Origin of the sequence: Pseudomonas sp. B7(2017), assembly GCF_002112745.1 — a bacterium.
GTDB lineage: Bacteria > Pseudomonadota > Gammaproteobacteria > Pseudomonadales > Pseudomonadaceae > Aquipseudomonas > Aquipseudomonas ekonensis.
In genome coordinates this window covers 228,336-286,006 of record NZ_NEIP01000002.1, presented here as the reverse complement: position 1 = coordinate 286,006, position 57,671 = coordinate 228,336, and the positions used below count along the sequence as shown (strand labels likewise).

The 57,671-nt window shown below is 65.8% G+C and carries 34 protein-coding genes and 1 pseudogene (1 of these 35 only partly in view); 18 read left to right on the top strand and 17 right to left on the bottom strand.

Going from position 1 to position 57,671, the window contains the following annotated elements; all coding sequences use genetic code 11:
* Together CAG29_RS04715 and CAG29_RS04710 are read left to right on the top strand one after the other, a co-directional pair.
* Positions 1–1,839: the 3' portion of a HAMP domain-containing sensor histidine kinase gene (locus CAG29_RS04715; RefSeq protein WP_085629527.1), read on the top strand. 198 nt of this gene lie to the left of the window's left edge; 1,839 of the gene's 2,037 nt are visible here — the last part of the coding sequence; its start codon lies off the left edge, out of view; it ends in the stop codon at positions 1,837–1,839.
* 3 nt (positions 1,840–1,842) lie between these two features.
* Positions 1,843–2,427: a cob(I)yrinic acid a,c-diamide adenosyltransferase gene (locus CAG29_RS04710; RefSeq protein ID WP_085580430.1), complete on the top strand. Its 585-nt coding sequence runs from the start codon at positions 1,843–1,845 to the stop codon at positions 2,425–2,427.
* Between the two features lie 120 nt (positions 2,428–2,547).
* On the opposite strand, the gene CAG29_RS04705 is transcribed toward CAG29_RS04710, so the two are convergent.
* From CAG29_RS04705 to secA, 4 genes are all read right to left on the bottom strand, one after another.
* Entirely contained in the window at positions 2,548–3,492 is a 945-nt protein-coding gene (locus CAG29_RS04705) for a Nudix family hydrolase (protein ID WP_085693919.1), read from the bottom strand.
* A complete protein-coding gene (locus CAG29_RS04700; protein ID WP_085580426.1) occupies positions 3,489–4,121 on the bottom strand; it encodes a glutathione S-transferase in 633 nt (210 codons plus the stop codon). The genes CAG29_RS04705 and CAG29_RS04700 overlap by 4 nt, the downstream gene beginning before the upstream one ends.
* A gap of 151 nt (positions 4,122–4,272) precedes the next feature.
* Positions 4,273–5,490 carry a bifunctional glutamate N-acetyltransferase/amino-acid acetyltransferase ArgJ gene (argJ, locus tag CAG29_RS04695; RefSeq protein ID WP_085580424.1) on the bottom strand — a complete coding sequence of 406 codons (1,218 nt, stop codon included), beginning with the start codon at positions 5,488–5,490 and terminating at the stop codon, positions 4,273–4,275.
* A gap of 122 nt (positions 5,491–5,612) precedes the next feature.
* Entirely contained in the window at positions 5,613–8,351 is a 2,739-nt protein-coding gene (gene secA / locus CAG29_RS04690) for a preprotein translocase subunit SecA (protein WP_085580422.1), read from the bottom strand.
* Positions 8,352–8,659: 308 nt separating this feature from the next.
* Here secA and CAG29_RS04685 point away from each other — a divergent pair, with 308 nt between their 5' ends.
* On the top strand, positions 8,660–9,115 hold the full coding sequence (locus CAG29_RS04685; RefSeq protein ID WP_085693918.1) for a DUF721 domain-containing protein: 456 nt from the start codon (positions 8,660–8,662) through the stop codon (positions 9,113–9,115).
* Positions 9,116–9,145: 30 nt separating this feature from the next.
* On the opposite strand, the gene CAG29_RS04680 is transcribed toward CAG29_RS04685, so the two are convergent.
* The gene (locus CAG29_RS04680) at positions 9,146–10,633 is read right to left on the bottom strand and encodes a helicase HerA-like domain-containing protein (RefSeq protein WP_085693917.1); all 1,488 of its coding nucleotides are present in this window, start codon (positions 10,631–10,633) and stop codon (positions 9,146–9,148) included.
* A 189-nt stretch (positions 10,634–10,822) separates the two neighbouring features.
* Here CAG29_RS04680 and CAG29_RS28965 point away from each other — a divergent pair.
* Together CAG29_RS28965 and CAG29_RS28960 are read left to right on the top strand one after the other, a co-directional pair.
* Positions 10,823–11,854: pseudogene (locus CAG29_RS28965) on the top strand (cache domain-containing protein); the annotation flags it as partial.
* Positions 11,855–11,947: 93 nt separating this feature from the next.
* Positions 11,948–12,712, top strand: coding sequence for a methyl-accepting chemotaxis protein (locus CAG29_RS28960; protein ID WP_371856095.1), 765 nt, complete (start codon positions 11,948–11,950; stop codon positions 12,710–12,712).
* A 292-nt stretch (positions 12,713–13,004) separates the two neighbouring features.
* On the opposite strand, the gene CAG29_RS04670 is transcribed toward CAG29_RS28960, so the two are convergent.
* Entirely contained in the window at positions 13,005–13,196 is a 192-nt protein-coding gene (locus CAG29_RS04670) for a hypothetical protein (protein ID WP_085580414.1), read from the bottom strand.
* Between the two features lie 102 nt (positions 13,197–13,298).
* Positions 13,299–14,147 carry a formyltetrahydrofolate deformylase gene (gene purU, locus CAG29_RS04665; RefSeq protein WP_085580412.1) on the bottom strand — a complete coding sequence of 283 codons (849 nt, stop codon included), beginning with the start codon at positions 14,145–14,147 and terminating at the stop codon, positions 13,299–13,301.
* Between the two features lie 334 nt (positions 14,148–14,481).
* On the opposite strand from purU, the gene mvaT reads away from it, so the two are divergent.
* Positions 14,482–14,859: a histone-like nucleoid-structuring protein MvaT gene (gene mvaT, locus CAG29_RS04660; protein ID WP_085580410.1), complete on the top strand. Its 378-nt coding sequence runs from the start codon at positions 14,482–14,484 to the stop codon at positions 14,857–14,859.
* Between the two features lie 100 nt (positions 14,860–14,959).
* On the opposite strand, the gene sbcB is transcribed toward mvaT, so the two are convergent.
* Entirely contained in the window at positions 14,960–16,390 is a 1,431-nt protein-coding gene (gene sbcB, locus CAG29_RS04655; protein ID WP_085636602.1) for an exodeoxyribonuclease I, read from the bottom strand.
* 182 nt (positions 16,391–16,572) lie between these two features.
* Between sbcB and CAG29_RS04650 the strand changes: the two genes are divergently transcribed.
* From CAG29_RS04650 to CAG29_RS04625, 6 genes are read left to right on the top strand one after another with little or no spacing between them, the layout of a single operon-like run.
* The gene (locus CAG29_RS04650) at positions 16,573–17,298 is read left to right on the top strand and encodes an RDD family protein (RefSeq protein ID WP_085693916.1); all 726 of its coding nucleotides are present in this window, start codon (positions 16,573–16,575) and stop codon (positions 17,296–17,298) included.
* A complete protein-coding gene (locus CAG29_RS04645) occupies positions 17,295–18,272 on the top strand; it encodes a stage II sporulation protein M (protein WP_085693915.1) in 978 nt (325 codons plus the stop codon). Before CAG29_RS04650 ends, CAG29_RS04645 begins: the two co-directional genes overlap by 4 nt.
* On the top strand, positions 18,259–19,803 hold the full coding sequence (locus CAG29_RS04640; protein WP_085693914.1) for a DUF4129 domain-containing protein: 1,545 nt from the start codon (positions 18,259–18,261) through the stop codon (positions 19,801–19,803). The genes CAG29_RS04645 and CAG29_RS04640 overlap by 14 nt, the downstream gene beginning before the upstream one ends.
* Positions 19,800–20,963, top strand: coding sequence for a DUF4350 domain-containing protein (locus CAG29_RS04635; RefSeq protein ID WP_085693913.1), 1,164 nt, complete (start codon positions 19,800–19,802; stop codon positions 20,961–20,963). Before CAG29_RS04640 ends, CAG29_RS04635 begins: the two co-directional genes overlap by 4 nt.
* Positions 20,960–21,961, top strand: coding sequence for a MoxR family ATPase (locus CAG29_RS04630; protein ID WP_085580396.1), 1,002 nt, complete (start codon positions 20,960–20,962; stop codon positions 21,959–21,961). The genes CAG29_RS04635 and CAG29_RS04630 overlap by 4 nt, the downstream gene beginning before the upstream one ends.
* A gap of 31 nt (positions 21,962–21,992) precedes the next feature.
* A complete protein-coding gene (locus CAG29_RS04625; RefSeq protein ID WP_085693912.1) occupies positions 21,993–23,324 on the top strand; it encodes a DUF58 domain-containing protein in 1,332 nt (443 codons plus the stop codon).
* Between the two features lie 28 nt (positions 23,325–23,352).
* On the opposite strand, the gene CAG29_RS04620 is transcribed toward CAG29_RS04625, so the two are convergent.
* The 6 genes from CAG29_RS04620 to CAG29_RS04595 form a co-directional block, all read right to left on the bottom strand.
* Positions 23,353–27,624 carry an Ig-like domain-containing protein gene (locus CAG29_RS04620; protein WP_085693911.1) on the bottom strand — a complete coding sequence of 1,424 codons (4,272 nt, stop codon included), beginning with the start codon at positions 27,622–27,624 and terminating at the stop codon, positions 23,353–23,355.
* Entirely contained in the window at positions 27,617–31,708 is a 4,092-nt protein-coding gene (locus CAG29_RS04615) for a neuraminidase-like domain-containing protein (RefSeq protein WP_085693910.1), read from the bottom strand. Before CAG29_RS04615 ends, CAG29_RS04620 begins: the two co-directional genes overlap by 8 nt.
* A gap of 55 nt (positions 31,709–31,763) precedes the next feature.
* On the bottom strand, positions 31,764–35,354 hold the full coding sequence (locus CAG29_RS04610; protein WP_085693909.1) for a Tc toxin subunit A: 3,591 nt from the start codon (positions 35,352–35,354) through the stop codon (positions 31,764–31,766).
* A 148-nt stretch (positions 35,355–35,502) separates the two neighbouring features.
* Complete coding sequence (locus CAG29_RS04605; protein ID WP_085693908.1) at positions 35,503–37,506, bottom strand: hypothetical protein; 2,004 nt, start codon at positions 37,504–37,506, stop codon at positions 35,503–35,505.
* A gap of 1,501 nt (positions 37,507–39,007) precedes the next feature.
* Positions 39,008–39,367, bottom strand: coding sequence for a PilZ domain-containing protein (locus CAG29_RS04600; protein WP_085580384.1), 360 nt, complete (start codon positions 39,365–39,367; stop codon positions 39,008–39,010).
* Between the two features lie 225 nt (positions 39,368–39,592).
* Entirely contained in the window at positions 39,593–39,979 is a 387-nt protein-coding gene (locus CAG29_RS04595; protein ID WP_085580382.1) for a tol-pal system YbgF family protein, read from the bottom strand.
* 171 nt (positions 39,980–40,150) lie between these two features.
* Between CAG29_RS04595 and pyk the strand changes: the two genes are divergently transcribed.
* On the top strand, positions 40,151–41,602 hold the full coding sequence (pyk, locus tag CAG29_RS04590) for a pyruvate kinase (RefSeq protein WP_085580379.1): 1,452 nt from the start codon (positions 40,151–40,153) through the stop codon (positions 41,600–41,602).
* 182 nt (positions 41,603–41,784) lie between these two features.
* Here the strand turns inward: pyk and CAG29_RS04585 are convergent, their stop codons facing one another.
* From CAG29_RS04585 to CAG29_RS04575, 3 genes are read right to left on the bottom strand one after another with little or no spacing between them, the layout of a single operon-like run.
* Positions 41,785–42,534, bottom strand: a complete 750-nt coding sequence (locus CAG29_RS04585) for an enoyl-CoA hydratase-related protein (RefSeq protein WP_085629509.1) — start codon at positions 42,532–42,534, stop codon at positions 41,785–41,787.
* A 38-nt stretch (positions 42,535–42,572) separates the two neighbouring features.
* A complete protein-coding gene (locus CAG29_RS04580) occupies positions 42,573–43,508 on the bottom strand; it encodes an iron-sulfur-binding ferredoxin reductase (protein ID WP_085580374.1) in 936 nt (311 codons plus the stop codon).
* On the bottom strand, positions 43,501–44,607 hold the full coding sequence (locus CAG29_RS04575) for a diguanylate cyclase (protein ID WP_085580372.1): 1,107 nt from the start codon (positions 44,605–44,607) through the stop codon (positions 43,501–43,503). Before CAG29_RS04575 ends, CAG29_RS04580 begins: the two co-directional genes overlap by 8 nt.
* Positions 44,608–45,031: 424 nt before the next feature.
* On the opposite strand from CAG29_RS04575, the gene CAG29_RS04570 reads away from it, so the two are divergent.
* The 5 genes from CAG29_RS04570 (at position 45,032) to CAG29_RS04550 (ending at position 57,433) form a co-directional block, all read left to right on the top strand.
* A complete protein-coding gene (locus CAG29_RS04570) occupies positions 45,032–46,555 on the top strand; it encodes a fumarate hydratase (protein ID WP_085580370.1) in 1,524 nt (507 codons plus the stop codon).
* Between the two features lie 391 nt (positions 46,556–46,946).
* Positions 46,947–51,446: a SpvB/TcaC N-terminal domain-containing protein gene (locus tag CAG29_RS04565; protein ID WP_085693907.1), complete on the top strand. Its 4,500-nt coding sequence runs from the start codon at positions 46,947–46,949 to the stop codon at positions 51,444–51,446.
* A complete protein-coding gene (locus CAG29_RS04560; RefSeq protein ID WP_085693906.1) occupies positions 51,443–54,166 on the top strand; it encodes an RHS repeat domain-containing protein in 2,724 nt (907 codons plus the stop codon). Before CAG29_RS04565 ends, CAG29_RS04560 begins: the two co-directional genes overlap by 4 nt.
* A 175-nt stretch (positions 54,167–54,341) precedes the next feature.
* On the top strand, positions 54,342–56,102 hold the full coding sequence (locus tag CAG29_RS04555) for an ATP-binding protein (protein ID WP_085580364.1): 1,761 nt from the start codon (positions 54,342–54,344) through the stop codon (positions 56,100–56,102).
* Positions 56,102–57,433: a sigma-54 dependent transcriptional regulator gene (locus tag CAG29_RS04550; RefSeq protein ID WP_085580362.1), complete on the top strand. Its 1,332-nt coding sequence runs from the start codon at positions 56,102–56,104 to the stop codon at positions 57,431–57,433. The genes CAG29_RS04555 and CAG29_RS04550 overlap by 1 nt, the downstream gene beginning before the upstream one ends.
* Positions 57,434–57,671: the final 238 nt, after the last annotated feature.

Genomic DNA, 57,671 nt, shown 5'->3' with positions numbered 1-57,671 from the left:
GAGGCCCTGCAATCGCCGCAAAGCGCTGAGCGGCTGCTCAAGGAGCTCGACAGCTATTCGCCGCTGCGCGCCGCCGCCCTGTATGACGGCAAGGGCGAACGCATCGCCCAGGTGCAGCGCGGCGACAAGCTCAGCCTGCCCGAGCGCTACCGGCACATCGAAGCTTGGCAGTTGACCGAATTCCGCAGCAACCAACTGATCACCCTGCCCCGCCCCGGCGCGGCCCCCGGCCACCTGTTGCTGGTGGCCAGCAGCGAACTGCCGGTGGCGTTCTACACCGGCACCCTCACCGCCAGCCTGGGCATCCTGATCTTCAGCGTACTGCTGTGGCTGGTCATCGCACGGCAAATCAAACGCCTGATCACCCGGCCGATCCACCAGCTCGAAGAGCTGTCGCGCCAGGTGACCCGCGAAGAGAACTACGCCCTGCGCGCCTCCCGGGGCAACCACGACGAGATCGGCAGCCTGGCCGAGGCGTTCAATACCATGTTGTCGCGCATCGAGGCCCGCGAGCAGCAGCTCAAGCGTGCCCGCGACGACTCCCAGGCCGCCTACGACCAGGCCCAGGGCCTGGCCGAGGAAACCCGCCACACCAACCGCAAGCTGGAACTGGAAGTCCAGGTGCGCAGCAAGATCGAAAAGAAGCTCACGGGTTTTCAGAACTACCTCAACAGCATCATCGACTCCATGCCCTCGGCCCTGATCGCCCTCGACGAACAGCTCTACGTCACCCAGTGGAACCAGGAGGCCAGCGCCCTTTCCGGCACGCGGCTGGACGAAGCGCTGAACCAGCCGATCTTCCTCGCGTTCGAACCGCTCAAGCCATTCCTGCCGCAGCTCAAGCAGACCGTCGAGCAGCACACCGTGGCGAAGATCGAGCGGGTGACCTGGCTCAAGGACGACGAGCCCAAGCACTACGCCCTCACCTTCTACCCGCTGATGGGCGGCGCCGGGCGCGGCGTGGTGATTCGGATCGACGACATCACCCAACGCCTGTCGCTTGAGGAAATGATGGTGCAGTCGGAGAAGATGCTCTCGGTCGGCGGCCTCGCCGCCGGCATGGCCCACGAAATCAACAACCCGCTGGGGGCGATCCTGCACAACGTGCAGAACATCCGCCGGCGGCTGTCGGCGGACCTGCCGAAGAACCTGGAGCAGGCCGAACTGCTGGGCCTGGAACTGGAGGCGGTCAACCGCTACCTGCAGAACCGCGAAGTGCCGCAACTGCTCGACGGCATCCAGCAGGCTGGCGCCCGGGCCGCGAAGATCGTCACCCACATGCTCAGCTTCAGCCGCCGCAGCACCCGGCAAATGGCCCCGTGCGACCTGCCGGCGCTGATCGACCAGGCCGTGGAGATCGCCGGCAACGATTTCGACCTGGCCATCGGCTTCGACTTCAAGGGCCAGGCGATCGTCCGCCAGTTCGACCCGGCGCTCGGCCCGGTGCCGGGCACCGCCAACGAACTGGAGCAAGTGCTGCTCAACCTGTTGAAGAACGCCGCCCAGGCCATCCACCAGCGCGAAGACGACCGCGAGCCGGGACGGATCACCCTGCGCACCCGGCTGAACCCGCCGTGGGCGGAGATCCAGGTCGAAGACAACGGCATCGGCATGAGCGAGAACGTGCGCAAACGCACCTTCGAACCGTTCTTCACCACCAAGGAAATCGGTCAGGGCACAGGGCTTGGGCTGTCGGTGTCGTACTTCATCATCACCAACAACCACAAGGGCCAGATGGAGGTGCAGTCCACGCTCGGCCAAGGCACCTGCTTCACCCTGCGCCTGCCGCTCGTGCAACCGACCGCCAATGCACCCGAACTGAATCAGATAGCGAGGTAAACCATGGGCTTTCGCCTGTCGAAGATCTACACCCGCACCGGCGACAAGGGCGAGACGGGCCTGGGCGACGGCCGTCGCGTGCCCAAGGATCACCCACGGATCGAGGCCATCGGCGAAGTCGATTCGCTGAACAGCCAAATGGGCGTGCTGCTGGCGGGGCTGATCGCCGAGCGCGGGCAATGCCCGGGGCTCAATGAACTGATCGAGGTGCTTGCGCCCTGCCAGCACCGGCTGTTCGACCTCGGCGGCGAACTGGCGATGCCGGCGTATCAGGCGTTGGACACGGCCGAGGTGGAGCGCCTGGAGGCCGCCATCGATGTCTGGAACGAAGAGCTGGGGCCGCTGGAGAACTTCATTCTGCCCGGCGGCTCGATGCTGATCGCCCAGGCCCACGCCTGCCGCAGCCTGGCCCGCAGCGCCGAGCGACGGTGCCAGCACTTGAATGCCGTGGAACCGCTGGCCGGCGTCGGGCTGGCGTACATCAACCGGCTGTCGGACCTGCTGTTTGTGGCGGCGCGGCTGATTGCCCGTCGCCAAGGGATCGCCGAGATCCTTTGGCAGCCGGCGGCCAAGCCTTCAGGGCAGTAAAAGCCATCGCCAGCAGGCTGGCTCCCACAGTTATCTCGGTTGAATGCAGCCTCTGTGTTCACCGCAGAACCCTGGGGGAGCCAGCCTGCTGGCGATGAGGCCGGCAAGCTCACCGCAAGCTCAAGCCTGCGGCCAGAACGCCCGAATCCCCGCCACGCCCTGGGCCCCGACACCCCAGGCCTTCTCCCGCTCCGCAGGGCCGACGCCGCCCAACAGGAACACCGGCTTGCTGAAGCCCTCGATCAACGCCCGGGCCTGTTCCCAGCCCAGCGGCTGCGCGTCCGGATGGGTCAGGGTCGGCTGCACCGGCGACAGGGTCACGAAGTCCACGCCCATCTGCTCGGCCAGCGCCAGCTCTTCGGCGTTGTGGCAGGACGCCGCCAGCCAGCGGTTGGCCGGCAACGGACGCCCCGCTGCCGCGTGCTTGCGCAACTGCGCCGCAGTGATGTGCCAACCGGCGGAGGGGAAATCCCCCAGCCATTCGAACGGCCCCTTGAGCATCAGCTGAGCCTTGCCGGCGCAAAGCCCCACCGCATCCACCGCCAGATCGCGGTATTTGGGGTCGTAGCCGTTTGGCGCGCGCAGCTGGATCAGTTTGATCCCGCCGGCGATGGCCTTCTGGATGCCCCGCAACAAGGCCGGCGTCTCCAGGCCGTCCGGGGTGATCAGGTATTCGCCGGGCAACCGTGCCGCCGCGACGATCGGCTGGTTGGCCGCCGGGAACTCGTAGTTCGCCAGCTCCCGGGCCGTCACCCAGGCCAACGGCTGGCCTTCGGCGCCGTGGGGCTCGCCGGTGAAGGCTGCGACCTCCCAGACATCCAGCAGCACCTGCTTGTCCGGATAGTCGTGGCGCACCTTGATCAGCGGGCGCGCCTGGCCGACCACGATCCCCAGCTCTTCGCGCAGCTCACGGGCCAGCGCGGCCTCGACCGATTCGCCGTCCTCGACCTTGCCGCCGGGGAATTCCCACAACCCGCCCTGATGCTGGCTGTCCGCCCGTTTGGCGATCAGGATCTTGCCGCTGCCGTCACGGATGACGGCCGCAGCGACGTGTACACGTTTCACGACTGCAACTCCTCAAGGCCCGCCTTCTGCCAGGCCTGGAAGGCCGGCCATCGGTAGACCGTTTCAACATAGGCTTCGTCCGCCGCCGGCAGGCTCACCTGATAGGTGCGCAGGCGCACGGCGATCGGGGCGAAGAACGCGTCGGCCAGGCTGGCGCGACCGAACAGGTAGGGACCGGTTTCCGTAGCCACGGCGCGGCACTCGGCCCACAGCGCGAGCATGCGCTCGATGTCGGCCTTCACTTCCGGCGGCACCGGGTTCAGCGGCGCTTCGTGGCTCAGGTCGAACGGCATGTGGTTGCGCATGGCGAAGAAACCGCTGTGCATCTGGGCGCAGGCCGAGCGGGCCTGGGCGCGGGCAGCGACGTCGGCGGGCCAGAGCTGCGCAGCCGGGAACTGCTCGGCCACGTATTCGGCGATGGCCAGCGAGTCGGCGATGGTGCCGTGGGGGGTCTTGAGCAGCGGCACCTTGGCGGTCGGCGAGTGCTTGAGCAGACGCTCGCGGGTGTCGGGCTTGCCGAGCTTGACCCGTTCTTCGGTGTAGGCCGCACCGGCCAGCTCAAGGGCCAGGGCACCGCGCAGGGACCAGGAGGAAAGCAGTTTGTCGCCGATGATCAGGTGCAGGGACATGGTTTGGCGCCTTTTCGTCAGTGGAAAACGTCGGGACTTTCAGTGCCGGGCCGCCGTCATCGCCAGCAGGCTGGCTCCCACAGAACCTGCATGCGCAGAATGTCCGTTGCGGGAGCCAGCCTGCTGGCGATGGCCGCGACCCGGTTCCGAATCAGGTGCGGTATTCGGCGTTGATCTTCACGTACTCGTGGGACAGGTCGGTGGTCCAGATCGTTTCGCTGCAATCGCCGCGGCCCAGCTCGATGCGGATGGTGATCTCTTCACGCTGCATCACCGCCGCGCCTTGGGCTTCGGTGTAGGTCGCGGCACGGGCGCCGCGGCTGGCGATGCACACTTCGCCGAGGAACACGTCGATCTTGCTCACGTCCAGGTCCGGCACGCCGGCACGGCCCACGGCCGCCAGGATGCGGCCCCAGTTCGGGTCGGAGGCGAACAGCGCGGTCTTGATCAGCGGCGAGTGGGCGACGGTGTAGCCGACGTCCAGGCATTCCTGGTGGTTGCCGCCGCCGTTGACTTCGACGGTCACGAACTTGGTCGCGCCTTCGCCGTCGCGCACGATGGCCTGGGCCACGTCCATGCACACCTCGAACACCGCCTGCTTGAGCTTGGCGAACAGCTCGCCCTCGGCCCGGGTGATTTCCGGCAGCGCGGCCTTGCCGGTGGCGATCAGCATGCAGCAGTCGTTGGTCGAGGTGTCGCCGTCGATGGTGATGCGGTTGAACGACTTGTTGGCGCCGTCCAGCATCAGGTTCTGCAGCACGTCGCGGGAGACCTTGGCGTCGGTGGCGATGTAGCCGAGCATGGTCGCCATGTTCGGCCGGATCATGCCGGCGCCCTTGCTGATGCCGGTCACGGTGACGGTCACGCCGTCATGCCGGAACTGGCGGCTGGCGCCCTTGGGCAGGGTGTCGGTGGTCATGATGCCGGTGGCGGCGGCTTCCCAGTTGTTTTCCGACAGGTCGTCCAGGGCGGCCTGCAGCGCGCCTTCGATCTTCTCGACCGGCAGCGGCTCGCCGATCACGCCGGTGGAGTACGGCAGCACCAGGCTGGCGTCCACGCCGGTCAGTTCGGCCAGCTTGGCGCAGGTGCGCTCGGCGGCGGCCAGGCCCGGCTCGCCGGTGCCGGCGTTGGCGTTGCCGGTGTTGGTCAGCAGGTAACGCACCGGATTCTTCACGCGCTGCTTGGCCAGGATCACCGGCGCTGCGCAGAAAGCGTTCAACGTGAACACGCCGGCCACGGTGGAGCCTTCGGCACAGCGCATCACGACGACATCCTTGCGCCCCGGGCGCTTGATGCCGGCCGAGGCGATACCGAGTTCAAAACCGGCAACCGGGTGCAACGTTGGCAAAGGACCAAGACCAACAGCCATGAATGCGCTCCTCAATCAGTAATGTCAGCACCGCCACACGGAAAAGCGGCGGGATAAATGGCAAAACGCCGCGACGGCTGATGCCGGTCGCGGCGCGGGTATTTCAGCGATTGAAACGGGTTTTACTGGATCTGCCCGTGGCAATGCTTGAATTTCTTGCCCGAACCGCAATAGCACAGCTCGTTGCGGCCCAGTTTCTGCTCGTTGCGAACCGGCGCGGCGGCGAGGGCCACGTCGACCTCTTCACCCACTTCTTCCGGCTGCGCTTCCAGGCCGGGGGCCTCGGCGTGCTGGAACTGCATGCGGGCGGCCAGCGCTTCGGCTTCCTGGCGCAGACGGGCCTCTTCCTCGGCCGGGTCTTCGCGGCGCACCTGAACGTGCGACAGCACACGGATCGAGTCGCGCTTGATCGAATCCAGCAGTTCGGAGAACAGCGTGAAGGACTCGCGCTTGTACTCCTGCTTCGGGTTCTTCTGGGCATAGCCGCGCAGGTGGATGCCGTGGCGCAGGTGATCCATGGTCGACAGGTGGTCTTTCCACAGGTCGTCCAGCACCCGCAGCACGATCTGCTTCTCGAAGGAACGCAGGGCGTCGGCGCCGGCCTGGTCTTCCTTCTCGTTGTAGGCGGCGACCAGCTCGTTCAGCAGCTTCTCGCGCAGGGTCTCTTCGTACAGGTGATCGTCTTCGTCGAGCCATTTCTGGATCGGCAGCGATACGCCGAAGTCGCTCTGCAGCGCGGCTTCCAGGCCGGCCACGTCCCACTGCTCCGGCAGCGACTGCGGCGGGATGTGGGCGCTGACGGTGGCGTTGAGCACGTCCTGGCGGAAGTCGGCGATGGTCTCACCGACGTTGTCGGCGGCCAGCAACGTGTTGCGCATGTGATAGATCACTTTACGCTGTTCGTTGTTGACGTCGTCGAACTCCAGCAGTTGCTTGCGGATGTCGAAGTTGCGGCCTTCGACCTTGCGCTGCGCCTTTTCGATGGCGTTGGTCACCATGCGGTGCTCGATCGCCTCGCCCGGCTGCATGCCCAGGGCCTTCATGAAGTTCTTCACCCGGTCGGAGGCGAAGATGCGCATCAGGCTGTCTTCCAGCGACAGGTAGAAGCGGCTGGAGCCGGCGTCGCCCTGACGGCCGGCACGGCCACGCAGCTGGTTGTCGATACGGCGGGATTCGTGACGTTCGGAGGCGATCACCTGCAGACCGCCCGCCTCCAGCACTTGCTGGTGACGCTTCTGCCAGTCGGCCTTGATCTGGGCGATCTGCTCAGGGGTCGGGTTTTCCAGCGAAGCGACTTCCACTTCCCAGTTGCCGCCCAACAGGATGTCGGTACCGCGACCGGCCATGTTGGTGGCGATGGTCAACGCGCCCGGACGACCGGCCTGGGCGATGATTTCCGCTTCCTTCTCGTGGAACTTGGCGTTCAGCACCTTGTGCTCGATGCCTTCTTTCACCAGCAGGTTGGACATGTGCTCGGACGTTTCGATGGTGGCCGTACCGACCAGCACCGGACGGCCGGCCGCCATGCTTTCCTTGATGTCGTTGACGATCGCCGCGTATTTCTCTTCGGCGGTCAGGAACACCAGGTCGTTGTAGTCCTTACGGGCCAACGGCTTGTTGGTCGGGATCACGATCACCGGCAGGTTGTAGATCTGGTGGAACTCGAACGCTTCGGTGTCGGCCGTACCGGTCATGCCGGACAGTTTGGTGTACAGACGGAAGTAGTTCTGGAACGTGGTCGAGGCCAGGGTCTGGCTTTCGGCCTGGATGTTCAGGTTTTCCTTGGCTTCGATGGCCTGGTGCAGGCCCTCGGACAGACGGCGGCCCGGCATGGTGCGGCCGGTGTGCTCGTCGACCAGCACGACCTGGCCGTCCTGCACGATGTACTCGACGTTGCGGTGGAACAGCTTGTGCGCACGCAGGCCGGCGTAGACGTGGGTCAGCAGGCTCAGGTTGTGCGCCGAGTACAGGCTCTCGCCTTCGGCCAGCAGGCCGATGCTGGTCAGCTGGTCTTCGATGAACTGGTGGCCGGCCTCGTTGAGTTCGACCTGGCGGGTCTTCTCGTCAACGGTGTAGTGGCCTTCCTGGGTGACTTCGCCTTCGACCTCTTCGACGTGCAGCTTGAGTTTCGGGATCAGTTTGTTGATCTCGATGTACAGCTTGGAACTGTCCTCGGCCTGGCCGGAGATGATCAGCGGGGTACGGGCTTCGTCGATGAGGATGGAGTCGACTTCGTCGATCACGGCAAAGTTGAGTTCGCGCTGGAATTTCTCTTCCATGCTGAACGCCATGTTGTCGCGCAGGTAGTCGAACCCGAATTCGTTGTTGGTGCCGTAGGTGATGTCGGCGGCGTAGGCCAGACGCTTTTCCTCAGGCGGCTGGAACGGCGTGACGATACCGACGGTCAGGCCGAGGAACTCGTACAGCGGACGCATCCAGTTGGCGTCGCGGCGGGCCAGGTAGTCGTTCACCGTCACCACATGCACGCCCTTGCCGGACAGCGCGTTGAGGTAGACGCCCAGGGTGCCCACGAGGGTCTTGCCCTCACCGGTGCGCATTTCGGCGATCCGGCCTTCGTGCAGGGTCATGCCGCCGATCAGCTGAACGTCGAAGTGACGCATGCCCATGACGCGCTTGCCGGCTTCGCGGGCGACCGCGAACGCTTCGGGCAGCAGCTTGTCGAGGGTTTCCCCTTTGGCGATGCGGTCCTTGAACTCGGCAGTCTTGGCGCGCAGTTGATCGTCCGAAAGGGCGACCATCTTCTCTTCGAAGGCATTGACGAGTTGCACCGTCTTGAGCATGCGTTTGACTTCACGCTCGTTCTTGCTTCCAAAAAGTTTCTTTAACAAAGGCGCAAACATATCGGCAGGATCTTCCACACTAAAGGGATGGAGGGCGGCCCCGTGAGTCGCCCGTGCAGCCCTCATGGCCGCATGCGAACGAGCATTCTACCCGGAAACGGTGGTGAGGAAAGTGGCGATGTTCCACGATGCTGGCACTGCGCTTTGACGGGGCTCACTTAAAATAGGGGCGTTTTGCTCGACTTCAAGCCGTACGGCGCTCAAGTCAGTCGGTGATTTAAGGGGCAAAGCAGGGGCAAAAGCAATGGGGCAAGTGCGTGAGCCGCTTCCTGTTAACATAGTGCCCCCGTCAATTTCGGTGTTCGATCATGGCATTTCGCCCGCACACAGCCAAGGCACCCGCTGTCCTGCTTCGCGAAGCCAGGCCGCTGAAGGCCATCCTCAACCACGCCCAACGCCTGGGGCACCTGCAGCGCCTGCTCGAAACCCAGTTGCAGCCGGCCGCCCGCGAGCACTGCCATGTGGCCAAGTGGCGTGAAGGGGATTTGTTGCTGATTGTCACCGACGGCCACTGGGCCACCCGCCTGCGCTATCAGCAAAAACGCCTGCAACGGCAATTGCAGATGTTCGACGAGTTCGCCGGGCTGACGCGGATTCTGTTCAAGGTGCAGCCACCGACCGTCCAGCGCGGGCCGAGCGAACACAACATCGACCTGTCGACGGATGCGGCGGCGACCCTTCAGTCCACCGCCGAGGGGATCAGCGACCCGAACCTGCGGGCGGCGCTGGAGCGGCTGGCGGCACACGCCAAGAACAAAGGCTGACCGCCAGCCTGCTGGCGATGGCGGCGCCGGTCAGAGCCGCTTGCTGCCGCCCAGCAAAGAGCCCATCAAGCCGCGCACCAATTGCTTGCCCAACTGGTTCGCCGCCTGTCGCATCGCCGATTTCAGCGCCTGCCCCGCCGCCGTGCCGAGGAACTCCCCGGCGCGATCGGCCAGGCTCGGTTCCTCTGCCGCCGGTTTGCCCGGCGCCGCTTCGGCCTCCGGCGCCAGCCCCTTGCGGCCCATCAGGATCTCGTAGGCCGACTCGCGGTCGATGGGTTTGTCGTAACGCCCCTTGAACGGCGATCCGCCGATCAGCACGGTGCGTTCGGTCTCGGTCAACGGCCCGATCCGCGATTGCGGCGGCGCCACCAGCACGCGCTGCACCGTCTCCGGGGTGCCTTTTTCCTGCAAGGTGCCGACCAGCGCTTCGCCGATGCCAAGCTCGGTCAGCACCGTCAGGGTGTCGAACGCAGGATTGGGCCGGAAGCCGTCCGCCACCGCCCGCAGGGACTTCTGTTCCTTGGCGGTGAAGGCCCGCAGGCCGTGCTGGATGCGCAGGCCCAACTGCGCCAGCACATCGTCCGGCAGGTCGCCCGGCGACTGGGTGACGAAATACACCCCCACGCCCTTGGAGCGGATCAGCCGCACCACCTGCTCCAGCCGATCCTGCAAGGCCTTGGGCGTATCGGTGAACAGCAAATGGGCCTCGTCGAAGAACAGCGCCAGCAGCGGCTTGTCGGCGTCGCCGCGCTCGGGCAACTGCTCGAACAGCTCAGCCAGCAGCCACAGCAGGAAGGTCGCGTACACCTTCGGCGCCTCGTGCACCAGGCGGCTGGCGTCGAGCAGATGAATGCGCCCGCGCCCGTCGGCCGCCGGCTGCAGGATGTCTTCGAGCTGCAGCGCCGGCTCGCCGAACAGCGCTTCGGCGCCCTGCTGCTCCAGCGTCGCCAGACGCCGCAGCAGCGCTTGACTCGAGCCGGTGGTGAACAGTGCCGCATCCTCGCCCAACAGTTGCGGGTTGTCCTTGAGGTGGTTGAGCAGCGCCTTCAGGTCTTTCAGGTCCAGCAACAGCAGCCCTTCGCGATCCGCCACCTTGAACGCCGCGTACAACGCCGACTGCTGGCTGTCGGTGAGTTCCAGCAGGCTGCCGATCAGCAGCGGGCCCATTTCGCTCAAGGTGGTGCGCAACGGATGACCGGACTGACCGTGGATGTCCCACAGCGTCACCGGATAGGCCTGAGGGGTTTGGTTCAGCCACGGCATGCCGGCGATGCGCTCGGCGACCTTGCCCTGAGGATTGCCGGCGGCCCCGAGGCCGCACAGGTCACCCTTGACGTCGGCGGCGAACACCGCGACCCCGGCGTCGCTGAACGCTTCGGCCAGGCGCTGCAAGGTGACGGTCTTGCCGGTGCCGGTGGCGCCGGCCACCAGGCCGTGGCGGTTGGCCAGGCGCATGGCCTGGGCGATCGGTTGCCCGGCGAGATCGGCGCCGATTACGAGTTGCAGAGAGTCAGGCATTTTGTCACCTAATGGTTAATCTTTGATTCTGCATGGCCGATACATAAAGGCGAGAGACCCAGCCACAAGCTTGGTCTGACATTTCCCTAAGGAGAGACGGAAATATCAGCTTACTTTCACCCTTGCCCATTCTGCGCGCTTCCATAAAAGCACGTCCTGGACATTAAGACCTTAGCGGAACCCCAAGCCATGAACAAAAACCTGCGCTTCAGCCATAAAATCCTGCTTGCCGCCGCCCTCATCGTCATCGCCGCCTTCGCCTCGTTCACGCTGTACAACGACTGGCTGCAACGCAACGCGATCCGCGAGGACCTGAACAACTACCTCAACGAGATGGGCGAGGTCACCGCCGGCAACATCCAGACCTGGCTCAACGGCCGCATCCTGCTGATCGAGAACGCCGCCCAGAACATCGCCATCAACCCGGAACCGTCGACGGTCGCCGGTCTGCTGGAACAGAAAGCCCTGACGTCGACGTTCATGGCTTCCTACCTGGGCGATGCCACCGGCCACTTCACCATCCGCCCGGACGCCAAGATGCCGGACGGCTTCGACCCCCGCGTCCGCCCCTGGTACAAGGGCGCCGAGGGCAGCAGCACCTCGACCCTGACCGAACCCTACATCGACGCGGCCACCGGCCAGTTGATCATTTCCATCGCCACGGCCTCGAAAAAGGCCGGTCAGAGCGTGGGCGTGGTCGGCGGCGACCTGAGCCTGCAAACCCTGATCGACACCCTCGCCGCCCGTGACTTCGACGGCATGGGCTATGTGTTCCTGGTCAGCGCCGACGGCAAGATCCTGGTGCACCCGGACAAGGCCCTGGTGATGAAATCGCTCAAGGAAGCCTACCCGCAGGACACCCCGCGCATCAGCAGCGACTTCAGCGAAGTCACCGTCGACGGCAAGACCCGCATCGTCACCTTCACCCCGATCAAGGGCCTGCCGTCGGTGAACTGGTACATCGGCCTGTCGGTGGACAAGGACAAGGCGTTCTCGATGCTCAGCCAGTTCCGCACCTCGGCCGTGATCGCGACCGTGATCGCGGTGGCAATCATCATCGCCCTGCTCGGCATGCTGATCCGCATCCTGATCCAGCCGCTGCACGTCATGACCCGCGCCATGGAAGACATCGCCGACGGCGAAGGCGACCTGACCAAGCGCCTGACCATCCAGAACCAGGACGAGTTCGGCGTGCTCGGCACCGCGTTCAACCGTTTCGTGGAGCGCATCCACGGTTCGATCCGCGAAGTGTCCTCGGCCACCGGCCAAGTCAACGAAGTCGCCCTGCGGGTGGTCGCAGCGTCCAACTCGTCGATGTACAACTCCGACCAGCAGGCCTCGCGCACCAACAGCGTGGCCGCCGCGATCAACCAGCTCGGCGCCGCCGCCCAGGAAATCGCCCGCAACGCCGCGCAAGCCTCGACCCAGGCCAGCGACGCGCGCAACCTGGCCGAAGACGGTCAGCAGGTGGTGGACCGCAGCATCAAGGCGATGAACCAATTGTCGAGCATGCTCAGCGCGTCGAGCACCAATATCGAATCGCTCAACAGCAAGACCGTGAACATCGGCCAGATCCTGGAAGTGATCACCAGCATTTCCCAGCAGACCAACCTGCTGGCGCTCAACGCCGCCATCGAAGCGGCCCGTGCCGGCGAGGCGGGCCGCGGCTTCGCCGTGGTGGCCGACGAAGTGCGCAACCTGGCGCACCGCACCCAGGAGTCGGCGCAACAGGTGCAGACCATGATCGAGGAACTGCAGGTCGGCGCCCGGGAATCCGTCAGCACCATGAGCGACAGCCAGCGCCACAGTCAGGACAGCGTGGAGATCGCCAACCAGGCCGGCGAACGCCTGAGCAGCGTGACCCAGCGCATCGGCGAGATCGACGGCATGAACCAGTCGGTGGCCACCGCGACCGAAGAGCAGACCGCCGTGGTGGAGTCGATCAACGTCGACATCACCGAGATCAACACGTTGAACCAGGAAGGCGTGGAAAACCTGCAGGCCACTCTGCGCGCCTGCTCGGACCTGGAGCAGCAGGCGGCGCGGCTCAAGCATCTGGTGGGCACCTTCCGGATCTGAGGCGCCCTCACCGGCCTGCTCGCGATCGCGGCGGGATTGCCGGCCCCGATGGGGGCTGGTTTGCCGTCATCGCCAGCAGGCTGGCTCCCACCGGTTTTTGCGGCGGACACAGAATCCGCAAACGCCGCAAAAACCTGTGGGAGCTGGCTTGCCAGCGATGAGGCCGCAACAACCGACATCTTTGGCGACTGATCCAACGCTCCCACTAAAGCGGTGGGAGCCAGCCTGCTGGCGATGGCGTCAGCCCAAACACCGCCAGTCAGGTGAGGGTGCAACGCAAACCACTGCGGCGCTAACGCTCCACCGACTCCCCCTCAGGCTCGTCGTTCTCCTCCTGATCCTTGAGCCGCTCCCACAGCTCAGCCGCGCCGGGAAACTCCGTCCCGTCCTCCGGGCCCATGTCATCCGGGTCGTAGCGGGCCAGACACCCCTCCCCCAACGTCGCAGGCGCTTTTGAAGTGGCTTTGTCCAGTGGATCGCTCATGGCATCTCCTCGGGGTTCGAACGGATTCTGCGGATAAAAAAAAGGGCCTGGACGATTGAACGCCCAAGCCCTTGCTTTTTCAACCGATGCCTTTGGGGCCGGTCAGAACACCACGGTCTTGTTGCCGTGCACCAGCACGCGGTCTTCCAGGTGATAGCGCAGGCCGCGGGCCAGCACCATCTTCTCGACGTCACGGCCGAAACGCACCATGTCCTCGATGCTGTCGCTGTGGCTGACGCGCACCACGTCCTGCTCGATGATCGGGCCGGCGTCCAGCTCTTCGGTCACGTAGTGGCAGGTTGCGCCGATCAGCTTCACGCCACGCAGCGAAGCCTGGTGGTATGGCTTGGCGCCGACGAACGACGGCAGGAAGCTGTGGTGGATGTTGATGACCTTCTGCGCGTACTCGCTGCACAGTTCCGGCGGCAGGATCTGCATGTAGCGCGCCAGCACCACGACGTCGGCTTCGTGCTGGCGAACCAGGCGCGAGACTTCGGCGAAGGCCGGCTGTTTGTCCTGCGGGTTCACCGGCACGTGGTAGTAAGGGATGCCGTGCCACTCGACCATGCTGCGCAGGTCGTCGTGGTTGGAGATCACGCAGGCGATCTCGCAGTCCAGCTCATCGCTGTGCCAGCGGTGCAGCAGGTCGGCCAGGCAGTGGGACTCGCGGCTGGCCATCAGCACTACGCGCTTTTTCTGCTCGGTGTCGGTGATGCGCCAGTCCATCGAGAACTCTTCGGCGATCGGCGCGAACTTCTCGCGCAGGGTTTCGATGCCGAACGGCAGGGAGTCGGCACGGATTTCGTGACGCATGAAGAACCAGCCGACCTGATTGTCCGAGTGGTGGCTCGCTTCGGTGATCCAGCCGTTGTGGGACGCCAGAAAGTTACTGACTTTGGCAACGATGCCAACGCGGTCCGGGCAGGAAATCACCAACCGAAAGGTGCGCATGAGGGGGAAACTCCAGAACTTCGCAAAGGCGGCCATTCTAGCGACTGTGCGCAAAAACTGCAGTATTGATGACCGCCCGGTCCGTTTCCGGGGCGGACGGGACGCTCGCCACCGCCTGCCGTCAGGGGCGCAGGCGCAAAAGCCATGGGCGAACGGACGACCGTGAATATCGCTGAAGACTGCATCACATTATTTAACCGAATATTCAATTCAGGCCTTTTCATCGAAACTAATTCAAATAAATGACCCGGTTAAATGTTTACTTGATGAAACAGCCTGACTATTATTGCGGCACTGTCCCTGCCACCCAGCACTCCTACATAAGGTAGTAACCATGTCCTTGATCAACGAATACCGCGCCACCGAAGAAGCCATCAAAGAGCTGCAAGCCCGTCTGCAGAACCTGTCGCAAGACGACAAACTGCAAAAAGAACTGGAATTCGAAGGCAAACTGCGCGCCCTGATGGGCGAGTACTCCAAGTCCCTGCGCGACATCATCGCGCTGCTGGATCCAGAGTCCAAAACCAAGGCCCCACGCGGCGGCGCAGTCAAAACTACCGGCACCAAGCGTGCACGCAAAGTTAAACAATACAAGAATCCGCACAACGGTGAAGTCATCGAAACCAAAGGCGGCAACCACAAGACTCTGAAAGAGTGGAAAGCCAAGTGGGGCGGTGACGTGGTCGAGAGCTGGTCCACCCTGCTGGGCTAAGCTGCAACCCCCGTCGCAGACACGTCCGCGACACACGAAGAAACGCCAGCATCCGCTGGCGTTTTTTTATGCCTTCAATTTTATGGGGACTTGTCCGGATTCACAGGTTCAAACGTTTGCGCAACACCTGGACATAATCCTGCCATTGCGCGAGCACCGCACTTTGCTCAGGCGTCGCACTAAGCGCCCATTGCCCCATGGCTTCGGCAAATGATGTCAGGGTATTGGGAGCCCCCCACTCGCTGTCCGACAACCGCTGCCGGCAGAAATCCGTCCAGCGTTGTTGTTCTTCGGAATTCAACGTCTGCGCAAAGTTGCGCGCTCGATATCGAAACAACAACTCCGGCAGACGTTCATCATCGAAAGGCCATTGTTCCTGCGCCAATTGCGCAGGATCCGCCGCCCTCACTTGTTCACACAGACGCCGATCCCGGTCGCCGATAAATCCGTCGTACAACTGTTGTTCCGGATCTTCGCTCGGGGTGAATTCCTCACTGGCGTAAATGGCCGGGATCTTATCTTTCCAAACTTGCTGTGCGTCACTTAGCCGCAAGGCACGGGCCTGATACAACGCCATGTCCAGGCCAAGCCGTTGTTGATCCTGGGCACGCAATACCGACATCGGCGCCACCACCGGACAGCGGTTGATGTGGATCTGCTTGAGCGGCACCGGCAGTTCGCCTTCGGCCAGGTCTTCGCGCCGGGTGTACAGGCGCCGGCGCAGGGTGTCGGCATCCAGATCCAGCAACCCCTGCGGATCGAGGTGCAGGTCGCAGACGATCAGCGCGTTGCGGTTGCGCGGATGCCAGGCCAACGGCAACACCACGCCCACATAATGCCGCGCCGCCGAAAAGCGGCCGGAAATGTGCACCATCGGCTGCATCAGGCGGATCTGATCCATGACCTTCTGTTTGCTGCGCAGTTGAAACAGCCAGTCATACAGTTTCGGCTGCTTCTCGCGGATCAGCCGCGCCAGGGCGATGGTGGCGCGCACGTCCGACAGCGCTTCGTGGGCATGACCGTGATCGATGCCATTGGCGGCGGTCAGGCGTTCGAGCTTGAGCGTCACCCGCCCTTCGTCGTCGGTGGGCCATTCCAGGCCGTCAGGACGCAAGGCATAGGCGGCGCGCACCACGTCGATCAGGTCCCAGCGGCTGTTGCCGCCCTGCCATTCCCGGGCATAGGGATCGAAGAAGTTGCGGTACAGGCTGTAACGGGTCATTTCATCGTCGAAGCGCAAAGTGTTGTAGCCCGCGCCGCAGGTGCCGGGCGCCGCCAGTTGCGCATGCACCCGGGTCATGAAGTCGGCTTCGCTCAGGCCGTCGCTGGCCAGGCGGCCGGGCGTGATGCCGGTGATCGCGCACGCCGCCGGATGCGGCAGGATGTCGTCGCTGGGCCGGCAATAGAGATTGACCGGCTCGCCGATCTCGTTGAGCGCGTGGTCGGTGCGGATGCCGGCCACCTGCAGCGGGCGGTCGCTGCGCGGGTTGATGCCGGTGGTCTCGTAGTCGTACCAGAAGATGGAAGTCACGGGGTGTTCCTGAACTGAAGATCGGCGAAGTCTAGGCGCTCGACCGCCGTCACGACCAGCGCGGCATCATTCAGGCACATTTCGCGGCGCGGTGTGCAATACATAGTTATGTCGTTTTCCCCCAAGAGGCTGCTAGCATCGGACGCACTCGTATCCCCATCCGGCGACATCTCAGGTAGCCCATGTTCGAGCCTTCAGCACCGCCAAGGAAAGCACCGCTGGTTACGCCGCAGGACACCCGGCATCAGGTCGAGACGCCGGAAGGCATCGACCTGCCTTTGCGCCCGGCAGGGCTGCCGGTGCGCGCGGTGGCATTCGCCATCGACCTGGCCCTGCGGGGAGCGGCGCTCGGCGTCCTGTTCATGGCGCTGGCGGCATTGGGCAGGCTCGGCATGGGCCTGGGCTCGCTCCTGCTGTTCGGGGTGAGCTGGTGGTACATGGTGCTGTTCGAGGTGCTGCGCCAGGGCCGGTCGCCGGGCAAGCAGTGGATGGGCCTGCGGGTGGTGCACGACGACGGCACGCCGGTCGGCTGGTCGGCCTCGCTGCTGCGCAACCTGCTGCGCGTCGTCGACCTGATGCCGTTCGGCTACTTCCTGGGCGCCCTCAGTTGCCTGCAGCACCCGACCTTCAAACGCCTGGGCGACATCGCCGCCGGCACGCTGGTGGTCTACGGCGAAACCCCGCCCCGACCTCCGTCATTGCCTGAGGCTGTTCCCCGCCGTTGTCCGGTGTCCCTCACCTTGAGCGAGCAACGTGCCGTGCTCGGTTTCGCCGAACGCCAAGGCGAACTGTCGCCGGCAAGGGTCAACGAACTCGCCGCCCTGCTCGCCCAGCCGCTGCACATCAGCGCACCGAAGGCGGTCGGCGAGCTCAACGGCATCGCCCGCGGCCTGCTGGGCCCGACATGAAGCAGAACCTCTTCGAAAACCGCCACAAGGCCGAATGGGAGCGTTTCGCGCTGGCGCTCGAACGCCTTGAGCGTGGCAAGGACACCTCGCAGGTGGCCGGTTTCCCCAAGGCCTACCGCCGGCTCTGCCAGCACCTGGCCCTGGCGCAGGAGCGGGGCTACAGCAGTTTCCTGATCGACTCGCTGCAGCAGCAGGCGCTGCGCGGTCATCAGCAGTTGTACCGCCAGCGCAGCCGGGCCGGCGCCGGTCTGGCGGGGTTCGTCCTTGCCGGGTTTCCCCGCACGGTGCGCGATGAATGGCGGTTCGTGCTGACCGCCGCCCTGCTGTTCTTCGCCAGCCTGATCGGCTTCGGCGTGCTGGTGCGGCTGTTCCCGGACCTGGTGTACACCCTGATTCCCGCCGACCAGGTGCGCGAGGTGCAAAGCATGTACGACCCGGCCGCCGGTCATCTCGGGCGGCCGACCGAACGGGCGGCCAGCGAAGACTGGGTGATGTTCGGCTATTACGTCATGCACAACATCGGCATCGCCTTCCAGACCTTCGCCAGCGGGCTGCTGCTCGGGCTGGGCAGCGTTTTCTACCTGGTCTACAACGGCCTGTTCATCGGTGCGGTGGCCGGGCACCTGAGCGCCATCGGTTTCGGCCAGCCGTTCTGGTCGTTCGTGATCGGCCACGGCGCCTTCGAGCTCACGGCCATCGCGCTGTCCGGGGCGGCGGGGCTGAAACTGGGCTGGGCCTTGGTCGCCCCCGGGCGCCTGCCCCGCGGCGAAGCGCTCAGGCACGCGGCGCGCCAAAGCGTGTCGCTGGTGTGCGGGGTCATGCTGTTCCTGCTGATCGCGGCCTTCATCGAGGCCTACTGGTCCTCGCGCGCCACCGTGGCGCCGCTGACCAAGTACGGGGTCGGCGCAGGGCTTTGGGTCTTGGTGGCCGCCTATCTGCTGTTTGCCGGAAAGGCCCGCCATGCGCCTGAGTGACGCCACCGTGGCGATCCGTCCGCGCTCGACCTGGGAAGCCATGGATCTGGGCGTGCTGATGAGCCAGCGGCACCGGCGCCTGCTGATGACCAGTTGGGCCCTCGTCACCTTGCCTTTGTTCGCCCTGCTGAGCCTGTCGCTGTGGCGTTCGCCGTCGCTGGCCCTGTTCATCTTCTGGTGGCTGAAGCCGGCCTACGAACGCTTGCCGCTGTATATCCTCTCCAGGGCCCTGTTCGGTGAAACGCCGACCCTGAGACAGACGCTGCGGGAATGGCCGCGCCTGCTCAAGCCGCAGTTGCTCGCCAGCCTGACCTGGCGCCGCCTGAGCCTGAGCCGCAGCTTCCTGCTGCCGGTGGTGCAGCTCGAAGGCCTGTCCGGCAGCGCGCGCCAGCAGCGTCTGCGGGTGCTGCTGCAACGCAATGCCGGGGCGGCGCAGTGGCTGACGATCATCGGCGTCCATCTCGAAACGGCGCTGTGGATCGGTCTGATGGTGCTGTTCTACCTGCTGCTGCCGCAACAAATAGAAACCGATTGGGACTGGCAGAGCCTGATCCTGGCCGCCGATCAGGACTGGCTTTGGCTGGAACACCTGACCAACGCCTTCTACGCCTTGGTGCTGGTGGTATGGGAGCCGGTCTACGTGGCCTGCGGCTTCAGCCTTTACCTGAACCGGCGCACCGTGCTGGAGGCCTGGGACATCGAACTGGTGTTCCGCCGCCTGCGCCAGCGCCTGAGCGGCGTCGCGCCGGTCCTGCTGCTGGCGTTCGCCTTGCTGTGGTCCGCCCCGCCGACCGCCTGGGCGGCGGAACCGGCCGACGCCCCGCAGGCGCCGCGCCTGCTGCACCAACCCCTCACCAGCCAGGCCTCCCGCGACGACATCAAGGCATTGCTGGAGCAACCGCCGTTCAAGAACCCGGAAACCGTCACCCGCTACCGCTTCGGCGACGATCCCGAACAGTCAGAGAAAACCCACGAAGGCGGCGTGCCGCAATGGCTGGAAACGCTGTTCGACTGGCTCGACAGCCGGCATTTCGACGGCCTTGCGCAATTGATCGAAGTGCTGTTGTGGGGCGCCTTGTCGGCCGCGCTCGGCTGGCTGATCTGGCGCTACCGCGATTGGCTGCAGGCATTCGCCGGCCGTCGTCCGAAGAGGCCGTCACGCCCGCACCGCCCCGCGCCGCAGCAGGCCTTCGGCCTCGACCTGAACCGGGAAACGCTGCCCGACGACATCGCCGCCAGCGCCGAACAGCTCTGGGCCAGCCAACCCCGGGCGGCGTTGGGCCTGCTCTACCGGGCGCTGCTCAGCCATCTGCTGCACGACTTCGGCCTGACGCTCAAACCCGCCGACACCGAACACCAGGTGCTGGCGCAGATCGAGCGGTTGCAGCGCCCGGAACTGCTTGCGTTCAGCCGCAGCCTGACCGGGCACTGGCAGAACATGGCCTACGGGCACCGGTTGCCCGCCGCGCACCTGCAACAGGAACTGTGCGACGGCTGGCGCACCCTGTTCGGCCCGGGAGCGGCGCATTGAACCGGCCCGCGGTCAGGCTGGCCGCTGCCTTGGCCGTCGCCCTGCTGGGCGCGCTGTGCCTCTTGCTGTACCTCAAGGCCGAACCCTACCAGAGCGTGATCGACCACGGCCCCTCTCCCGCCGCGCAGGCCAATCCTTACCTGGCGGCGGAGCTGTTCCTGCGCGGGCGCGGCCTGTCCGTCACCCATGCCGAAAGCCTGGATGCGTTGCCCGGCATCGACCCGCGCCGGCACACACTGCTGCTGTTCGGCGACCGTTCGAACATGACGCCGCGGCAGGTCGAGCAAACGCTCAACTGGGCCCGTGCCGGCGGACGGCTGGTGTTCGTCGCCGAATCGCTGTGGGACGAACGCAGCGGCCAAAGCAACGACCTGTTGCTCGACCGTGTGCAGCTTCACCAGTCGCTGAGCAAGGATCTCAAGGAGCCTGCGCCGGACGCGGCGGACGATCCCTACCCCAATTTGACCAAGCTGTACCTGGAAGACGAAGACGCCCCGGCCTACGTCGGCTTCGACACCGACTTTCACCTTGAAGACCCGAAGAACCTGGCCCAGGCCTGGGCCAACAGCGGCAGGGCCACCCACATGATGCAACTGCCCTACGGCGTCGGCACGATCACCGTGGTCACCGATGCCGAACTCTGGAAGACCCCGGACATCGCCCGGCACGACAACGCCTGGCTGCTCTGGTACCTGAGCGCCGACACCTCGGTGACCCTGCTGTTCAACACGGCCCGCGACGGCCTGCCGACCCTGCTCTGGCGCCACTTTCCGCAAGCCATCGTGGCCCTGACGGCCCTGATCCTCTTGTGGCTGTGGCACGCCGGCGTCCGTCACGGGCCGGTCGTTGCGCCCGCCCCCGGCGGACGCCGGCAATTGCAGGAGCATCTGCGCGCCAGCGCCGGTTTCATCCTGCGCCACAACGGGCAGCGGACATTGCTGCAAGCCCTGCAGCAGGATGTGCTGCGCCGGGCCCGACGGCGCCATCCGGGCTTCGATCAATTGAACGTGGCCGAGCAATGGCTGGCGCTGTCGCGCCTGACCCGGCAGCCGACCCGCGCCATCAGCCAGGCCCTGAGCCCGGTGCGCAAGCAGCGCCTGTCCGGCGCCGAATTCAGCCGGCAGGTCGCCCACCTGCAATCCTTGAGGAACGCCCTATGAACGAACAGACCGAGCCCGGCGCCGCCAGCCATGCCGCCCAGCAACGCCAGCGGGCCACCCAGTTGGCCCAGGCGGTGCGCAACGAACTGCAGAAGGCCCTGATCGGCCAGGACAGCGTGATCGACGACGTGCTTACCGCCCTGATCGCCGGCGGCCACGTCTTGCTCGAAGGCGTGCCGGGGCTCGGCAAGACCCTGCTGGTCCGGGCCCTGGCCAAGACGTTCGGCGGCGAGTTCGCGCGCATCCAGTTCACCCCGGACCTGATGCCCAGCGACGTCACCGGTCACGCGGTGTACGACCTGCAGACCGAACAGTTCAAGCTGCGTAAGGGGCCGCTGTTCACTCACCTGCTGCTGGCCGACGAGATCAACCGTGCGCCGGCCAAGACCCAGGCCGCCCTGCTGGAGGCCATGCAGGAGCGCCAGGTCACCCTCGAAGGGCGGGCCCTGCCCATCGCGCAACCGTTCATGGTGCTGGCCACCCAGAACCCGATCGAGCAGGAAGGCACCTACCCGCTGCCCGAAGCCGAACTCGACCGGTTCATGCTCAAGGTGCGCATGGACTACCCGGACGCCGACCAGGAACTGGACATGGTGCGACAGGTCACCCGCTCCAGCCGTGCCGACATGCTCGACGTGCAGCCGCTGCGCACGGTGCTGCAGGCCAAGGACGTCCAGGCCCTGCAACGCATCGCCAGCGACCTGCCGCTGGACGACCAGGTGCTCGACTATGCCGTGCGCCTGGCCCGCAGTACCCGCAGCTGGCCGGGTCTGAGCCTCGGCGCCGGCCCCCGGGCCTCCATTGCGCTGGTGCGCTGCGCCCGGGCCCGTGCCGTCCTGCGCGGCGCCGAGTTCGTGATCCCGGATGACATCAAGGGCTGTGCGCTGGCGGTGCTGCGCCATCGGGTGCGCATCACCCCGGAGCTGGACATCGAAGGCCTGCAAGTGGATCAGGTGCTCCAGCAACTGCTCGACCAAGTGCCGGCGCCGCGCCAATGACGCCGCCCCTCACCACAAGGGGGACGCAACCGTGAAACCGTCGAAACGGCTGCTGGTCTGGCTGTCGGCCCTGCTGGCCCTGGGTGTCCTGCTGGGCAGCCTGAGTGCGTTGGACATCGACACGCCACCCAGCCTGCAAGCGGTCAACTGGGGCATGCTCCTGGCATTGCTGGCCTTGGCGGTCCTGGATGCCCTCCGTCTCCAGCGCCTGCCCTTGCCCCGGGTGCAGCGGCAAGTACCGGGCAGCCTGGCGCTCGGCCGCTGGGGCGAGGTGAGCCTTACGGTCGGTCACGACTTTGCCGAACCGTTGCGCATCCGACTGTTCGACCATGTGCCGGACGGCCTTGACTTCGAGCACCTGCCGCTGACGGTCGAACTGCAGCCGGGCCAAGCCAGCCAGGTCGGTTATCGCGTGCGGCCGCTCAAGCGCGGCCACTTCCGCTTCGAGCATTGCGAGGTCAACCTGCCGAGCCCCTTGGGCCTGTGGTCAGGCAAACGCCTGTTGTCCGTGATGGACAACACCCGGGTCTACCCCGACTTCGCCCGGCTCTACGGCGGGCAACTGCTGGCGGTGGACAACTGGCTCAGCCAGCTCGGCGTGCGTCAGCGGCAACGGCGCGGGCAAGGCCTGGAATTCCACCAGTTGCGCGAATTCCGCGAAGGCGACAGCCTGCGCCAGATCGACTGGAAAGCCACCGCCCGCCAGCGCACGCCGATCGCCCGCGAGTACCAGGATGAGCGCGATCAGCAGATCATGTTCCTGCTCGATTGCGGGCGGCGCATGCGCAGCCAGGACGATGAGCTGTCACATTTCGACCATGCGTTGAATGCGTGCCTGCTGCTCAGCTATGTGGCGTTGCGCCAGGGGGATGCGGTGGGGTTGTGCACGTTTGCAGGCGAGCAGGAACGCTACCTCGCGCCGATCAAGGGGCCCGGACAACTCAATGTGTTGCTCAACGCCGCCTATGACCTTGAAAGCGGTCAGCGCTCGGCGGATTACCAGAGCGCTGCCCGGAAACTGCTGACACGGCAGAAGCGTCGGGCCCTGGTGGTGCTGGTGACCAACCTGCGCGATGAGGATGACGATGATCTGCTCGTGGCGGTCAAACATTTGAGCCAACAACATCAGGTGCTGGTGGCCAGCCTGCGCGAGGCAACGCTTGATCGGATACGCAGCTCGCCGGTGCAGACCCTCGATGAAGCGTTGGCCTACTGCGGCACGGTGGACTTTCTCAATGCACGGGCAGAATGTCATGAGCGGTTGGGGGCTCATGGGGTGGCGATGCTGAACCTACGGCCTGAGGAGCTGGGAACCGATCTGGTGACCCGCTACTTGAAGTACAAGCGCGCCGGGTCGTTTTGACCCGGCTCAACGACAGGGCTGAGTAACGTTACAACGGAAGGGCGAGATCGGAGCCTCCCCGAACACGTGCGACTAACGTTCCCCGGTTATGCAGAACGAACTTCACCTCAGCACGTCCTGATGAATCGGCAATCGTGGAAACCACTCTGGCCTTCGGAAAACTCCAGAAGACTTCCTCTCCCTCTATGGGCAGACCTGCGGGATTTCGGACGAGGACATAGCAATGCGCTTGCGCACCGATCAGGCTCTGTCCGTGCAGTTTTCCGATGGTGTAGATCTGAGGCAACGTAGCCGATTCGACAATGTTGAAATCCAGCGAATGAGGCTTGGTCACGTCAATCGTTGCCTGCAAAGAATACTTGCCGAGCGCTGGAGGGACGAACTCGATCAGTGATCGTCCGTCCGGGTTCGTGAAGGTGGACGGCAGCGTCACTCCCGGGAAGCTCCATTCCACGTTGACGCCGCCGATGGGTAGCCCGTCCAGGGCGGAAGCCACCGTCACTTGCGCCAGCGCCTTCCTGCCCAACCCGACATCCTGATCCGGACTGGTCAACGACGTGATCGTCGGCACCTTTCTGTCGAACAGAATATGCGTGTAGTCCCAGCCTCCCAGTCCACCCTTCACGGTAGCGCCCAATACACCTTGTTCGGGATACGTAAAGGCCAGTTGCGCAATGCCTTCAGCATCGGTCAGCGACGTTGAAACAAAGTGCCCCGAGAAGTCCCACCAAACCTCGACCCCAGCCAGCGGCAACCCCGTAAACGCCGAAAGCACCACGGCTCGGGCAAGGACTCCGGATCTGTCGGGTAGCGGTTGCGGGCCGTCCGGCTCATACAGCTCACTGATTTCACGGGGCTCATTGAGCGTAAACGCCAACTCGACCGACACCGAGCCCACCGTTGCCACCAACACGGATGTGCCAGTCGTATGCGGCCTGAAACGAACCTTGGCCACTCCGTAGAAATCAGTCTGACTGGTCACGCCCTCCAGGTCCGGATGTTCCCAGGCAACCGTCGCCCCGACCATCGGCTTGCCCGTGGTAGACGCAATCACCCTCACCTGCTCGACCAGTTCCTCTCCCCAGTCGAGCACCTGACGGGTACGGCCCGTCCCCTCGATCTCCATGACCTGCGCACCCTCCCCCAACGACATCGCATTGGCCGGCGACAGGCTCGCCAAGCGCTCGGCCCCAAGGCGCAAGGCGAAGCCACCGTCCTTGAGATCGCCGCACCTGAGCAGGTAATGCAGGCCGATGCCGGAGAACAGGCGCGGCGCCCCGAGCCCCGGTGCCTGGAACTGCAGGCCCAGTTCGGCGGAACCGGTGCCCGTCAGGCCCAGGGTCAGGCTGCGCTCCAGCAACGGGCTGCCCGCCTCGGCCAGCACTTCGATCCGGTGCTCGCCCTTGCGCCGCGGGAAGAACGTCTGCTCGCCCCAACGGCTGGCAGGCTGGCCATCGAAGCGAACCTGCACGCTGCGCCAAGGATCGTCCGCCAATGCCGTCACCGGGAACGGACGCCGCTCCTGAAAACCGTCGAAACGGCTCAGCACCTGCGCCTCGACCGTGTGCTCGCCGGCCAGGACCGGCGCGAACCCGAACCCGCTCCAGCCGGTCTCGTCGCAGGTCCGGCTGGCCACCTCACCCTGAGCGCTCCAGTCCACGGGGGCCTGCGCCACAGGCTGGCCGGTGAACACCGATTCGACCTGCACCCAGAGCCAGGCCCGGTCCTGACCGACCACCGGATCGACGGCCGTATCACGACGGTTTGCGATACGCAGCCGGTTGTGCCCCAGATGCATCGCGTCCGCCTGCAATGCCACGCCCAACGCCGGCAGCGCCAGGGCCAGGGAAAAGTCCCCGGCCGTCGGGCTCGACGTGAAGTCCAGCGTCCAGGCCACACCGCCGTCCTCGATCGGCTGCGCACGGTCCGGGGGCGGCTCGACCCCGGCCTGCAAGTCGTCGGCGGGGGTTCCCTGCCACACCAGCCGGCTCTGCAGGCCCACCAGCGGGCTCAGGGGATTGGGCAAATACCTGATGGCATGCCGGGCCCCCAGGCACGGATAGAAAGGTTGCCCCGCCGGCGGCTGCGTCACCTGATCGAGCATCACCGTCAGTTCGTCCGCCAGGTCCGCCGCGATCAGTCGCCCGATCAGTTCCCTGGGCGACGCGGCGATGCCGGTGGACAGTTGCAGGGCAAACAATGCGCTGAAGCTCTGCGGCGCCGAGGAACTGAACGTCCATTCGAGCCCTGCGGCGGTCAGGATCCTGCCGCTGCCGAGCCCGCTGACGCTCAGCCCGATGCCCGGATCGCCCGCGCGCCAGTCCAGCGTGACGGATTGCCCGATGAACGGACTGCCCGCCACCGGCAGGATCTTCAGCACATGCGCACCGCCGCGCCGGCACAGCAACCCCGTGCCGACCAGATCCACGTCGCGCCCATCGAACAGGATCCTGATCCGGTCTTTCCACGGGCTGGTCGCCAGTGCCTTCACGGCAAACGGCCGCTCCACGGCAACGGCTTCGGCGTGGGCCCTGACCCGGGCCGTCACCACCAGGTCGCCGGCCCTCGCCGGACGGTACAGCATGCTCGCCCAGCCTCCCGCCCCCGAGCGGGTCGAAACCGTGCCTTCGGGCGTCACCCAATCCACCTGTGCATTGCTCACCGGGTCACCGTCGCCGCTGGCGACCACGTGAATCACCTGGACCCGCAGCAGCACGCTTTCGCCCTCGTCCACCACCGGAGACCGGTCGGCTTCGCGCACCTCGCCGATCCGCACCACATTGCGCGCCAGCGACATGGGTTTGGCCGGTGAAGGGTGCAGCAGCTTCGTGCAGGCCAGTGTCAGGCTGAACTGCCCGTCCAGCCGGTCTTCGCTCGACAGCGTCCAGTCGATGTGTGTGCTTTCGACGGGCTGCGGCTGTCCGAGCGCCGGGCTGATGCCCACACCCAGCTGTTCGTGCGAATCTCCGCTCCAATGCAATGAAACCTCTGTCCCGAGCATCGGGCTCCCCGCAGGCAACCGCACCCTGAGCGGATAATCCGTACCTCGGTTGGGATAGCCGGTGCTCTGCGCCCAGGGCAGTGCCGCGTCTTCGACCACTGCCAATGCATCGCTCCACGGATCCGTCGCCAGCACCCGCACCTCAAACAGGGCGCTGATCGCACCGCTGGCGTAGTAGGGGCTGTCCACCGAGGCCGTTACGGTGAAATCCCCCGCGGCGGTGGGCAGGTAATCGAACCAGGCCCAGCCCTGCGGATCCGAGTCCGCGGCCGCAAGCGTCTGCCCCGCCACCCGCCAGGTCACCGTCCGCCCGCCCAATGGCTGGCCGGTGTAGTGCGACGCCACCTGCACACCCAGCCGGACGCTCTGCTTGAGCGCCAGCACCGGGAAATGGGCCGCCTCCAGCTTGCCGAGGAACACCAGGCGGTGATGCCCCAGCGACACCGTGAGCGGATAGGGATCGGCGGTGTACTGGTTGACCAGGTTGACGGTGAACAACTCGGCCCCGTCTTCGCCGATAACCGGGCAATCGAGGATCCAGGGCAGGTCCAGCGGTTGGTCCTCACCCCAGACGGGCCTGGCCACGACCGCTTGCTGCGGATTGTCGTCGCTGGTCAGCGCCGCCCGGGTGGTGTGCCAGGCACTGTCCGGCGCCACGTTGAAGCCCAATCGGTGGGCCAGGCCCGCCGTGGCGCCCTTGCACAGATAGACTGTTTGCAGAGGCGCCAGCGGTTGTTCATCGAGGATCAGCGAAACCATCGTCGCCGGCTCCAGGTGCACCTCAAGCCGGATACGGGTGATGCAGATTTTCGACAGGTAGTCGCCGGGCGCGTTGGCCGGACTCTGCACCTCGACCACCAGCGTGTCCTGGCCGCTGAACGGCAGCGCCAGTTCCTCGCGGTACTCGCGCGGCCGGAACTCCAGCGGCTGTCCGGCGGCCAGGCGCGCCCGATCCGCCTCGATGTCGCGCGACGCACCCGGCAACAGCGCAATCTCCAGTCGCTCAGGACGCCCCTGAATGCCGACCCGCAGCCACCCGGCTTCGGCGTGCCGCGTCTCGCACAGAAAGCTCAAGACATAGCGTGCGCCAGGGGAAGGCGTCTTGGGCGCCGACAGGGCCTGGCTCACCGACGACTGGTTGCCGGCCGCCAGGAGACGGATCACGTCTTCCTGATACGCCTCCGCTTCAATCGCCAGCCAGTCCGGGTTGAGCGACCCTTTGCGCCAATGGGTGAACGCTTCGGTGAACGCCCCGTTGAGCACCAGGCTCTGGTTCGCCTGAACGCCTGACTCATTCATGGCCGCGTGCCTCTTCGGCAGTGATGTTGCCGGTGGCGCCTTCGAGCTGGGTCACCATGTCCTGCACGGTACGCAGGAACGTCGGTTCCCCTGCCCTGGCGGTGTAGCGGATGCGCACGATGATGTCGGTCAGCGAACCGAGCATGGACACCTGCGGTTCCTTTTTCGGCCACGGGAACGTCAGGCGCCAGGCGGACACCGCACCCGTGCACTCGAAGGGGTTGAGCAAGCCCTCGTCCGCCTTGGTTCCGTGCATGCCGTTGGCCGCGATGCCCAGCGACAGGGCGATCTGCTGGCCGCTGCGCAGGTTGACCTGCACATCGGCGGGCGCGACGCCTTGCTGGGGATTGTGCAGATACTTCACCGACTGGACGTTGGCCTTGGTCGCGGTCATGCTGCCGACCTGCAGCAACGTGGCACGGACGTCTTCGTAGGGCCCGGCCAGCACCGGCAGATCCACCTCAAGCGAACCGATCTGCCGGCAGTAATGCCCCGGGTGGTCGCGGTCGAACAGCAATTGGGTGAGTCGGAACTCCAGCGTCCCGGTGTCCAGCAGTTGCTGCAGCGCGGCCTGCCAGCCGTCGAGTCCCTGTTGGGGCTCGACGCGGTCGTCGAACAGTCTGCGCAGAGAGACCGTCTTGACCAACTCCAGCCGGCGCTCGTGCCGTTGCAGGTATTCGCGCTCCATGCGCAACAGGTGACCGCGCAAGTGCTCGCCCGCCGTCAGGCCGTGACGGTTGTCGAGCCAGACCTGCGGCAAGGGAATGACCGAGTCGTAATCGCCGGTTTCGGCGCTGAGCGACGCCTGGGCGTTGAGGCACAGGCTGACCACAGCGTCGTAGGCCTGGTAGTGCAAGGCCTTGAGCTGGCCGAGCAGCCAGCCGTACAGCTCGGCGTTGCCCGCGCGCTTTTTCAGGAAGTCATAGACCGTCCGGGCCTGGCCGTTGGCCCGCAGCGTCTGTTGCAGGCCGGCCTTCGCCGCCGGCACGGCGTGGGTCTGCGCGGTGATCTGCTCATCGATGGCGAGCACTTCCGCCAACGCCTGATCCCGCAGCAGCGCCCACTCCTCACGGCGGCGGCGGTAGCCTTCGGTGGCCGCCTGCTTGTCGGCGTCGATCTGCCTCACCTGGGCGGCGACGCCCAGCCCGAAACTCACGGCATCGAGCAACGCATCGGCGCGGTGCCCGCCATTGGCCAGGCCGAAGATGTTGGGAACGGCCGCCACGGCCGCCGCGGCAGGCTTGATGCTCGACGAGGCCAACGCCAGGACTTTCGAGAGATGCAGGCTTTCCATGACGTCGTACTCGACCGCCGTGACGTTCTCGGCGTGCCGTTGCGCATAGGCGTCGGCCCGCTCCTGGGCGACGGCCCGGCTGCGGACCAGGGCGGCAACGCCAGCCTCCTGTTGGCTGATGCTCTGTTCCTGCACGGTCTGGGCATAGGCGCCCAGTTCGATCAGATGGCTTTGCTGCAGATCCTCTTGCTCGCAGCGGTCGCGCTGCTCAAGGAAACGCAGCACCTGATTGCCGAACTCCTGCAAGGTCTGCACGGCACGCAGGGCGGCCTCGAAGGTCACCCGCCAGCGGAACGCCCCCACCGCCAGCCGTCCGCCCATGGGCCGCGGCGCTCCGGCGCCCCCGTTCGCCAGGTCACGCAGCAACTGGTTCGGGTCCGTGGGCGGGCTGAACAGCGGGATCTGCAGCGGTTTGCCGTCGAGGGTCAAGTTGTTGCGCAGGTTGAACAGCCGCTGGCCCGGCAAGGCGAACAAGTCGAGCAACGGCTGATTGATCGGCGTCTCGAAAGGCTCATTGGCCAGCAGCCCGAGCCGGGGCACGGCATCGCTGCCGGCAGGGATCTGGGCGAGGCTGAAGTCCAGTTCCCGCTCGAACCGCTCGAGCGCCGGGCGCGATGCGCTCCTGCCCAACAGGTTGGCGACCGTGTCGGTCCGCCATTGGTTCGTCGTACGCGCCGAAGGCGCCTTGCCCATCAGGAACTCGGCCTGCACGTAGCACAGCTTCGCCGCCACCAGGCTGTCACGGGTGAGCTGGCGGTAGTGCCAGTCGCCCCAGGCCATCAGGTTGCTGACGTACTCGGTGAACACCAGAATCTGAAAGTGCCTGGGCGCCGCGTAACCGATGGCGTCGGGGTCGGTCGGATCCAGGCTCTCGCACCCCGGGTTGCCGGGCTTCACCAAAGGCCGGCAACGCCAATACTGCGGCTTAGGATTGGCCGGCGGCGGATCCTCAGGGTCGGCCGCTGCCTGCGGATCGAACAGGTAATGCAGCCAGTCCTGCGCCTGGCTGAACCGGTCCTCGGCGCGCAGCCGCGTCGCCACCAGGTGCGGCAGATGGAAGAACAGCTCCCAGAAAAACAGGCCATTGGCGCCGTCGAACGCGCCGTTGAGCTCAGTGATCGGGCCCGACTCGGGCGGCGGCTCGTCGAGAAACTGCGTGTCCCAGTCCAGCACCGCATCGACGGACACATTGGAACGCTGCACCAGCTCAGGCCCGAACAGCGAGTTCAGGCGGGCGAACTTGAGGGCCAGCTCCGGTTGCCGCAGGGAGAGGAACTGCGCGGCATCCAAGGTGTTTTTCAGCAGGATCGCCGGCATGAAGCCCGTAACGTTGAGGAGGGTCAGATCAAATTTCTTGTGGATGACCGTGCCGGCCCCCCAAGTGAAGGTCACCGGTTGGGCGAACGAGCCCTTGGCGCGCTTGAAGACCTGCCAGTCCGTGCTCCAGCCTCCGGCGAGCGGAAAGCTCTTTTCGATAGGCGCAGGATCGCCCGCCGCTTCATTGACCAGATCGAACTTCAGCGTCACCGGATTCCCGCTCAGCCCCGTCGCCCGGCAAAGCCCCTGGATCACCAGCCAGTCCGCTTCGCCGACGCGGAACGCCAGCGCCTGCACGTCCAGAAAGGGCGTCAGGTCGGTGGCCGTTACCACGGTGGGCACCACGGTCGGCTGGTTCAGCAACGGGTGCTGCACCACCCGGGCATCCGAGAACCGATGATTGGCCGCATGCTCCAGCCAACTGGCGTCATCGCCCGCCACGGGCCGCATCAGCACGTCACGCACGGCGGCCTCCCGCAACGAGTCCGCGTCGCTCTTCCCGTTCGTCAGCAGCACCCCCAGCTTGCCCTTGGGGTGGTGACGGTCGGCCCACACGGTCACCACCAGCCGGCAGTCCGCGGACAGGTCCTCATCGAATTCGCGCCCGGCCAGGCCCATCGGCGCCGTCCACTGGCCGTTCTGCGTCATGAAGGCCAATCGGATGTCCAGCCTGTGCGGCAGGTACTCGTCCGCCGTCCGCCCCTCGACCTTGTCGCGCCACTGGGCCCAGACCAGGCACAGGCGCCCGCTCCAGAACACCGGGCGCATATCCAGCACCTTGGCCTCGACGGGAATGTCCACCGGTTGCCATTCCCCCCACGCGGCCGGATTGATGGCGGTGCAGCTCGGCGACAGCTCGACCTGCGCCTTGCGCCAGAAATACTGGAACGGCGCCGTTCTCTGACGGCCGATGAAGTAGTAGTCCGCTTTCGCGGGGGAACCGCCGGCCCTGTAGTCCATGTAACCGCTGACGACATCGAGGTTGCAGGTCTGCTCGAAGGCCTGCAGGTAATCGCGCAGCGCCGCCTGCACGCTGTCGGTGCCCAGGCGCGTCTGGTTGAGGTCGTTTTCCAGGGTCTTGAACAGGCTGGTCTTGCGCCGGCGCACGAACGGGTTGATGAAGTTCTCCGGATAAAGCTCGATCAACTGCAGCGCCGCCCAGTCCGGGTAGTTGCCGTAGAGCGCCCAGGTCGCCACATCGTCCTTGTCGAACTGATGCTCGCTGAACCCGGGCTCCAGCTTGCGGTACACCGCATGGATGTACTGCTGGGCGCAACTGGTCGCTTCGGCCACCCAGGAACTCTGTACCGCATAGCTGTCCAGCGGATCCATGCGCAGCAGCTCGAACAGGTCGGCCGGCGTGCGCAGAAAGCCGTAATCCCGCCCGTCGGCGCCGTTGACCTGGCCGATGCAGTACTCCACCAGCGCAGCACGCCGTTTTTCCTGCAACGCAGCCATCGTGTCCTGTTCCATGAGCCATTCTCCTGCAGCGATGATCCGTCCAGACACACTCGCTCGACCGGCCAAGTCATGCAGAGCCCGTCGGGGCGGCAAACATGATGGGGTCGAAGTAGGTTCTCTTTTCGCTGGCCTCGCTGAGCACGCTGAAGGTGAAGGTGCCGCCGGTCGGGCTGGCGACGAACACCCGCACAAGCCCCTGCGGATCGGTGAAGGTCTGCCGGGGCCGGATGACGGCTTGACCGCCCTCTTCCTGCGGCTCAGCGAACCACTGCACCAGGCTGTTGGCGCCCGGATTGCCGTAGGCGTCCATGAGCACGGCATACAGTTGCGCTTCACCGCCGGGCTCCACAGTGTCCAACGGCACCGGCGACTTGAGCGGGGCCGGGAACTGCAGCGAGGCCGTCTCGAACGTGACCTGGACGGTGGGGGCCAGCTGTTCGTCGAACAGGTCCAGCCAATAGGCCGGCGTATCGGTGCCCGTCACCTTGCCCGGCAGATAGTCCGCCTTGACCGTCCCGTCCGTTCCGGTGGCTTGTGCGGCCACGCTGCCCAAGGCCGCCCGCCAGTGCACCATGACCCCGCTCAAGGGCCGGCCGTCGGCCCTCTTGAGCGTCACCGTGAACCTGATCCTTTCGCCCGGCTTGTTGGCGACGGCCTCAGTCTTGTCGGCGACGCAGCTCATCTGCACGAGTTCCTTCACCCCTCCGGCGACGCGCCCCGCCGGGGCACGGCTCTCCGTGAGGCTCAGCAACGCGTGTTCGGCGGCATCGGCATAGGCCTGGGTGTCCAACTCTTCGGGCAGGCGTCCGATCATAAAGATGGTCAAGGCGTCCATACCGCTGTCGGCCGACAGCGCACGCACCCGCATCAGCACATCCAGCTGAACCAGATTCTTGAGCACCTTGAGGCCCGACGGATCGATTCGACTGACGCACTCGCGAACGTCCTGAAGGCTCCAGCCAAAGAACTCGGCCAGCCTGATCGACGCGGCCTGCTGCGCCAGCCACAACGCATCGCCCGTAACGTCAGGCAAATGATTGACCTGCCACAGATAGTCGAGCAGCTTCTGTTCAGGCTGCTCGCCCATCGCAAAGGCCCGGCTGAGCAATGTGAGGTAATAGAGCGTCCTGACCGAAAGCACGTGCCGGTCGTCCTGGTTGAGCCAGGCCTTGTGGCCGTATGCCAGATAATCGCGCAGCAGGGCGACACTCAGGCCCAGCTTCGCCACGACCTCGCTGCGGCGCTGGATGTCGGCCAGCAGGGCGAGCAAGGGATCCGGCGACTCATTGAGTCCGCGCACCGGATCCTCCATCACCGCGATCCGGTCGCGCACCTGGCGCAGAAACCCGTGAACCGAGACGTCCGCCCATTCCAGCACCGGCAGGACCTGCGCCTCCTCAAGCGTGGCGTACACCGCCACCGCATGCTGAACCAGCGCCACCTGCGCCTGCCTGGCCTGCAGGAGAACCCCCAGCATCTGCTCGACGATGACCGCCCGGGCGTCGGCGCCGATCTCGCCCAGACCGTCGGTGACCGCATGGTCCAACGCCTCGCGGGCCTTTGTAAGGTACTCCTCCTCCGTTCCCGGGAATGGCAGCACCAGACCGTCGCCGTCCGCCAGCGCCCCCAGCAATCCGAGCCAGTCGGCCGCCGGCAGCGGCGGCACACCGGCCATCAAGAGCCCGTTGTTGGAAAACAGGGCTGCCGGCAGCAGGCTGACCACCTTGTCGAACAGTTGCCGCTGCGCATCGGACACCGCGCTCGACGGCTGCGGCGCAGCAGCCTGCTGCAGCATCCACAGCACCGGCAGGTCGCGGTCACGGCACCACTGCACACAGGCATGCAAGGCGTGGATGAGGTTCAGCACGCTCGGCGCCTCCCCCCCCGTGCTGATCCAGGGATCGCCCGCCAGGCCGTTGACCCATTCCTCGCCGCCCAGCGCGTTCAGCATCAGCAGACCTTCGACCGGCGTGATGCCCAACAGCCTGGGCAGCCTCACCAGACGGTAGAACGCCGACACGACCGCCGGGCTGCGCGCCAGGGTATCGCCCGCCCCGCGGGCCTGGGCAATGGCCACGGCCAGATAGCCGTAGGTCAGCGGATCGATGCCCAATCCGTTGCACAGTTGGCTGACCGTCAAATCGGTGCCCCCCTCGACGGGCAGCACCGCAAAGGGCAAGCCATCGAGCTGCAGGGGCCGGCGGTAGTCGCTCTGGCGATTGAACACCTGATCGAAGTGAGAGGCGGCCTCTCCCCGGCCATAGATCCCCATCGCATCGATGAACGCCGCAAAGTCCGGCGCCGTACAGCCATAGCGCTCACGCAACGACTGAAACAGCCCCAGCGCATGCACCACGTTTTCCGAGATCCACCAGGGGTCGTCCTTGCCGCCCCCACGCACTTGGGCATTGATCGCGGCCACCAGCAAGGCGTCCACCTGATCGCAGGGCAGCCCCAGCCAGGCGTCCAGGCGCACTTTGCGGTTCATGCGGTCGTAACGGGCCAGCCCGGCCGCGTCCGTCGGGTTGGCGGACAAGCGGTGCAGGAACGAGGAGCCGTTTGCGGCCCTGGTGAGGCTCACGGCCGGTGCCGTGTTGGCATTGAGGTAGACGGACCCTGAGCGTTCGCTTTCGTCCGCGGCCGGTGCCGCATCGGCGTAGGTCACATTGGCGGAGCGTACAGGCGCAAACCCGCGGGTCGAGAGCAAGGCCTCGACGCCCGGCGTGTCCAGCTTTGTCCGCTCACCGAAAAACAGCAACTGATTGAGGTTCTGCCAGGAAAGGCCGTCGGCACCGAAATTCCGTGCGTAGAAGTCTTCCCGATCCTCGAACTTCACTGCAGGCTCCATCAGCAACCGCCGCTGATAAGGCCCCAACCGCGAGGCATGCGCCAGCGCACGGCCGGCATCGGTGCTCCAGGCCTGGGGGCTGAGGAAATACGGAAACGACAGGTCGACCGTGTGCGCAAAGTCGCCCACCAGCAAGCCGTTGCGTCGGGCGACGGCGTCCAGCGAAGCCCAGTGCTGGTAAAAGGGCAGCCCGTTGGGGTAGCGCGACTCGATCAGGGCTTGCTCTATCGGCTGACCCGAACCGTGTTCGGCGATGAAGGTCTCCAGCACCGCCACGATGATGTCCACCGAAGACACCGACCGGTGCACGGCATTGAAATCCACCGACAGCCGTTTCAGGTCGGCCCGGCGCTCGTGCAGCGGATAGGTGTCCACCCCATGGGGTTCGATGCGGTCGCGTATCCAGCGCAGCAGTTCGATCAGGTACGCCACCGGCGAGGCGAGGGACTCCAGGGCATCCGCCGGGCAGAGCGCGTCGAACGGCGTGTTGAACAGGCGCTCGTAGGTGGGCCCGGTCACCATCGACAGCAAGCCGCTGGAGGCGCCCGCCGCCGCTTGTCCCTCGCCGGTCAACCGGCCCTCGATGTAGCGGCGCCGGACATAGGTGACCAGGCTGTTGGCCCTGCGGATGAAGGCCCGGGCCGACTCGTCGCTCATGCCGTACTCGACGGTCAGGGCCCGGGCACCCTTTTCCACCAGCGCGAAGACCGAGCCGCCGGCTTTGAGGTAACCCTCAAGACCGGCAGCGCCCTGCTCCTTGAAGACCTGTTGAAACAGTTGCAGGGCGGGGCGTTCGGCAGCGTCGCGCATCTTCCGGCTCCTCTGGCAGGGACTGTCCGCAGCAGCCTGGCGAACACGCCAGGCTGAACATGGGCTTGATGAGATTTGGCGCCAAGAATCGCCGACCGTCTACTGTCATAAATGACAGTTCTTTAGGCCATTCATCGGTTCGCTGGCATCAGGAGCGGGTCGCCTGCGGGGGCAGCGCTTCGAAGCGCTCGCTCTCCTGCCAGTCGGACATCGTCGGCCCGGCGGCGCCACCGGTGAGGGTCTGCCTGAACCGGCACCATTGGCCTCCCGGCGGCACGGCCTGAGCGGCACTGCCCTGCCAGCCGGCGGCGGTCACCGGCATGACCGCTGTCCAGGCCTGCTCCGGGTCGAACCAGCTCGTCACCTGCCCGCTGCCCGGCTGCCCCTGGCCCTTGAAGAGAACCGGATGAACGACCCACTGCCCCGGCGCCGGCAGATCGATCCCCGGCAGGAACGTCGCCAGCACCACCCGGCGCCGGGCCCCCGCCGACTCGAAACCGTCGAACGACGCCACCGCCGTCACCTCGCCGTCACCGCCGGGCAGGTCACTGAGCAAGGTCACCGACCAGGTGCGATCCCCCAGCACCGGGGCCTGCGCCGACACCGAGCGGTTGGCGCCGGCCAAGCTCACCGACACCGTATCGCCCGGCACCCCGAAGCCGGAGACCACCGCCCGCCGCCCGACGGGCTCGCCCGTCACCGGGGTCTCGATGAACGGCGCGGCGGGCACGACGCTGAACGCCAGCGGCGGGCTGTCCCGGGACGTCAGGGACTCGAACGTTTGCCGGGCCCGCAGGGTCTTGGGGCCGACGGGCAAGCTCACCTCGCCTTGCCAGCGGCCTTCGGCATCCACGGTGATGTCCTTGAGCAGGGGGGCGCTGTCGCCCTCCAGCAGCACCTCAACCTTCCCGCCGGGCATGGCCGTGCCCGACAGGATCGCGGTGCGCGGCAACGTGCCGCCCTGCTCCGGCGCCTCGAAGACCGGCGGCAGCAGCACCACCCGGAAGATGTGCAAGTCACTGCGCTCGGACTCCCGGCCGTTGCGCGCCTGCCTGGCGTCGAGGGTGTACTGGCGAAACTCCAGCGCCGTCAGGTCGATGAACCACGCGCCGTCGCTTGTCAGCGTTTTGGGCGTCCCCAGCGGTCTGCCGAACTGGGCGTCGCGCAACTGCATCGTCGCGCCGGCCACGCCGCTTTCCCCGCGCACGGTCACCTCAGTCCCCACCTCGGCGTTCTGGGCCGGGAAGGTGATGACAGGTTTGGGCAAGGGGGCATCGACGGTGAACGTGCGCGACACGATCGCCGACGTCTGACTGGCGGCGGTCTGGGTGACCTTGACGGTATAGATGATGCCCGGCGCGAAGTCGGTGGCGCGACGGTAAGACCAGACGCCCCCGGCGCCGATCACTTTGTGAACGGTGGTGCTGTCACTGAACTCGATGTTCACTGTCGCACCCGGCCAGCAGGTGCCGCTCCATTGCGGCGACAGACCGTCCTCGACCGGAGCGTCGAGCGTCGGCACCTTGGGCGCGATGGTGACGTTGTCCGTGACCCCGTTGGATGCCTGTTCGCCGAGGAACTGCTTGACCTGCACGGAGCGCTCCCAGGTCGGCCCCCACACCTGCGACACCCGTACCGACCATTGGCCACCGCCGACAATGGCATCGGGCGCCAGCGGCACGGTGCCGCCCACGTCAAAGAGCCTCACCGTCGCGCCGTTCAGCCCCTTGCCCGAGCAGGTCGGCTGATAGTCCGCCGTGAACGCGACATCGGACGGATTCGGGAACGTATGATTGACGGTGAAGGTATAGGGCTGGGATTCGATCCAACCGCCGGCGTTGTCCGAGACTTTCTGGATAGCCCTGAGTCGGTAGGTGCCGAAGGGCCAGTTGGCGGCGGTGGTTTCCCATCGGCCGTTGGTCACTTGCACGGCGGGCGGCGCGGCGGCTCCGCCGTCGACCACAGTGATCTGCACCGTAGCGCCGGTGTGGCCGCTGCCGGTGAGTTTGACGTGGGTGCCGATGGGGGTGGCGGTGACGGCGGTCAGGGCTGGGGGGCGGACCTTGAAGGCGCGGGGGGCGCTGAGCAATGACTCCAACTGACCTTTTATCTGCTTGGCCACCAGCGAAACGGGCCCAGGGCTGACGGTCACCGAGGCGCTCCATGCATCCCCTGTCAGCGTCGCGCTTTGGCCGACCCTAGTGCCGGCGATATCGAGCAGGACGTCAACCTTCGCACCGGCCTCGCCACCCGAACCTGAAACCGTGAACGTTGAACTCTGCAAAGTGTTGGCTGTTGGGCTGGTGATCGCCGGTGTCTTGGGCAGCACCCTTACGGTGACGGGGACATAGCGTGCCCAAGGAGAATCGACACCACCAAGTGACTGTTTGGCGGTGAATGTAAAGACCCCGTCGGGCAAGTCATGTTGCAACATCAACGACCAGACACCGTCTAGCCTGACTACTGTCTGACCATAAAGAATCGCATCGGATCCGGCCTGATAAATACGGACAAGTGCACTTGCAGTACCTGTGCCCTCAACATAAGGCCGCCGGACGGATACCGTTGAATTCGGCGTTGGGACTGTGATTACAGGTGCTGCGACAGCCCTGCGAATGGACACGGATTCTGACCGCCCGGAGTTTTGGTCACCAATGAGCTGTTCTGCATAAAAAGAGGTGACATCAGGAGGGAGACTGATGTAAGCCCCCCAGCGCCCGTCTCTCCCCACAGTTCCGGAGCCGAGTGGAATCACTTGACCGTTGTAGATGCACAGCAAATTGACCTTTCCATAAACCGTGGGGGGGAAGGGCCATACCAACCCGTTTATTCCGGAGACGGCAAAAGGCATTTCGACCACCGCATTGGAGGCTGGCAATTCAATGATCGGCTTTCGTGAAGGATATATGTTAATGCCCCAACCCTCGTGAGGTTCGACATCATTGTTGGTGCCGTCGTAGTCAACGCGTATTGCCAGACTTACACCGAAATCCGGAACACCCAACGGCGAATCCAGATAGATCTCGTAATTGTGCCATTGGTTGTCTTGCGACATTGAGTCTTGGGAATTCTTGCGAACCCATTGTCCTGCCTGAAGCCCTACATCGATATTGGCCCTGTACCAATACTTATCTGCAGGACGGGACGTCATGTGGTAACGCAATGTCTTCACATAAATACGGCCGTTTTCGAACTTGTACTGGCACACCAACTGAGTCTTTAGCGTGGACACGCGCGGATGGGTTTGATGAAGCGTTGTCTCGACCGCATCCGCCCAAAAAATCTCGGAATACTGCTCGCCTTCGCCATGTTCGCGAAATGAACCCTTTTCGAGTTCTGTGACATGCGCATAGCTGATAGTCTGAACGCCCTCGTCCAACCAGCCTTTGCCTCTTGCACCATCATTGTCGTCACTCATTTCAGATGTTCTCGACTCAGGGACTGTTGGGGTTTACCCAAAGCCTAGGGTCGAGCCGACTCGATCACTACTGTCAAACGTGACAGTAATTGAGATCAAAATCGCATAAAAGACGATGGATCTAATTCCAATGCCGAATGAGAAAGTGAAGGAAATGGGATGTTGAATGGAAAAGGCGTCGTGTGCTGACGACTTCGCGGGCTTGCCCGCGAAGCTTTTCAGTAAGGGATGCGAATCAAACCGAAGCCGGCAACGGCTGAAAACTGAAGTACTGCTTCAAGGCCTCGATCAGTTGCCCGTACTCCGGCGGCGGCCGGTGCAGGCTGAAGCCGGCGTCGTAGTGCCGGGGGGTGGCGTCCTCATGGCACCACAGGCAACACCCCGTGAGGTCGATCACCTGCTGGCAACCGTCGCCCGCGGGAATCTTCAGGCGCAGGCTGAATTCCGCCCCGATCATCATCGGCAACTGGCTGATGAGCATCAGCCCGTCTTCGGAGACGTTACCGAGGAAGCCGAGGGGCCGGTCGGTGACGCTGTTGAACACCCGCAAGAAATACGGCAATTGGTGCCGTTCGATCCGACGTTCGGTAAACATGAGCGTATCGCCACGCAAGGCCCTGTGCCCGGGCCGCACTGTGCTTCGGAACGGGTCACTGCCCAAGGCCCGCTCTCCCCGCTTCCGGTGTGACGGTCGCTGCATCGCCGTCACCTGACTACGGCCAGTCGCAGGTGTCGCTCCGGTCAGGTCCATGGCCGGACCGGAATGATTCGACTATAGCTCAGGTTGTACACGCCGACAGCTTTTGTATGACAACCGCCATCAGAAGCGGGTCGGACGCACCGGCGCAGCAGCGCTGCGGGTCGGGTAATGGCCCAGGCTCTGCAGGGTTTCCAGGCGAGCGCGGGCGCGGTAGGCGTATTCGCTGTTGGGGTACGAGGCGATGATGAACTGGTAGGTCTGGGCCGCGTCGATGAACATCTTCTGCCGTTCCAGGCACTGGCCGCGCATCATCGACACTTCCGGCCATACGTAAGGCCGGGCACGGCTGGCGCGCTCGACCTTGGACAGCTCGAGCATCACTTGCTCGCAGTTGCCCCGGTCGTAGGCGCTGTAGGCGTTGTTCAGGTGGTGGTTCATCGACCAACGGGTGCAGCCCGTCACGGCGAGGACGCTGAGGGCAAGGGCGGCAATGGGCAACAATCGCATGGGGGTTCTCCTGTCTTGAGCTCTGTATCGACCCGGGGCGGGAAATCTTCAGAACCGTTTGTGCCGATTGTCGCGTTCAAAAAAGAAAACGTTAAGTAGTGCAAACGAACAATGACTACACCCCAAGAGCATAGTAGCCTTCGCTGGCGCTTGAACCTGAGGAGTCTTTGCATGTCCGTCCGTCGTACCAAAATCGTCGCTACCCTTGGCCCGGCCAGTCACTCGCCGGAAGTTCTCGAACAGCTGATTCTGGCTGGCCTGGACGTCGCCCGCCTGAACTTCTCCCACGGCACCCCCGACGAGCACAAGGCTCGCGCCAAGCTGGTGCGCGACCTGGCCGCCAAGCACGGCCGCTTCGTGGCGCTGCTGGGTGACCTGCAAGGCCCGAAGATCCGTATCGCCAAATTCGCCAACAAGCGCATCGAGCTGAAGATCGGTGACACCTTCACCTTCTCCACCAGCCATCCGCTGACCGAAGGCAACCAGCAGGTGGTCGGCATCGACTACCCGGACCTGGTCAAGGACTGCGGCGTGGGCGACGAGCTGCTGCTCGACGACGGCCGCGTGGTGATGCGCGTCGAAACCGCCACCGCCACCGAACTGCACTGCGTGGTGACCATCGGCGGCCCGCTGTCCGACCACAAAGGCATCAACCGTCGCGGCGGCGGCCTGACCGCTCCGGCCCTGACGGACAAGGACAAGGCCGACATCAAGCTCGCCGCCGAAATGGAAGTCGACTACCTCGCCGTGTCCTTCCCGCGTGACGCCGCCGACATGGAATACGCCCGTCAGCTGCGTGACGAAGCCGGCGGCACCGCCTGGCTGGTGGCCAAGATCGAACGCGCCGAAGCCGTGGCCGACGACGAAACCCTCGACGGCCTGATCAAGGCCTCCGACGCGGTGATGGTCGCCCGTGGCGACCTCGGCGTGGAGATCGGCGACGCCGAGCTGGTGGGCATCCAGAAGAAGATCATTCTGCACGCACGCCGCCACAACAAGGCCGTGATCGTCGCCACCCAGATGATGGAGTCGATGATCCAGAACCCGATGCCGACCCGCGCCGAAGTGTCCGACGTGGCCAACGCCGTGCTCGACTACACCGACGCCGTGATGCTCTCGGCCGAATCCGCCGCCGGCCAGTACCCGCTGGAAGCCGTGCAGGCGATGGCGCGCATCTGCGTCGGCGCCGAGAAGCACCCGACCGGCAAGACCTCCAGCCACCGCATCGGCAAGGAGTTCGAGCGCTGCGACGAAAGCATCGCGCTGGCGACCATGTACACCGCCAACCATTTCCCGGGCGTGAAGGCGATCATCGCGTTGACCGAGAGCGGCTACACCCCGCTGATCATGTCTCGCATCCGCTCGTCGGTGCCGATCTACGCGTTCACCCCGCACCGCGAAGCCCAGGCCCGCGCAGCGATGTTCCGTGGCGTGTACACCATCCCGTTCGACCCGGCCTCCCTGCCGCCGAGCGAAGTCAGCCAGAAAGCCATCGACGAGCTGACCAAGCGCGGCGTGGTGGAGAAAGGCGACTGGGTCATCCTGACCAAGGGCGACAGCTACCACACCACCGGCGGCACCAACGGCATGAAGATCCTGCATGTCGGCGACCCGCAGGTCTGAGTGACCGCTCGCTGAAAACAAAAAGCCCCGGCCTCTGAGTGCCGGGGCTTTTTGTTTTCCGGTCCGGAAGGTGTGTTGGCTGTACCGACCCTATCGCCAGCAGGCTGGCTCCCACAGGGGAACGCATTCCGACTGTGGGAGCCAGCCTGCTGGCGATGAGGCCGGATGCCCTGATCAACATTTCAATGCCGTTTGATGAACCCGGTCAACGCCGCCAAGGCCTCCGGCGAGCGCAGCCGTTGGGTGAACAGCGCGCCCTCCTCCTCGATCACCTGGCGGATCCGTTCGCGGTCCGGTGCCTTCATCAACCGCTTGCTGATGCGCACCGCTTCCGCCGGCAACTCGTCAAACCGCAAGGCCATCTCCCGTGCCTTGGCCAACGCCGCTTCGCCGCTGCCCAACGCCTCGCAGGCGATGCCCCACTGCGCCGCCTGCTCACCGGTGAAGCCTTCGCCGAGCAGCAACAGTTCGGCCGCCTTGGCGTGCCCGAGCAGACGCGGCAGGATCAGGCTGGAACCGAACTCCGGGCACAGGCCGAGGTTGACGAACGGCATGCGCAAGCGCGCATCGCGGCTGACGTACACCAGATCGCAGTGCAGCAGCAGTGTGGTGCCGATGCCCACCGCCGGTCCGGCCACGGCGGCGACCACCGGTTTGCGGCACTCCAGCAGGCTGAGCATGAAGTGGAACACCGGGCTGTCGAGGTCGTTCGGCGGCTGCTGGATGAAGTCGGCGATGTCGTTGCCGGCCGTGAAGCATTCGGCGCTGCCGGCGATCAGCACGGCGTTGATTTCCGGGTCGCTGTCCGCCTGCTTCAGCGCTTCGGCCAGGCGGCTGTACATGGCCCGGGTCAGGGCGTTCTTCTTGTCGGGGCGGTTGAGGCGCAGGGTGAGCAAACCGCGCTCGCGCTGCAGCAGGACGGCTTCGGTCATGGCGACTCCCGGTCGGTGAGGATCCTTGTGGCTCGCGCTCAAGCGTGGCCGAGGAAGACGTCGGCCAGCAGTTGGTTGCGCGGCAGTCCGGCCAGGAACAGACGCTTGGAAAACGCATCGACGCTGGCGCTCGAACCGCAGACTAAGGCCAGGGTTTGCCGGGAAACAAGCCGCAGTTGCGCCAAAGCGGCGGGCGCCTCGGTCGCCGTCCACAGTTCGACGGACAGGTTTTCCCGCTGCGCGGCCAGGGCCTGCAACGGTTTGGCGAGGTAGTGCTGGGTCGCGTCATGGGCCAGGTGAATGACGCGGATGGCGCCCTGGTGATCCTGGCGCAGCGCCTCGCGCAGGATGCCGAACAACGGCGCCAGCCCGGTGCCGGCGGCCAGCAGCCACAACGGGCGCGCCTGCCAGTCCGGGTCGTAGTGCAGCGCGCCGCCGCGCAGCTCGCCCAGGCGCAGCGGATCGCCGAGGCGCAGGCGGCGGGCCGCGTCGCTGAACGCGCCCGGCAGCCGGCAATCGAGGTGGAACTCCAGAAAGCGGTCTTCCTGGGGCAGGCTCGCCAGCGAATACGGCCGCGCCACCGGCCCTGCCCACAGCACCAGATGCTGACCGGCGCGGTAGCGCAGCGGCTGTTGCGGGGTCAGGCGCAGGCGCAGGACGCTGTCGCTGAGCCAGTCCAGCGCTTCGACGACCGCCGGGCGACCGTCCACCACAGGATCGAACGCGTGCACCTGCAAGTCCTCGACCACCTGGCATTGGCAGGCCAGGCGCCAGCCCTCGCGGCGCTGATCAGCGCTCAACGCGTCCGGGCGGCTGTCGGCGGGCAGGCCCTGCACGCATTGCACCAGGCACGCATGGCAACTGCCGGCACGGCAACTGTAGGGCACCGCCACGCCGTTGCCGTTCAAGGCATCGAGCAGGTTGCTGCCCGCCGGCACCGACCACTGCCGCTCTCCCACCCGCAATTCAGGCATCGACGTTCTCCCATGCCGCCGCGCAGCGGTTGCGCCCGTCGCGCTTGGCCCGGTACAGCGCCTGGTCGGCGCGCTGCAAGGCGTCGTCCAGGTCGTCGCCCAGTTCCAGCAAGGTCATGCCCGCCGACAGGCTGAGGCTCTTCACGCTCAGGCCCACCAGCTCGACGTCCATGAAGGCGAGGCGCAGCCGCTCGCAGCAGGCGGTCAGGCGTTCGGCGTTGCAGTCGGGCAACAGCACCACGAATTCTTCACCACCGTAGCGGGCCAGCACGTCACCGTCGCGCAGGCAGGCCCCGGCCACCCCGGCGAACGCCTGCAGCACCTGGTCGCCGGCAGCGTGGCCGTGCAGGTCGTTGATGCGCTTGAAGTGATCAAGGTCGATCAGCGCCAGGCCATGCACCACCCCGGCCTCCATCGCGTTCAGCTCGCGGGAGGCCAGGCGCAGGAAGTGCCGGCGGTTGAACAGCCCGGTCAGTTCGTCGGTGGCCACCAGGTCCTCGAGCTGGCGCATCATCCCGCGCAGGGTGTCCTGGTGCGCCTGCAAGGCGAACCGCCGCTGGCGCATGCGCTGGCGGGAGGTCTGGACGAACCGCGCATAGATCACCAGCCACACCAGCACCATCAGCAGCACGCACACCTGCAGGGCCGCCAGCGCCGGATCCGGCAGGCGGAAGTGATAGCCGTCCCACAGGGTGATGGCGCAGAAGCTGAAGAAGACGAACGCCGTGCAGCGGATGAAGGCCCGGCGCGACAGGTGGAACAGGCCGAACAGCAGGATCAGCACATAGAACACCAGGAACGAACCCCGGGCCTGGTTCAGGTGGGCGATCAGCCACGTCTGCCAGCCGAGGCCGATCAGCACCTGCGCCTCGGTCAGGCTGGGGTCGGGAAAGCGCAGGTTGCAGCCGGAAAAGAACACGGCGAACAGGCTCGCCTGGCTGATCACCACCAGGGCGCTGCCGACGGCGACGCCGGTCAGGGAGTCGTCGTAGAGACCGCTGAAATACGCCAGCCACAGCAGCAGCAAAGCCAATCCGTAGGTGGCTGCGGCGAGGGCGAAGCGTTTGAGCAAAAGACGTTGAATGGCGTTATGGGTCAATCGTTGACTCACCGTGCGATGGAAGGCTGACCGAGTGTCCTACTCTACAGACCGGCTGCCACTTTAGTGGCGCGGCCGATAAATGACCATTGATTTTCGGGCCGGATAATTGGCGTCAAAAGCGTGTCCCGCCCCCTGCCCTGCGGCGGGCAAGCTCGCTCCCGCCCGGCTGCGCGGCAAGACGCGAAACCTGACATTCACTAACTGACCGGCACGCCGGCCCGGCATCCGCCCTCGCCACGGCATGCGACCAACGAATGACTGCCGGCGCGTGTCAGCTCCCGGGAGGCGCGGTATACTGCCGCGCCTTTTTAGCGTCGCGCCAGCAGCCCCGGCGTGCCTTGAAAGGTGTCTGCGACCGACCGATGCACCCAAGCCGCAGGCACCTTATTGAATGTTCCCGACTTTTAGAGGAGCGCGACTCATGACCGTGATCAAGCAAGACGACCTGATTCAGAGCGTTGCCGACGCCCTGCAATTCATCTCCTACTACCACCCCGTGGATTTCATCCAGGCGATGCACGAAGCCTACCTGCGCGAAGAATCGCCGGCGGCCCGTGACTCCATGGCGCAGATCCTGATCAACTCGCGCATGTGCGCCACCGGCCACCGGCCGATCTGCCAGGACACCGGCATCGTGACCGTGTTCGTGCGCGTGGGCATGGACGTGCGTTGGGACGGCGCGACCATGAGCCTGGACGACATGATCAACGAAGGCGTGCGCCGCGCCTACAACCTGCCGGAAAACGTCCTGCGCGCCTCGATCCTGGCCGACCCGGCCGGCAGCCGCAAGAACACCAAGGACAACACCCCGGCGGTCATCCACTACTCCATCGTCCCGGGCAACACCGTGGAAGTGGACGTGGCGGCCAAGGGCGGCGGCTCCGAGAACAAGTCGAAGATGGCCATGCTCAACCCGTCCGACTCGATCGTCGACTGGGTGCTCAAGACCGTTCCGACCATGGGCGCCGGCTGGTGCCCGCCGGGCATGCTGGGCATCGGCATCGGCGGCACCGCCGAGAAGGCTGCGGTCATGGCCAAGGAAGTGTTGATGGAATCCATCGACATCCACGAGCTGAAGGCCCGCGGCCCGCAGAACCGCATCGAGGAAATGCGCCTTGAGCTGTTCGAGAAGGTCAACCAGCTGGGCATCGGCGCCCAGGGCCTGGGCGGCCTGACCACCGTGCTCGACGTGAAGATCATGGACTACCCGACCCACGCCGCCTCCTTGCCGGTGTGCATGATCCCGAACTGCGCCGCCACCCGCCACGCGCACTTCGTGCTCGACGGCTCGGGCCCTGCCGCACTGGAGGCGCCGCCGTTGGACGCCTACCCGGAAATCGTCTGGGAAGCAGGTCCTTCGGCCCGTCGCGTCAACCTCGACACCCTGACCCCGGAAGAGGTGCAGAGCTGGAAGCCGGGCGAGACCGTCCTGCTCAACGGCAAGATGCTCACCGGCCGCGACGCGGCGCACAAGCGCATGGTCGAGATGCTGAACAAGGGCGAGACCCTGCCGGTGGACCTGAAGGGCCGCTTCATCTACTACGTCGGCCCGGTCGATCCGGTCGGCGACGAAGTGGTGGGCCCAGCAGGTCCGACCACCGCCACGCGGATGGACAAGTTCACCCGTCAGATCCTTGAGCAGACCGGTCTTTTGGGCATGATCGGCAAGTCCGAGCGCGGCCCGACCGCCATCGACGCGATCAAGGACAGCAAGGCCGTGTACCTGATGGCCGTCGGCGGCGCCGCCTACCTGGTGGCCCAGGCGATCAAGAAGTCCAAGGTGCTGGCGTTCGCCGAGCTGGGCATGGAAGCGATCTACGAGTTCGAGGTCAAGGACATGCCGGTCACCGTCGCGGTGGACAGCAAGGGTGAGTCGGTGCACATCACCGGGCCTGCGATCTGGCAGCAGAAGATCAGCGAAAGCCTGGCGGTGGAAGTGCAGTAAGCGCTTCGCCGCTGCATGAGAAGGCCGGCCCGTCGCATGACGGGCCGGCCTTTTTTTGTCCCGCTGAAAATGTGCGAGCCAGCCTGCTGGCGATGGCGGCGGGTCAGGCAACAGGGATGATGGCAGTGAAGGCCTCATCGCTGGCAAGCCAGCTCCCACAGGTTTTGTGGTGTGTCGGGATCTTGCGGGCAGCCGGGATCCCCTGTGGGAGCTGGCTTGCCAGCGATGGCGGTGGGTCAGGCAACTGAGATGCCGGCCGTACTGGCCTCATCGCTTGCAGGCAAGCCCCTACAGGGATTCGGGGTGAACACACAACTGTCAGACCTGACAGGTCACGGCCATCCGCTTTCCTGATAGCGTCGGTTCATTCCCCGCCAGGAAACGCTGGATCATGGCCGATCAAGACCTGAGCATCGTTACCCCCTCCATCGCCCAGAGCGCCTCGATCGCCACGATCGGCAAGAGCTGGGGAGCCGTCGGCCCCACCGGGGCGGCCTCGTTCGAACTGCCGCTGCCGCTGTCCGCCGGACGTGGCTTCGACCCGCAACTGACGCTGAGCTACAGCAGCCAGGCCGGCAACGGCCCGTTCGGCATCGGCTGGAGCCTGGCCGGCCTGCAGATCGCCCGACGCACCCACAAGGGCACGCCGCGCTACACCGACCACGACGAGATCGTCGGCCACGACGGCGAAGTGTGGATGCCGGAGCGCGACGAGCAAGGCCGAATCCGCTCGCGCAGCGAGCGCCGCTACAACGGCCTGGACATCGGCCCGCACAGCGTCGTGCGTTTCTGGCCCCGGGTCGAAAGCGATTTTGCCCTGCGCGAGCGCTGGCAGCCGGACGACGGCCGCCCGCCGTTCTGGCTGATCCACGGCGCCGACGGCTCGCTGCAGATGTACGGCAAAACCGCGGCGTCGCGCCGAGCGGACGCAGACGACCCGGCGCGGGTGAGCGCCTGGCTGCTGTGCGAAAGCATGAACCCGCTGGGCGAACACCTCTGCGTCACCTGGAAGGCCGACGACCAGGATCCGGATCCCTTGCACGACTACCGAGCCCAGCGTTACGTGCATCAAGTGCTCTACGGCAACGTCACCGCCAGCAAGGACCTGTACCTCTGGCGCACGGACGATCCGGCAACCCTGGACTGGCATTTCCGCCTGCTGTTCGACTACGGCGAGCGCACCCGGGACCTGACGCAAAGGCCACCTTACGACGGTCCCTCGCTGCAGCCCTGGCCGCTGCGGCCGGATCCGTTCTCGACCTTCGCCCAGGGGTTTGAACTGGGCACCCGGCGACTGTGCCGCCAAGTGCTGATGTTCCATCATTTTCCCGAGGAAACCGGCGCTGCGCCCGTGCTGGTCCGCCGCCTGCTGCTCGAATACACCCCGGACACGCCCGCCTGGTCCTACAGCCAGATCAGTGCCGCCCACTACCAGGCCTGGGACGCCAGCGGCGCGGTCGAGCACACCCCGCCGGTGGAGTTCGAACATTCACCGTTCACCCTCGACAAGACGCCCAGGCCGCTGCCGATGCAAGGCCCCCAGCCCGGCATCGAGGACGGCCGCGCCTACCAGTGCGTCGATCTGTACGGCGAAGGCGTGCCGGGGTTCCTCTGCCGCTACGATCAGGCCTGGCACTATCGCGAACCGCTGCGCGGCGAGTCGGATCCGCAGGCCATCGCCTACGGCCCCTGGACGTTGCTGGACAGCACGCCCGTGGCCGATGGCGGGAGCGCGGCACGTCAACTGCTCACCGACCTGACCGGCGACGGACGGCTGGACTGGATCACCGCCCGACCAGGCATGAACGGCTTCCGTACGCTGAACGCCGACCGCACGTTCGCCCCCTTCATTGCGTTCAACGCCTTCCCGGCGGAGTTCTTCCATACGCTGACGCAATTGGGCGACCTGTCCGGGGACGGCCTCGCCTCACTGGCCCTGATCGGCCCCCGCTCGGTGCGTCTGTACGCCAACCGGCGGGAGGCAGGCTTCGCCCCCGGCGAAGACGTCGCTCACCTGCCGGACGACGACCGCTTGCCGCTGTTCGGCCCGGCGCCGGACGAACTGGTGCTATTGGGCAACCTGCTGGGCAGCGACATGCCCGAGCTGTGCCGCATCCGCCATAACGAAATCAAATGCTGGCCGAACCTGGGCCACGGCCGGTTCGGCGCAGGCCGGGTCATCAGCGCGTTGCCCTTTGCCCATGATGCGTTCGACGTGGCGCACGTGCGCATCGCCGACCTCGACGGCTCCGGCGCGCCGGCGCTGGTCTACCTGAAGTCCGACGCCTTCGAGATCTACCTCAACCGCGGCGGCCGGGGACTGGAGCAAACGCCCGTCACGGTGCCGTGGCCCGAAGGCGTGCGTTACGACGCCTTGTGCCAGGTGACGCTGGCCGACCTCCAGGGCCTGGGCTGCGCCAGCCTGCTACTGACGGTGCCGCACATGGCGCCCCGGCACTGGCGCTATGACTTCGTGTCCGCCAAGCCGTACCTGCTGACGGCCAGCAACAACAACATGGGCTGCAGCACCCGCGTGACCTACCGCAGCAGCGCCCAGGAATGGCTGGACGAAAAGCGCGACCGGCTCGCCGCGCACCCCGCCGTCCCGCCCGCCTGCCATCTGCCCTTCCCCGTTCAAGCGGTCAGCCGCCAGCTTCAGCTGGACGAAGTCACCGGCAATCGCCTGACCCAAGCGTTCACTTACCGCGAGGGTTTCTATGACGGCGAAGACCGTGAGTTCCGCGGGTTCGGCCACCTGCAGCAGTGCGACAGCGAGTCGGCCGGCGCCGACGACGATGCAGGCTTCACCGCACCGGTGCGACTGCACACCTGGTTCCACACCGGGCGAACCATCGACCGGCCGCGCGAAGGCTATTTCGACCGCGACCCCGAAGCCGTGCCGCTGGGCCCCACCGTGTTCAGCCGTTTCCACCAAGGCGACGAGTTCGACGAACCCGTCGCACCGCCCGACGCCGACACCGAACACGCCATCGCCCGGGCGCTCGCCGGTTTGCCGATCCGCAGCGAAACCTATGCCGAGGCGGACGACCCGGCCACGGCGCGGCCCTTTGCCGTGACCGAACACCGTTACCGGGTGCGCGAGGTCCGGGCCAAAGGTCCCCACGATGCCTACGCGGTGCTGCTGCCGCTGACGCTGGAACAGCTCGACCATGCCTACGAGCAAGTGATCGAAGACCCGCTGAGCCGCCACGAACTGACCCTGCGCCACAACGCCTACGGCGCCCCGCTGCATGCCCTGACCGTGCATTACGCCCGTCGCCGCACCGAGGCCGACCCGCCGCCGTTCACCGACCCCGATGAGCAACAGTGGTGGCGCGACGCCCATGACCCGGCCCAGCAATCGTTCTACCTCAGCGAAACCCGCGCGCGCTTCATCGACCTGGACGGCGACCCGCAGCACTGGCGCCTCGGCCTGCCCTATCAGCAGCGCGGCGATGCGCTGGCGCTGCCCAAGGGCCCGTTGCCCGGTGGGCTGACGCCTGAGCAGGTGTCGTTCGAACGACTGCTGCAGCATCAGGACTCGCCCGAGTGGAACACCCGGCGCACCCTGACCCGCCAGACCGTGCAACGCTACCTCAAGACCGATGGCCAGACGCCCCTGCCCGACGGTCAGGCGGACTTCGAGGCCCTGGCCGCGCCCCTGGAACTGGCGCAGATGGACAAGACCGCCCTGGAGGCCTATGCGGACGTGCCGCCGCCGTTCGACATCCGTGCCGAACTGGCCGCCATCGGCTACGCCCCGATGCCGCTGCTGTTCGAGGGAGCGCCCTTGGCCGATGCGGAGGAAAACCTGTGGTCGGCCCGTTACGGGTTCGCGGCCTATGCTGCCGGCGAAGGGTTCCACCGGGTGCTCGACTACCACGAAACCGCGAGCCACGGCATCACCCGGGCCACCTACGACCCTTACCGCCTGGCGGTGGAGCGCGTGGTGTTGCCCGACGGCTGCACCACCCGGATCGAATACGACTACCACGCCCTGCAGCCGCTGCGCATCGTCGACGCCAACGACAACGTGCAGGAGGCGCTCTACGAACCCTCCGGCCAGCCGTTGGCCCTGAGTTTCCACGGCACGGAGAACGGCTTGCCGGCAGGCTTCAGCCCGTTGAGCGACTACGTGCGGCCGGAGGATCACCGACCGGCCCCCGCCATCGGAGATCCCGAGGGCGCCGTGCAGCAAGCCGCCAGCACCCTGCGCAAGGATCTGTTCAGCTGGATGGGCCAGTTGCCGCCGACCGCGACCGCTGACGCCGAGCGCTTTGCCCGATGGGTCGACGGCGGCCTGATCCTGCCCGACGGCCACATCCGCGCCAGCGCCCGCCGACGTCTGGCGCAAGCCACCGCACTGACGCCGGCGGAGCACGCGTTGGACGAAGCCATCGCCCTTGTCCCCCGAGAGCCGGTGCACAGCGTCCTGCTCCGGGCCGACCGCTACCCCGACGACCCGGCGCCGGCGCAGATCCAGATCATCAAGACCTGCGTCGACGGCTTCGGCCGCCCCTTGCAGACCCAACAGCTTGTGGAGCCGGGATCCGCGTACGCGGTGGACGCCGACGGCTCGCTGATCATCGAGGACGGCCAACCGGTCGAGGTGCCGGCCGACCCGCGCTGGCGCATCAGCGAGCGGGTCGAATACAACAACAAAGGACTGGCCGTGAGACGGTTCCGGCCGTTCTTCGCCGACACCCACCGCTACGTCAACGATGCGTCGCTGCGCGAGCACGGTTTTTTCGATCAGCTGTTCTATGACGTGCTCGGGCGTCCGGTCCGGCTGGTCAACGCCAAGGGCCATTTCTCCCGTGAGACCTATCACCCCTGGTATCACATCAGCGAAGACTTCAACGACACCGACGAGCCGAGGCCGCAGCCATGAATGTGCATCGGCGTACGCCCGCCGTCACGGTGAACGACAGCCGCGGCCTGGCGGTTCGCCAGGTGGCTTACCTGCGCACGCTGGCCGAAGACACGCCGCTTGGCCTGGTGACTCGCCTGGGGTACGACGCGGCGGGACGGGTGATCGCGCAAAGGGATCCGCGCCTGGCGGTGCCCAACCTCGTCCACGTGTACGGACTGAACGATGCCCCCGTGAAGACCGACAGCGTCGACGCCGGCTGGCGCCTGATCCTGCCGGGGACCGCCGGCCAGGTTCTGCAGCGCTGGGATGCGCGCGGCTTTCACTGGCGCAGCGCCTATGATCCGCTGCTGCGTCTGGTCAAAGACGAAGAGACCCACGGCGCCGATGCCGAGACCTTCGTCCATGCCGATGCGTCGGCCGACGCCAGCCATAACCTGCGCGGCAGGACCGTCGAACAGACCGACCAGGCCGGCACCGTGCAATGGCCGAGCTTCGGCCTGCTCGGCGAGACGTTGGAGCAATCGCGCACCTTCGGCGACGACAACGCCTTCGTCACCCGCTGGCGCCACGGCCCGCTGGGCGCCCGGCTGGAACAGACCGACGCCGGCGGGCACCGGCAACAGACGGACTTCGACCTCGCCGGCCAACCGCGGCGGATGCGCCTGCGACTCAACGGCCAGACCGCCTGGCAGACGGTGCTGCTCGATGCCCGGTACAACGCCGCCGGGCAGATCGTCGAACAGCAGGCCGACAACGGAACGGCAGCCCATTGGACCTACGACCCGGCGGACGGACGCCTGATCCGTCAGCAGGCACAAGCCGGCGGGCAGGCTCCGCTGCAAGACTTCGGATACGAATACGATCCGGCGGGCAACCTCACCCGCCTCCTCGACCACGCCTTCACGCCCAGCCACTTCGCCAACCGTCGGGTCGACGGCCACCGCGCCTTCACCTATGACTCGCTGTACCGCCTGCACACCGCCAGCGGTCACGACGACGCACCGCCCTCGGACATTCCCGGCCTGCCGCAACCGACCGACCCCGCCGACCGGCGCCCTTACGTGCAGACCTACGACTACGATCACGGCAACAACCTGATCCGGCTGCGCCACGTGCGCGACGGCGCCAACCACACCCGCCGAATGTTCATCGACCCCGCCAGCAACCGCGGCGTGCGCTGGGCCGAAGGCGACCCTGAGCCGGCCATCGGCAGCCTGTTCGACCGCCACGGCAACCTGCTGGCGCTGCAACCCGGCCAGCCGCTGCGATGGAACGCCCGCGACCGCCTGGACACGGTCACCTTGGTGCAGCGCCCGTCCGGGCCCGACGACGAGGAACGCTACCGTTACAGCCAGGGCGTGCGGGTCTTCAAGCGCCATGAGTTCCACAACGCCGCCAACCTTCACTTCCATGAGGTGCGCTACCTGCCGGGGCTGGAGATCCGCACGAAGGACAACGGCGAAACGCTGCACGTCATCACCCTCGCCACAGGCATAGGCAACGTGCGCTGCCTGCATTGGGAGAGCGGTCAGCCGCCCGGCATCGACGCCGACCAATTGCGCTACACCTTGAGCGACCACCTGGGCTCCTGCGTCATGGAACTGGACGCCCGAGCGCAGCTGATCAGCCACGAAGGCTATTACCCGTTCGGCGCCACCGCCTGGATGGCCGCCCGCTCAAGCCTTGAGGTCGGTTACAGAACGATCCGCTATTCGGGCAAGGAAATGGACGTGAGCGGGTTGTACGACTATGGCGCCCGCCAGTACGCACCGTGGCTGCAGCGCTGGGTCGCCGCCGATCCTGCCGGGAGCGTGGACGGGCTGAACCTCTACGGGTTTGTCGAGAACAATCCGTTGCGGTTCATCGATGCAGCCGGGCAGAGCAAGGAAGAATGGCAGATCATCAGATATTCGCAGTTCATAACCGAACTCGGCACCGAAGCCGCCACCGCGCTGGATCAGATCTATAACGTGTTCACTCAGTCCGGCACGGGCAAGGAAATGCTGAAAAACCTCCTCGGCGAATCCGTTGCAGGGTTGGCCGGATTTTATGGCGGCTTCGGCGCAGGCGAGATTTTCGGTGCACTGGCGCCTGAAGTGAACGCCATCCCCTTTGTGGGCGGCATCATCACCGGCAATGCCGGCGGTGACGTCGCTACAGATACCCAAAACGCTTCTACTCCCAGCCCCCGCTGGATCCGGCCGCTCATTCCGCAGACATCGGCCATGTCGGTCGCCGCCATCGACCGCAGGCTGGGTTTCACGCCGGACAAGGCCCGCTTGTCCCCGACCGACACCGCAAACCTTTTCCTGAACAGAGTCGTCGGTACCGTGGTTCCCGCCATGAATGTGTTCTTGAACATGGGCTCCAGAAGTCAGGAAGCCGAAGACATCAAAAACCGACTGAGTCCGGTGAAGATCAACAAAATCGAAACCATGCTAGCCGACTGGCGGAGTGCGCTGGACGAGCGCTGGGACTCTGCCCAGCAAGCCTATGCAGTGCTGCAAAGGACTACCGTCCACCCTGGCGATGTGCTGCCCAATGTCAACAACATGACCTCCCGGGAAGACTTGGCACCGATCCGACAAGCAGACCTGCAAGGAAGAACCAAAGACATCCATGCAATCATCGACCGTGCACAGAAACTGATGAGCGCATACAAAATTCAAGGCACCACCGACAATCAGTTCCTGCTGGCACAAGAGCGCCGAACCTCGAAAAGCGTCAAAAGGCATTGATCCCACGGGGGGCCTGTCACCTATCCGCACTGTGCATTGCCGGCCGGTTCGTGCGACCGAGCACCGTCGCATTCAATCGGAGTCTCTTGGTGTCGGATCAGGTTACGTGCAAAGCGAGAACGACACGCAGCCCCGTGCTATCGTGCCCGCCCGTCCCCCATCCGTTCGCCCCAGCATGCTGCCGACTTCCCGTACCCTGCGTCTGTCGCTGTACACCCTGCTGATCATCGCCGGCGCCGTCCTGGCCGCGACCCTGGCGATCCGCCACGCCGAACGCCAGGCCCTGGAGGAGGACGCGGCCCGCGCCAGCCAGCAACTGGCGCTGTACGCCAATTCCCTTCACACCCTGATCGACCGCTACCGCGCCCTGCCCGCCGTGCTGGCGCTCGACCCGCAGCTGCGCGCGGCCCTGGGCGGCCCGGTGAGCGCCGAGCAGCAGGCGGCGCTCAACCTGAAGCTGGAGAAGATCAACGGCGCGGCGCAGTCCTCGACCCTCGAACTGCTCGACCACACCGGCCTGGCGGTGGCCGCCAGCAACTGGCGCCTGCCCAGCAGCTACGTCGGCCACAATTACGGGTTCCGCCCATACTTCAGCCAGACCCGCACCCAAGGCAGCGGACGCTTCTACGCCGTGGGCGTGACCAGCGGGATTCCCGGCTACTTCCTCTCCAGCGCCGTGCTCGGCGAACAGGACGAATTCCTCGGGGCGATGGTGGTCAAGCTCGAATTCCCCGAGCTTGAACGCGAATGGAGCCAGGGCAGCGACACCCTGCTGGTCAGCGATGCGCGGGGCATCATCTTCATCGCCAACCAGCCGGGCTGGCGCTACCGCGCGCTGCGGCCGCTGGATGCCGCCGACCTGGCCGACATCAAGGCCACGCGCCAATACGACAAACAGGCGCTGGTGCCGCTCACGCACCTGTCGCTGCGCCGCTTCGACGACACCAGCGACCTGCGCCGGGTCGAAGGCCCGCAGGGCACCGCCGACTACCTGTGGGAATCCCTGCCGCTGACCGCCGAAGGCTGGACGCTGCACCTGCTGCGCCGTCCGCAGGTGGCGTTCGAGGACCTGCGCAACGCCGGGCTCGCCGCCGCCGGGGTGTGGCTGGCGCTGGTGTTCCTGCTGCTGTTCCTCAACCAGCGCTGGCGCCTGGGCAAGATGCGCCAGCGCAGCCGCGCCGAGCTCAAGCGGCTGGTGGAAGAACGCACCCGCGAGCTGCGCACCGCCCAGGACGGCCTGGTGCAGTCGGCCAAACTGGCGGCGCTGGGGCAGATGTCCGCCGCGCTGGCCCACGAGATCAACCAGCCGCTGACCGCCCAGCGCATGCAACTGGCCACCTTGCGCCTGCTGCTCGATCATGGCCGCGTCGATGAGGCCTACAAGGCGCTCAAGCCGGTGGACGACATGCTCACCCGCATGGCCGCCCTCACCGGCCACCTGAAGACCTTCGCCCGCAAGAGCCCCAGCGGCCTGCGCGAACGGCTCGACCTGGCGACCGTGGTCGATCAGGCCCTGCAATTGCTCGACACCCGCCTGCGCGACGAGCAGGTCAGCCTGGTGCTGCACCTGACCCGCCCGGCCTGGGTGCGCGGCGATGCGATCCGCCTGGAACAGGTGCTGATCAACCTGCTGCGCAACGCCCTCGACGCCATGCACGGCAAACCGTGCAAGCGCCTGCTGATCCGCCTGGAGGCCGACCAGCAGCTGTGGCACCTGAGCGTCAGCGACAGCGGCGGCGGCATCGCCGAGGAGCACCTGGGCCAGGTGTTCGACCCGTTCTTCACCACCAAGCCTGTGGGTGACGGCCTGGGCCTGGGGCTGGCGGTGTCGTTCGCCATCGCCCACGAGTCCGGCGGGCGCCTGAGCGCCGAGAACGGCGAAGGCGGCGCGGTGTTCACCTTGACCTTGCCGATCGATCTGGAGGCGCACATCTGATGCTCAATTCGGTGATGGTGGTCGACGACGAAAGCAGCATCCGCAGCGCCGTCGAACAATGGCTGAGCCTGTCGGGTTTCGAGGTGCAACTGTTCAGCCGCGCCGAGGACTGCCTGGCCGCGTTGCCCCGGCACTTTGCCGGAGTGATCCTCAGCGACGTGCGCATGCCCGGCCAGAGCGGCCTGGAACTGCTGGCCGAAGTGCAGCGCCGGGACGCCGACCTGCCGGTGATCCTGTTGACCGGCCACGGCGATGTGCCGATGGCCGTCGAAGCGATGCGCGACGGCGCCTACGACTTCCTGGAAAAGCCGTTCAGCCCCGAGATCCTGCTCGGCAGCCTGCGCCGGGCGCTGGACAAGCGCCGGCTGGTGCTGGAGAACCGTACCCTGCACGAGCAGGCCGACAACCGCGCCAGGCTCGACGCCACGCTGCTCGGCGTGTCCCGCGGCATGCAGACCTTGCGCCGGCAGGTGCTGGACCTGGCCGCGCTGCCGGTCAACGTGCTGATCCGCGGCGAGACCGGCAGCGGCAAGGAAATGGTCGCCCGTTGCCTGCACGACTTCGGCCCGCGCGCGGACAAACCGTTCGTGGCGCTCAACTGCGCGGCGATCCCGGAGCAACTGTTCGAGGCCGAACTGTTCGGCCATGAGAGCGGCGCGTTCACCGGGGCGTCCGGCAAGCGCATCGGCAAGCTGGAATACGCCGACGGCGGCACGCTGTTCCTCGATGAGATCGAAAGCATGCCCCTGGCCCAGCAGGTGAAGCTGCTGCGGGTGATCCAGGAGCAGAAGCTGGAACGGCTGGGCTCGAACCAGAGCATCCGCGTGGATCTGCGCATCGTCGCCGCCACCAAGCCCGACCTGCTCGACGAGGCCCGGGCCGGGCGTTTTCGCGAAGACCTGGCCTATCGGCTGAACGTGGCCGAGCTGCGCCTGCCGCCCCTGCGCGAGCGCCGCGAAGACATCCCGCTGCTGTTCGACGCCTTCGCCCGCCAGGCCGCCGAACGGCTCGGGCGGACGTTCCCGCCGCTGGGCGGCGCCCAGCTGAGCCACCTGCTCAGCCACGACTGGCCGGGCAACGTGCGCGAACTGGCCAACGTCGCCGAGCGTCAGGTGCTGGGGCTGGACGAACCGGTGCCGGGGATCGACCCGGGGCAATCGCTGGCGGCCCAGCAAGAGGCGTTCGAGGCCCAGTGCCTGCGCATCGCCCTGACCCGGCACAAGGGCGACGTGAAGGCGGTGCTCGAAGAACTGCAGCTGCCGCGGCGCACCTTCAACGAAAAGATGCAGCGGCATGGGTTGAGCCGGGAGATGTTTGTGCAGGACAGCTGATTGCCCGGCGACTGCAGGATTTGTGGCTCAGGCAAAACTGTAGGAGCCAGCCTGCTGGCGATGGCGTCCGTGGAGGCGCCGCAGGGCTCAAACAAGATTGTGCCCTTGCCGGCGTCATCGCCAGCAGGCTGGCTCCCATAGATAGCGGGGCACACGCCCTCCATGCGGGCGCCAAGATAGGCGGATTTCCGCTCATCACCCTCCGCGCAACAAGCGGATTTCCGCTCAACAACCGCGC

What these genes read in the sequence shown, in the direction of transcription:
- CAG29_RS04680 (WP_085693917.1), bottom strand. Translation starts at nt 10,633, where the DNA reads ATGCCTGACTCTCTGCAACTCGTAATCGGCGCCGATCTCGCCGGGCAA.
- CAG29_RS04560 (WP_085693906.1), top strand. Translation starts at nt 51,443, where the DNA reads ATGAATGTGCATCGGCGTACGCCCGCCGTCACGGTGAACGACAGCCGC.
- CAG29_RS04640 (WP_085693914.1), top strand. Translation starts at nt 18,259, where the DNA reads ATGCGCCTGAGTGACGCCACCGTGGCGATCCGTCCGCGCTCGACCTGG.
- CAG29_RS04610 (WP_085693909.1), bottom strand. Translation starts at nt 35,354, where the DNA reads ATGCGCGACGCTGCCGAACGCCCCGCCCTGCAACTGTTTCAACAGGTC.
- CAG29_RS04600 (WP_085580384.1), bottom strand. Translation starts at nt 39,367, where the DNA reads ATGTTTACCGAACGTCGGATCGAACGGCACCAATTGCCGTATTTCTTG.
- CAG29_RS04585 (WP_085629509.1), bottom strand. Translation starts at nt 42,534, where the DNA reads ATGACCGAAGCCGTCCTGCTGCAGCGCGAGCGCGGTTTGCTCACCCTG.
- CAG29_RS04570 (WP_085580370.1), top strand. Translation starts at nt 45,032, where the DNA reads ATGACCGTGATCAAGCAAGACGACCTGATTCAGAGCGTTGCCGACGCC.
- argJ (WP_085580424.1), bottom strand. Translation starts at nt 5,490, where the DNA reads ATGGCTGTTGGTCTTGGTCCTTTGCCAACGTTGCACCCGGTTGCCGGT.
- purU (WP_085580412.1), bottom strand. Translation starts at nt 14,147, where the DNA reads ATGCGCACCTTTCGGTTGGTGATTTCCTGCCCGGACCGCGTTGGCATC.
- CAG29_RS04550 (WP_085580362.1), top strand. Translation starts at nt 56,102, where the DNA reads ATGCTCAATTCGGTGATGGTGGTCGACGACGAAAGCAGCATCCGCAGC.
- mvaT (WP_085580410.1), top strand. Translation starts at nt 14,482, where the DNA reads ATGTCCTTGATCAACGAATACCGCGCCACCGAAGAAGCCATCAAAGAG.
- CAG29_RS04620 (WP_085693911.1), bottom strand. Translation starts at nt 27,624, where the DNA reads ATGAATGAGTCAGGCGTTCAGGCGAACCAGAGCCTGGTGCTCAACGGG.
- CAG29_RS04670 (WP_085580414.1), bottom strand. Translation starts at nt 13,196, where the DNA reads ATGAGCGATCCACTGGACAAAGCCACTTCAAAAGCGCCTGCGACGTTG.
- CAG29_RS04700 (WP_085580426.1), bottom strand. Translation starts at nt 4,121, where the DNA reads ATGTCCCTGCACCTGATCATCGGCGACAAACTGCTTTCCTCCTGGTCC.
- CAG29_RS04645 (WP_085693915.1), top strand. Translation starts at nt 17,295, where the DNA reads ATGAAGCAGAACCTCTTCGAAAACCGCCACAAGGCCGAATGGGAGCGT.
- CAG29_RS04555 (WP_085580364.1), top strand. Translation starts at nt 54,342, where the DNA reads ATGCTGCCGACTTCCCGTACCCTGCGTCTGTCGCTGTACACCCTGCTG.
- CAG29_RS04565 (WP_085693907.1), top strand. Translation starts at nt 46,947, where the DNA reads ATGGCCGATCAAGACCTGAGCATCGTTACCCCCTCCATCGCCCAGAGC.
- CAG29_RS04630 (WP_085580396.1), top strand. Translation starts at nt 20,960, where the DNA reads ATGAACGAACAGACCGAGCCCGGCGCCGCCAGCCATGCCGCCCAGCAA.
- pyk (WP_085580379.1), top strand. Translation starts at nt 40,151, where the DNA reads ATGTCCGTCCGTCGTACCAAAATCGTCGCTACCCTTGGCCCGGCCAGT.
- CAG29_RS04580 (WP_085580374.1), bottom strand. Translation starts at nt 43,508, where the DNA reads ATGCCTGAATTGCGGGTGGGAGAGCGGCAGTGGTCGGTGCCGGCGGGC.
- CAG29_RS04615 (WP_085693910.1), bottom strand. Translation starts at nt 31,708, where the DNA reads ATGGAACAGGACACGATGGCTGCGTTGCAGGAAAAACGGCGTGCTGCG.
- secA (WP_085580422.1), bottom strand. Translation starts at nt 8,351, where the DNA reads ATGTTTGCGCCTTTGTTAAAGAAACTTTTTGGAAGCAAGAACGAGCGT.
- CAG29_RS04595 (WP_085580382.1), bottom strand. Translation starts at nt 39,979, where the DNA reads ATGCGATTGTTGCCCATTGCCGCCCTTGCCCTCAGCGTCCTCGCCGTG.
- CAG29_RS04685 (WP_085693918.1), top strand. Translation starts at nt 8,660, where the DNA reads ATGGCATTTCGCCCGCACACAGCCAAGGCACCCGCTGTCCTGCTTCGC.
- CAG29_RS04710 (WP_085580430.1), top strand. Translation starts at nt 1,843, where the DNA reads ATGGGCTTTCGCCTGTCGAAGATCTACACCCGCACCGGCGACAAGGGC.
- CAG29_RS04650 (WP_085693916.1), top strand. Translation starts at nt 16,573, where the DNA reads ATGTTCGAGCCTTCAGCACCGCCAAGGAAAGCACCGCTGGTTACGCCG.
- CAG29_RS28960 (WP_371856095.1), top strand. Translation starts at nt 11,948, where the DNA reads ATGTACAACTCCGACCAGCAGGCCTCGCGCACCAACAGCGTGGCCGCC.